The following is a 54,714-nucleotide window of genomic DNA, read 5'->3' as shown; positions in this document are numbered from 1 at the left end:
GGCGGGGCCACGGACCGTGGGGTGAAAGGGGCGTCGCCGGTTCAGACACCGGCCGGCGTACGCGCCTCGGTATCGGCATCGACCACGACCTCGGCCGGCACGACGGCGGCCGGCTTCCCTGCGGCCTTCCGCCCCGGCAGCAGGGCGGCCGCCACCGCGCCCACGCCGACCACGGCGGCGCCGACCCACAGCGCGGGCGCGAGGCCGTCCACGAAGTACTGGGCGGGCCCGTAGCCGCCCTGCGCGGAGAACACCGAGGCGAGGATCGCGATGCCGAGGGCGCCGCCGACCTCGCGCAGGGCGTTGTTGGCGCCGGACGCGATGCCCTGCTCGGACGGGCGGACGCTGGACATCACCAGGTTCGCGGCGGGGGCGAAGTACAGCGCCATGCCGATCCCGCTGATGATCAGGGCGGGCAGCTGGGCCGCGTACGACACGTCGGGCTCCACGACGGCGGCGAACCAGGCGAGGCCGATGGCCTGCAGCGCGAGGCCCGCGGTGACCACCGGGCGGCCACCGATCCGGTCCGAGAGATAGCCCGCGATGGGCGCGACGATCATCGGCATACCGGTCCAGGGGAGCATCCGCAGGCCCGCCTCGGTGGGCGAGTAGCCGACGACGATCTGCAGGAACTGGCTGAGCAGGAAGATCGAGCCGAACATTCCTACGAACATCAGCAGGCTCGCGGCGTTGATAGCGGCGAACGCACGGTTGCGGAAGAGCCGCATCGGCAGCATCGGGTTCTTGGCGCGGAGTCCGTGGCGCACGAAGAGGGCCAGGAGTACACCGCCGCCGATCAGGCCGGTGAGCACGGTCGCACTGGTCCAGCCGTCGATGTTGCCGCGGATAAGCCCGTACACGATGCCGAAGAGCCCGCCGCTGGCCAGCAGCGTTCCGGTGATGTCGAGCGGTGCGCCCGTGCCGTACGACTCGGAGAGGCGTAGCCGGGCCAGCGGCAGCAGCGCGATGCCGAGCGGGACGTTCAGCCAGAAGATCCACTGCCAGGACACGTGCTCGGTGAGACTGCCGCCGATGAGCGGACCGCTGGCGACCGCGAGGCCGTTGACCGCGCCCCAGATCCCGTACATCATCCCGCGCTTGGCCGCCGGAACGGCCGCCGTGAGCAGAGTCAGCGTCAACGGCATCATGATCGCGGCGCCGACGCCCTGGACCGCGCGGGCGGCGACCAGCGCCTCGATGCCGGGTGCGAGGGCCGCGGCGGCGGAGGCCCCGGTGAAGATCGCGAGGCCGGTGATGAAGAGCTTGCGACGCCCGAAGCGGTCGCCGAGGGCCGCGCCGAACATCAGCAGCACGGCGAAGGTGAGGGTGTAGGCGCTCACCGTCCATTCGAGGTCGTGCATCTCTCCCCCGAAGTCCTCGCGGATGGCGGGCAGAGCCGTGGTGACGACCAGATTGTCGAGTGCCGCCATGAATCCGGCGACGCTGGTGATGGCGAGGGCCCAGCCTGCTCCCCCGCGCCGTGCTGCCTGCTGTGACATTGCTTCCCCTATGGTTAGTTATTGATGACTAACTTGCGTGGCGTAAAAGAACGCGCCCCCCCTGACACGCACGACTCACTTCTTGGGCTGCGCCGAATCGTAGAAGCCGGTCCACACCCGGTGGTCGGGCTGAAATCCCATCGACACCAGGACGTTGATCAACATCCCGTACGCGAGAAATTGCGTCGTCTCGTTGACGTCCGCCCCCAGCGCGAGGTGGGCCGTGTCGAACATCTCCATCCAGCCGGCCCGCAACTCCTCGCCGAACTCCCTGTCACCGGACGCCTCCGCGGAGGCGATGGCCACGTACGTCTGCATCTGCATGAGCAGCATGTCCGGGTCGTCGGCGATGAGCGCCTGATAGGCCCGGCCCATGGAGTGCAGGGCCTCCTGCCCCTCAAGCCCCTCGGCCGCCTTCCGGAAGACCTCATTGACCTCCTCGAGGCACCGCCTGGAGGCGGCGAGGAAGATCGCTTCCTTCCCCGGGAAGAGACGGAAGAGATACGGCTGCGAGACGCCCACCCGCTTGGCGATCACCTCGGTGGACGTGCCGTTGTAGCCGCCGCGGGCGAACTCGATCATCGCCGCGCGAATGACGCTCTCGCGCCGCTCCTCTGCACTCATCCTGACCATGCGACAAAGTTAGTGGCCAATCACTACCTAAGTCAAGAGGGCGGCCGGGAAGCGGACAAATGCGTACGGGCAAGGGGCACCCGCCCGCCCATGGCCGATGCGCACAGGTAAGGGGCACCCGCCATGACGGATGCCCCTTACCTCTTCATGCCGTACGCAAGATCAGGATGCCGTACGCAAGATCAGGCGAGCTGGACCACGGCGCGGGACATGCCAAGCACCTTCTGGTCGCCGCTCTTCGCCACCAGGTCCACCCGGACCCGGTTGTCGTCGAGCTTCACGGCGACCTTGGCGCTGACCTCGATCAGCGCGCCCTTGTCGTCGTTCGGGACCACGACGGGCTTGGTGAAGCGCACGCCGTACTCGACGACGGCGGCCGGGTCGCCCGTCCAGTCCGTCACCACACGGATCGCCTCGGCCATGGTGAACATGCCGTGCGCGATGACGTCGGGAAGGCCGACCTCCACCGCGAACTTCTCGTTCCAGTGGATCGGATTGAAGTCACCGGAGGCGCCCGCGTACCGCACGAGTGTGGCCCGTGTCACGGGGAAGCTCTGGGGCGTCAGCTCGGTACCGACCTCGACGCTTTCGTACGAAATCTTGGCGGTCATCGACTCACGCTCCCTCTGCCGCAGGTGCGGCCGCGGGCTCTGCCGCGGGGTCCGCCGCACGCGCGACGAGCTTGGTCCAGGCGGTCACGACGTGCTCGCCGGCCTCGTCGTGGACCTCGCCGCGGATGTCCAGGATGTCGTTGCCCGCCAGCGATTTGATGGCCTCGATGGTCGAGGTGACCGTGAGCCGGTCCCCCGCACGCACCGGGCGGGTGTACGCGAACTTCTGGTCCCCGTGCACCACGCGGCTGTAGTCGAGCCCCAACTGCGGGTCCTCGATGACCTGGCCCGCGGCCTTGAAAGAGATGGCGAACACAAAGGTCGGCGGGGCGATCACATCGGGGTGCCCGAACGCCTTGGCGGCCTCCGCGTCGGTGTACGCGGGATTGGTGTCGCCCACTGCCTCGGCGAATTCACGGATCTTCTCCCGGCCGACCTCATAGGGATCGGTGGGCGGGTAGGACCGCCCCACGAAGGACTGGTCGAGCGCCATGGACTCGGTACCTCCTGCAGGTATGGGTGAACAACGACGCGAGGCCGCCCCCGAAAAACGGGGACGGCCTCGTGTACGAGCCTGTGTCTAGCGCGTTTCGCGGTGCGCAGTGTGCGCGTTGCAGCGCGGGCAGTGCTTCTTCATCTCAAGACGGTCCGGGTCGTTACGCCGGTTCTTCTTGGTGATGTAGTTCCGCTCCTTGCACTCCACGCAGGCCAGCGTGATCTTCGGGCGGACGTCTGTGGCAGCCACGTGAGTGCTCCTTGACGGACGGATGGACGGATGAACGCAAAAAAATAGTAGCCGATCGAAGGTCCGACCCCACAATCGGCTACCAAATCAGTAGCGGTGACCGGACTTGAACCGGTGACACAGCGATTATGAGCCGCTTGCTCTACCGACTGAGCTACACCGCTGCAGATGCCGGATCCCCCCGCCCGAAGGCGAGGATCAACCAACATCAGAGCCCCAATGCGGAATCGAACCGCAGACCTTCTCCTTACCATGGAGACGCTCTACCGACTGAGCTATTGGGGCGAGCGATGAAGACATTACACGGTCGGTCGCCGATCGCCCAAATCCGTTTCGCCAGGGCTGTCCGGGGGCAGTTCGGCAGCCGTCCCGACCGCCTCACCACGTCACTTCGGCGCCTCGCACCACACCGGTTCGGCCCCTCGCGCCGTGCTGGGTCCGGCCTGTCGCGGCGTATCGATTCGGCCTCTCGCACCACTCCGGTCGGAACCCCGGAGCCCTGACCGTTCCGGAGCCCGCACGTCGCCTGACGTGGTCCCGCGTCTCGCCTGTTCAGGCCCCGCACCACGCCGGTACGACTATTTCGCTCCTCCTCGAAGAGGGCCGGTCGTCGCCCTAGGCTCGACCCACTCTGCGTGATCTTGGACGTCGTGGTCCCGGACGCCTCCGCCCGGGACGCCTCCGCCTCGGACGACGCCACGCCCCGCAGCCGCCCCCGAACCTCAGGAGCGCGATGCCCGACAGCCAGCCGCAGCAGCCCCACTCCTCCGGTTCTTCCGGCTCCTCCGGCTCCTCCGGCTCCTCGGGTGACGACGCCGACGCCACCTCGCTGCTCCTGTGCGGCGCCCGGCTGACCGACGGCCGGACCGTGGACGTGCGGCTCGGCTCCGGGCGCATCGAAGCGGTCGGCACTGCGGGCAGCCTGACCGCGCACTCCGCGCGCGTGGACCTCGACGGCTACCTCCTGCTGCCGGCCGCGGCGGAACCGCACGCGCACAGTGACACGGCCCTGTCCGCGGACGCGGGGGGCCCGGTCTCGTACGAACTCGCCGACGTCCAGCGCAGGGCCACCGAGGCCGCCCTGCTGCAGCTCGGGCACGGCGCCACGGCGCTGCGCTCGCACGTACGGATCGGCGACGTACCGGGGCTCACGTCGATGGAGGCGGTGCTGCAGGCGCGGCGCTCGCTGCGCGGCCTGGTCGACCTGACGGCCGTGGCCGTACCGCGGCTGCTGACCGGCGCGGCCGGCGCAGACGGGCTCGCGATGCTGCGGGACGCGGTGAAGATGGGCGCCTCCGTAGTGGGCGGCTGCCCCGACCTCGACCCCGACCCCACCGGTTACGTGGAGGCGGTGCTCGAGGTCGCCGCCGAGCACGGCTGCCCCGTCGACCTGCACACGGACGGCAGTGATCCGGCGCGGCTCGGGCGGCTCGCGGCGATGGCGGGCGGGCTGCGGCCGGGGGTGACGATCGGGCCGTGCGGCGGGCTCGGACGGCTGCCGTCGGACGTGGCAGCCCGGACGGCGGAACAGCTTGCCGCGGCCGGCGTGACGGTGGCGTGCCTGCCGCAGGGCGGGTGCGGAAGCGTGGACCGGCGGGGCGCCGTGGCTCCGGTGCGGCTGCTGCGGGCGGCCGGTGTGCGGGTCGCCGCGGGCAGCGGGGCCATGCGGGACGTGTCGAACCCCGTGGGGCGCGGGGATCCGCTGGAGGCCGCCTATCTGCTGGCCTCGCGGTGCGGACTGCGCCCCCAGGAGGCGTACGGCACCGTGAGCGCGGCGGCGCGGGCCGCCATGGGGCTGCCGCAGGTGCGGGTGGAGGCAGGCTTCCCCGCCGAGTTGCTCGCGGTGCGGGGCGACCAGCTCGCGGGGGCGCTCTCGCTCGCGTACAGCCGCATCGTGGTGCACCGGGGGCGCGTGGTGGCACGGACGAGCGCGGTGCGGGAGTACTGCGACTCGGCAGCCGCCGTGGCCCTCGATCTGCCGCGGCAGGGCCGCTCGAAGGGGGCGGGGCCGGGCCGGGCGAAGGGGGCCGAACCGTCCTGAGGCCAGGCCGGTACGTACCGACGTGACTTCCCGGCGTGCACCCGTGTGCGCGGGGCGATCTTGCGGTGGCTGCCGTACGGTCGGAGACATGCGCATTGTCATCGCTGGTGGTCATGGTCAGATCGCGCTGCGGCTCGAGCGGTTGCTCGCCGCGCGGGGTGACGAAGTCGTCGGGCTCATCCGCAGGGACGGGCAGCAGGGCGACCTGCGGGCGGCGGGCGCCGAGGCGGCGCTGTGCGACCTGGAGTCGGCATCCGTCGACGAGGTCGCCGGGCTTCTGGAAGGCGCCGACGCGGCCGTCTTCGCGGCGGGCGCGGGTCCTGGCAGCGGGGCCGACCGCAAGAACACCGTGGACCGTGACGCCGCCGTGCTCTTCGCCGACGCGGCGGAGCGGGCCGGCGTGCGGCGCTATGTCGTCGTGTCCTCGATGGGCGCCGACCCCGCGCACGAGGGCGACGAGATCTTCGACGCCTACCTGCGGGCCAAGGGCGAGGCCGACGCCTCCGTACGCGGCCGCAAGTCCCTGGACTGGACGATCCTGCGCCCCGGCATGCTGACGGACGACGCGGGCACCGGCCTCGTGCGCCTGGAGGCGTCCACCGGACGCGGGCCGATCCCGCGTGACGACGTGGCGGCGGTACTCGCGGAACTCGTCGACTCGGCTGCGACGGCGGGCCTGACGCTGGAGCTGGTCAGCGGGTCGACGCCGGTGTCGGTGGCGGTCAAGTCGGTTGCGGGGAACTGAAGTCCGGTTCTGTCGGGTGAACGAGATCCGGTCCTGTCCGGTGAACTGACGTCCTCGCTGCGGCGAAGTCGGTCTCCTGAGGGATGTCCCGCGCGCGGGGCGGTGCTTGGCTTGAAGTGCTCGAGGTGCCGCCTACGTGAGGAACGCCATGCCTGCTTCCCATGTGCCCGCCGCTGTACCCGCCGCGCACGAAGCCCTCTTGCGGCAGATGTACGCCGTCTTCAGTACCGAAGTGCGCGACGCGTTCATCCCCCGCTCCCTGGCACCCGACGTGGACTGGCCGAACCTCCTGGACAACACCCGCGCCCGCGGCATCGCGGCGGTCCGCGCCTACTGGGCACGGCAGTTCGCGGTGATGCACCCGCTGGTGCACCTGGAGCGGCTGCGGCTCGACGACGACGGGCGTCGGGTCGTGGCGACCGTACGGCCGGGGCTGCGGGACGGGACGGGCGACCACTGGGCGCCCACGACGGTCGAGCACGTCTACACGTTCCGCGCCGACGGCCTGGTGAGCCGGATGGACGTACGCCAGCCGTAGCCCGCCTCACACACACCGGGTTGCTCCGGACGCCCTGGAGGGCCACGAGAGCGCCTCAGAACAGCGGGAGCTGGCCCGGGAAGTCCGGGACCGCGTAACCGTCCAGAGCGGGCTGTGCGGCGCCCAGCATGGCCTGCCTGCGCGAGCCCGGACAGGACACGAGGTCACCGCTGCCGCGCTGCCCCGGCGGATCGTGGCGTGCAAAGCGCCCCGCGACGACCGCAATTTCACGACGGCACTCGGGGCAGTTCCTGCGGCGCGATGACGTGGAGGGCGCTGACGACATGGACGACATGATCTCAGCGTACGAAAAGACCCCCTCCGCCTTGCGTTTCCGCAAGACCGGAGAGGGTCTCCTTCGTGTGGCGGCGCCAGGATTCGAACCTGGGAAGGCTGAGCCGGCAGATTTACAGTCTGCTCCCTTTGGCCGCTCGGGCACACCGCCTGGGTTGCTGCCTGGAGACGGCCCGCTCTCGCGGCGCTCCGTGGCAACGACGTAAACGATACCCGATACGCAGGGGTGCTTCGCCACCCGATTGATCAGCGCCCGGCGCGGGGGCGGTGGCTAGGCTTTGCGGATGCGGCCAGGGACCGAAGGCCGTGCACCAGCTGAGTACGCAGACCCCGATACAAGGAGCCACAGGACATGGCCGACTCCAGTTTCGACATCGTCTCGAAGGTCGAGCGGCAGGAGGTCGACAACGCCCTCAACCAGGCCGCCAAGGAGATCTCGCAGCGCTACGACTTCAAGGGCACGGGTGCCTCGATCGCCTGGTCCGGCGAGAAGATCCTGATGGAGGCGAACGGCGAGGAGCGGGTCAAGGCGATCCTCGACATCTTCCAGTCCAAGTTGATCAAGCGCGGCATCTCTCTGAAGTCGCTGGACGCGGGTGAGCCGCAGCTGTCCGGCAAGGAGTACAAGATCTTCGCCTCGATCGAGGAGGGCATCTCCCAGGAGAACGCCAAGAAGGTTGCCAAGATCATCCGCGATGAGGGCCCGAAGGGCGTCAAGGCGCAGGTCCAGGGCGACGAGCTGCGGGTCAGCTCGAAGAGCCGCGACGACCTGCAGGCCGTACAGGCGCTGCTCAAGGGGCAGGACTTCGACTTCGCGGTGCAGTTCGTGAACTACCGGTGATTGGCAGCAAGTACCAGTAGAACGCCGGAGGGCGGGCACCCGGGTCGGGTGCCCGCCCTTGCTGCTGGCTGCAGATCGGGGGATCGGCGCCTCAAGCGGCGCGTGTGGCCTCAGGTGGCGCCTGTGGCCTCAGCGGCGCGAGTGGCCGAAGAGGATGCGGTAGGCGACGAGCAGGACGAGCGAGCCGCCGATCGCCGCCGCCCAGGTCGCTCCGTCGTAGATGTCGTTGGCTATCGGGCGGTCGAAGTAGCGGGCGGAGAGCCAGCCGCCGATGAAGGCGCCTGCGATGCCGATGACGGTCGTGCCGATGAATCCGCCCGGGTCGCGGCCGGGCAGCAGGACCTTGGCCACGACACCGGCGAGCAGCCCAAGAACGATCCAGCTGATGATGCCCATGCGGTGAACCTGCCCCTCTGTCGTGCTGTTGTCCTGAAGGACGTTACGAGAGCGGGGCGCGGTTGCGGTGATCGGCAAGGTGCGGTGTATGCCACAGCCGGGGCCACGGGGCGCGGTGACCGTGTCAGCGCGCCGCGCAGGGACGGGTGGTCGGGTCGGCGCGCCGCACCAGGACGGGCGGTCGGGTCAGCGCGCCGCGCCAGAACGGGCAGTCGGGTCAGCGCGCCGCGAACGGCTGGTCCGTGCGCACGATTTCGCGGCCGAGCGGCAGCAACGACACCGGGATCAGCTTGAAGTTGGCGATCCCCAGCGGGATGCCGATGATCGTGACGCACAGGAGGAAGCCGGTGACGATGTGGCCGATCGCGAGCCACCAGCCGCCGAGGATCAGCCACAGGACGTTGCCGATGCAGGACGGCGCGCCCGCGTCGCGGCGCTCAACCGTCGTGTAGCCGAAGGGCCACAGGGCATAGCGGCCGATCCGGAAGCTGGCGAGTCCGAACGGGATGCCGATGATCGTGATGCACAGGAGCACCCCGGCCAGGAGATAGCCGAGGAACATCCAGAAGCCGCAGAGGACTAGCCATATGACGTTGAGAATTGTCTTCACTGGTTACGACCTGCCATCTGCTCGAGCCGGGCAATGCGCTCCGCCATCGGCGGGTGCGTGGAAAACATTTTGGACATGCCCTGCCCCGGACGGAAAGGGTTCGCAATCATCATGTGACTTGCCGTCTCGAGGCGTGGCTCGGGCGGCAGCGGGAGCTGTTTCGTACCGGCGTCGAGCTTGCGCAGGGCGCTCGCGAGGGCCAGTGGGTCCCCCGTGAGCTGCGCGCCGGACGCGTCTGCCTCGTACTCCCTGGAGCGGCTGATCGCGAGTTGGATGACGGAGGCGGCCAGCGGGCCCAGGAGCATGATCAGGAGCATGCCGAAGATGCCGGGGCCGTCGTTGTCGTTCGACCTGCCGACGGGGATCAGCCAGGCGAAGTTGACCAGGAACATGATCACCGAGGCGAGTGCGCCCGCGACCGACGAGATCAGGATGTCGCGGTTGTAGACATGGCTGAGCTCGTGGCCGATGACGCCCCGCAGCTCGCGCTCGTCCAGGAGACGCAGGATGCCGTCGGTGCAGCACACCGCCGCGTTGCGCGGGTTGCGGCCCGTCGCGAACGCGTTCGGTGCCTCGGTGGGCGAGATATAGAGGCGGGGCATGGGCTGGCGGGCCTGGGTCGAGAGCTCGCGGACCATGCGGTACAGCTGTGGTGCCTCGAATTCGCTCACCGGGCGCGCGCGCATGGCGCGCAGGGCGAGCTTGTCGCTGTTCCAGTACGCGTACGCATTGGTGCCGAGCGCCACGAAAAGCGCGACGATCAAGCCCGTACGTCCGAAGAAACTGCCGATGACGAGGATGAGAGCGGACAGTCCCCCGAGGAGTACGGCGGTCTTCAGCCCGTTGTGCCGGCGGTGCACGGTACGCCCTCCTGTGGTGCGTGGGGGAACCCTCTGTCTACTGGTGCTTCCACTCTTCAGTGGACCCTCCCGTACTGGTCAACGCCAGGCGGGGAGCACTAGTTCCCTTGTGCGCGCAGGAGCGGTACCGAAGCCGTGTGGGCCGCTCGGGTGATGCCGGGGGCGGACCCCGGGCGGTCCCGCGTAGAAGGAGTCCCGTCAGAACAGGCCGGTGTCGGAGAACCTCAGGACCAGTTGCGGCGCTCCGGAGAGCGCGATGCCGAGGACCGCGGTCAGGGCGATGGCCGCCGTCAGGGGTGCCGGGACGCGGTGCTTGACCGGCTCGCCCTCGGGGGCGCGGAACAGCAGCGCGGTCCACTGGAGGTAGTAGAAGAGCGCGATCACCACGTTCACGGCCATCACCACGGCGAGCCAGCCCAGGCCGGCGTCGACCGCCGCCGAGAAGACGGTGACCTTCGCGAAGAGGCCGATGATGCCCGGCGGCAGACCCGCCAGGCAGAGCAGGAAGAAGCCGAGCACCAGGGCGGCGAGGGGGCTCCTGGCGTACAGGCCGCGGTAGTCGCTGACGCGGTTCAGGCGCTGCGTCCGGCCCACGAGCGCGGCGACGGCGAAGGCTCCGAGGTTCACGGCCGCGTACATCAGGGCGTACGCGATGGTGGACCCGACGGCCTTCTCCGCCTCCGCGGGGTTGTCGGCGTATCCGGCGGCCGCGATCGGCACCAGGAGGTATCCCGCCTGGCCGACCGAGGACCAGGCGAGCAGGCGTACCGCGCTGTACGCGCGCGTGGCCTGCTGGCGCAGTGCGGCCACGTTGCCCGCCGTCATGGTGAGGGCGGCGAGCACGGCGAGTGCCGGGCCCCACACGTCCGCGTACGAGGGGAAGGCGACGACGGTGACGAGGATCAGGCCGGTGAAGCCGACCGCCTTGCCGACCACGGAGAGGTACGCGGCGACCGGCAGCGGCGCGCCCACGTAGGTGTCCGGCACCCAGAAGTGGAACGGCACCGCGGCCACCTTGAAGGCGAAGCCGACGAGGGTGAGGGCGACGCCGGCCTGAGCGAGCGTGTCCAGCTGCGGGTCGACGTGCCGCAGCCCCTCGGCGATCTCCGTGAGGTGCAGGGTGCCGGTCGCCGCGTACACGAAGCTGACGCCCATCAGCGTCACGGCGGTCGCGGTGACGGAGGAGAGGAAGAACTTCAGGGCCGCTTCGGAGGAGCGCTTGTCGCCGTGCCTGAGGCCGACGAGCGCGAAGGCGGGCAGCGAGGCGACTTCGAGGGCGACGACGAGGGTGGCCAGGTCGCGCGAGGCGGGCAGCAGCGCGGCTCCCGCGGCGGAGGAGAGCAGCAGAAACCAGAACTCCCCTTCGGGGAGTTCCTTCTCCGTGCCGTTCGCGTCCTTGAGGGCGGTCATCGAGAGCAGCGCGGCCAGCAGGGCGCCGCCGAGGACGAGCAGCTGGATGACGAGCGTGAAGCGGTCGGCGGTGTAGCTGCAGGCGTTCGCGCCGCCGGTCAGGCAGAACGTCGAGCGGTCGTCGTCCAGGATCGGCAGCAGGAAGAGCGCGGCAACGGCGAGGCCCGCCACGGAGATCCAGCCGAGCAGCGCCTTCTTCTTGTCGCCCACGAAGAGGTCGGCGACGAGTACGAGGAGACCGACGACCGCCACGATGGTGGGCGGAGCGATCGCGAGCCAGTCGACGGTCTGTACGACGCCGGCGGCGCTTTCGGCGGCCACGGTCACGACTTGCCTCCTGAGAGGAGCTGCTGCACGGCCGGGTCGGTGAGGCCGAGCAGAGCGGCGGGCCAGAGTCCGGCGAGGACGGTGAGGGCGACGAGCGGGGTCCAGGCGGCGAACTCGTAGCCCTGGACGTCGGCGAGCGCCGGGGTTTCGGTCTTGGCGGCGCCCTGGTCCAGCGGGCCCATGCAGACGCGGCGTACGACGATGAGCATGTACGCGGCGGTGAGCAGGGTGCCGACGGCGGCGATCGCCATGAAGGTGAGGAAGGCCGGGCGGCTGAGGCCGTCGGCGGGCTTGAACGCGCCGAACAGGGCGAGCATCTCGCCCCAGAACCCGGCGAGGCCCGGCAGGCCGAGCGAGGCGACGGCGCCGAAGGCGAGGAGGCCGCCGAGGCGGGGGGCCTTGCCGTAGAGCGCGGCGCCCGATTCCTGCGCGAGGGTGTCGAGGTCGCTGGTGCCGGTGCGGTCCTTCAGCGCGCCGACGAGGAAGAACAGCAGGCCGGTGATGAGGCCGTGCGCGATGTTGGCGAACAGCGCGCCGTTCACGCCGGTGGGGCTCATCGTCGAGATGCCGAGGAGCACGAAGCCCATGTGGCCCACGGACGAGTACGCGATGAGGCGCTTGAGGTCGCCCTTCGCGCCCTGCTTGGCGAGGGCGAGGCAGGCGAGCGAACCGTAGATGATCCCGACGACCGCGAAGGCCGCGAGGTACGGCGCGAAGGTGTGCATCCCGTCGGGCGTGACCGGCAGCAGGATCCGGACGAAGCCGTACGTGCCCATCTTCAGCAGCACGCCGGCCAGCAGGACCGAGCCGACGGTGGGCGCGGCGGTGTGCGCGTCCGGCAGCCAGCTGTGCAGCGGCCACATCGGCGTCTTGACCGCGAGGCCGATTCCGACCGCCAGAACGGCGATGACCTGCACGGACGTGCTCAGTCTTGAGCCGTTGTCAGTGGCGAGTGCCACCATGTCGAATGTGCCGGAATTCAGGCCGATGAGGAGGAGACCGAGCAGCATCACGACGGAGCCGAGCAGGGTGAAAAGGATGAACTTCCAGGCCGCCTGCGTGCGTTCGGCGCCGCCCCAGCGTGCGATGAGGAAGTACATCGGGATGAGGACCATCTCGAACGCCAGGAAGAACAGCAGCAGATCGAGGACGGCGAAGGTCGCGAGGGTGCCGGACTCGAGCACGAGGATCAGTGCCACAAATGCCTTGGGGGACGGCCCGGTCGGCATTTTGAAGTAGGAGTACAGCGCGCAGAGGAAGGTCAGGAGCGCGGTCAGGACCAGGAGGGGGAGCGAGATGCCGTCGATGCCGAGGTGGATGCGCACGTCGAGTGCGGGGATCCAGCTGATATCGGTCGTGGCCTGCATCTTTGACGGGTGGTCATGGTCGAAGCCGAGCGCGAGGACGATCGCGGCGATGAGGATCGCGCCGGTCACGACCACGCCGTGGCGCAGCACCGCCTGGTCGGGTGACTTTCCCTTCAGTCCGGGCGGGGCGGGCAGGAGGGCTGCCACGGCGCCGATGAGCGGGCCGACCACGATCAACGCCAGAAGAAGCTGCATCACGGATTCACTGATATCGATCACGGCTGCTCACGCTCCGGCGGTGGCGACGAGGACGGCGGCGACAGCCAGGACGACGGTGCCTGCGAGCAGCGCGCTCAGGTAGGTCTGCACGTTGCCGGTCTGCGCGCGGCGGACGGCCGCGCCGACCCAGCGGGGTGCGGTGCCCGCGCCGCGTACGTAGGTGTCGACGACCTCGCGGTCGAGGAACCGGACGAGACGCGCGGCGGCCTGTACGGGGCGTACGAACAGGGCGGCGTAGACGGCGTCGAGGTGGAAGCCGACGGCGGCGTGCCGGTGCAGCGGGCCGAGCAGGAGGCGGCCGGGGTCGGCCGGGTCGTGGGCGGCGGCCACGTCTCCGTAGGCGGGGGTGTGCGTGGCGATGGCCTCGGCCTCGACCTGGCCTCCGTCGGCTCCGGCGTCGACGGCGACCGCGCCCATCGGGTGGCGGACGGCGAGGGCCGTGGTGTGGCGCCACGCGCCGTACGTGACGAGCCCGCCGACGAGGGCGAATCCCGTGCCGAGTACGGAGGTGGTGAGGGTCGGGGTGAGCGAGTGGCCGTCGAACCAGTCCGGCAGGACGCCGACGGTGAGGCCGAAGGCGAGTGAGGGGACGGCGAGCACCCAGAGCACGGCGGTCATCGTGACGGGCTGGCGACCGTGGTCCGGGGCTTCGGGGCCCTGGCCGTTGAAGGCGAGGAGCCACAGGCGCGTCGCGTAGGCGGCGGTGAGGAGGGCGGTCAGCAGACCGGCGATCAGGACGATCCAGCCCGCCGCGGTGGGGGCGGTCTCGGAGTGACCGGTGGCCGCGTGCTCGGCGGCGCCCAGGACGGCTTCCTTGGAGAAGAAGCCGCTGAAGGGCGGGATCGCGGCGAGCGCGAGGAGCGCCACGGTCATCGTCCAGAAGGCGTCGGGGACCCGGTCGCGCAGACCCTTCATACGGGACATCGCGGCGAGGGAGTTGGTGCCGGCGGCGTGGATGATCACGCCCGCGCCGAGGAAGAGGAGCGCCTTGAAGGCGCCGTGCGACAGGAGGTGGAAGACGGCGGCACCGCGGTCGCCGACGGCGAGGGCGCCGGTCAGATAGCCGAGCTGGCCGATCGTCGAGTAGGCGAGGACGCGCTTGATGTCGTCCTGGGCGAGCGCGGCGAGTGCCGAGCCCGCCATCGTGACGGCGGCCATGACGGCGAGGACGACCAGGGCTGCCGACGAAGCGGCGAAGACCGGGAGGAGCCGGGCCACGAAGTAGACACCGGCGGCGACCATCGTCGCGGCGTGGATGAGCGCGGAGACGGGGGTCGGGCCCGCCATCGCGTCCGGCAGCCAGGTGTGCAGCGGGAACTGCGCGGACTTGCCCGCCACGCCGGCCAGGAGCAGCAGGGCGATCAGCGTCGGGTGGTCGAGGCCGCCGCCCGCGACCGTCCCCAGGACGGTCGTGATGCGGAACGACCCGGCGTCGACGGCGAGCGCGAACAGACCGATCAGGAAGGGGACGTCGCCGAGCTTGGTGACCAGGAAGGCCTTGAGGGAGGCCGCGCGGGCTTCGGGCGTCTCCCAGTAGTGGCCGACGAGGAAGTACGAGCAGATGCCCATGATCTCCCAGCCGACCAGGAGCACCATCAGGTCGCCGGAGTAGACGACGAGCAGCATCGCGGAGGTGAAGAGGGAGACGAGAGCGGCGTACGAGGGGTAGCGCGGGTCGTCGCGCAGGTAGCCCGTCGAGTAGATCTGCACGCAGGAGGCGACGACGCCGACCAGGACGGCGACCAGGGCGGCGAAGCCGTCGATGTGCAGGGCGAGTTCGACGGGGACCGAGCCGGTCGGGGTGAGCTCGGTGGCGGAGTCGATGTCGGCGCCGCCGCCGTGCCGGGCGGCGACCAGGACGGCGAGGACCAGCGCCGCCAGGGTGGGCAGTACCGCGAGGGGGCGTACGAGACCGGGGACGGTGCGGCCGAGCAGCAGACCGGCGACCGCGCCGAGGAACGGCAGGAGGGGGACGAGTACGGCGAGGGTGGTCGTGGTCACGCGGTGGCCTCAGCCTTCTGCGACTTCTGTGACTTCTGTGCCGAGGCGTCCGGGGTGGGCTCTTCGGTGGCCGCGCCCTCGGCGTCGTCATCGGGGTCGTCGGGGCCCTCGGCGGTGTCGCGGAGTTCGTCGACTGCGGAGGAGCCGCGGTTGCGGTAGACCGCCAGGACGATCGCGAGGCCGATGCCGATCTCCGCGGCGGCGATGGCGATGGTGAACAGGGTCAGGGCCTGGCCGGAGTGGAGGGCGTCGCGGAGCCAGACGTCGAAGGCGACCAGGTTGAGGTTGACGGCGTTGAGCATGAGCTCGACGGACATCAGGACCAGGATCGCGTTGCGCCGGGCGAGCACTCCGTACAGGCCCACGCAGAAGAGGAGGGCGGCCAGGACGGCGGGATAGGCGAGGTGCATCAGCGCTGCTCCTTGTCACTGGGGGCAGCGGCGGTGGGGCTGTCGCCGGGGGTGTCGTTCAGGCGGGTCATGCGGGCGTTCCTGCGGGAGAGGACGATCGCGCCGACCAGGGCGGCCAGGAGCAGCACCGAGAGGGCCTCGAAGGGCAGCACCCAGTGCCGGAAGAGGAACTGACCGGTCACGCCGGTGGAGCCCTGGGCCTCGTCGGCGGCGCGGTCGAGGTCGATCCAGGTGGTCCGGAAGGCGTCGACGACCACCCAGACCAGGGAGCCCGCCGCGAGGACGGCCACCGCGAGCGCGACCGGGCGGTTGCCCGAATCGGCGTCCGGGGAGCGGCCGATGGGGGCCCGCGTCAGCATCAGACCGAAGAGAAGGAGGACGACGACGGAGCCGACGTAGATGAGGACCTGTACCCAGGCGATGAACTCGGCGGTGAGCAGGAGGTACTCGACCGCCAGGCCGCCGAGCGTCGCCACGAGCCACAGGGCGGCGTGCACCAGCTGCTTGGTGGTGACGGTGACGATCGCCGAGCCGAGGGTGACGAGGCCGACCAGAAGGAAGGCGATCTCGACTCCCGTCGGGGAGAGGAAGCCTTGGGGGGCGTCGGCCGCCAGTGAGGTGGCGTCGGCTGCGAGGTTCACGCGGATCCCTCCGGTCCGGCTGCTTCGGCTTCCTGGGCCGCGGCCAGCTTCTCCGCCGCCTTGCGGGCGGTGACGATCTCCTTGGGGTCCTCGGCCGCGGGGTCCAGGGCGGGCGGGGCCGGGACCGTCCACATCCAGTCGCGGAGTTTGTCGCGCTCGTGGGTGAGTTCGTGGATGTCGGTCTCGGCGTACTCGAACTCCGGGGACCAGAACAGTGCGTCGAAGGGGCAGACCTCGATGCAGATACCGCAGTACATGCAGAGGGAGAAGTCGATGGCGAAGCGGTCGAGGACGTTGCGGCTGCGCTCGCGGCCGCCCTCGACGGCCGGCGGGACAGTCTCCTTGTGGGAGTCGATGTAGATGCACCAGTCCGGGCACTCGCGGGCGCAGAGCATGCAGACCGTGCAGTTCTCCTCGAAGAGCCCGATGACGCCGCGGGTGCGGGGCGGGAGTTCGGGCTCGTGCTCCGGGTACTGCTCGGTGACGGTCTTCTTCGTCATCGTGCGGAGGGTGACGGCGAGGCCCTTGGCCAGGCCGCTGCCAGGGATCGGAGGCATTAGTTGATCGCCACCTTCACGATTCCGGTGAGCGCGATCTGCGCGAGGGCGAGCGGGACGAGGAGGGTCCAGGAGAGCTTCTGGAGCTGGTCCTCGCGGAGACGGGGGTAACTGACGCGGAGCCAGATCACGACGAAGGCGAGGAGGCCGGTCTTCAGGAGGGTCCAGACCCAGCCGAGGCCGTCCGCGCCCCAGGGGCCGTGCCAGCCGCCGAGGAAGAGGACGGTGGTGAGGCCGCAGAGGACGACGATTCCGGCGTACTCGGCGAGGAGGAAGAGGGCGAAGCGCAGGCCCGTGTACTCGGTGTACGCGCCGAAGATGATCTCCGAGTCGGCGACCGGCATGTCGAAGGGCGGGCGCTGGAGTTCGGCGAGGCCCGCGACGAAGAAGACGAGGGCGCCGACGATCTGCCAGGGCAGCCACCACCACTCGAAGGCGTTGAGGATGCCGGGCAGCGATACCGTCCCGGCCGCCATCGCCACCGAGGCCGCGGCGAGCAGCATCGGGAGTTCGTACGCCAGGAGCTGGGCGGCGGTGCGCAGGCCGCCGAGGAGGGAGAACTTGTTGGCGCTGGCCCAGCCCGCCATGAGCGAGCCGAGTACGCCCACGCCCATCACCGCGAGCACGAAGAAGATGCCGGCGTCGACGAGTTGGCCGACGGCGCCTTCGCTCGGGCCGATGGGGATGGCGACCAGGACGAGGAGGTAGGGCAGCAGGGCGACGGCGGGGGCGAGCTGGAAGATGCGGCGGTCGGCCTCGGCCGGTACGACGTCCTCCTTCTGCGCGAACTTGACTCCGTCGGCGACGAGCTGGGCCCAGCCGTGGAAGCCGCCCGCGTACATGGGGCCGAGGCGGCCCTGCATGTGGGCCATCACCTTGTGCTCGGTCTGGCCGATGACCAGGGGCAGTACGAGGAAGACGGCGAAGACGATGAGGAGACGCAGGGCGACGTCGAGCACGTCGGTCACTCCGAGCCTCCTGAGCGGTCGTCGCCGGTGGGGTCGGGCTTGGCGGGGTTGGGCTTGGATGGGTCCGGCGTGGCGGGGTCGGGCTTGTCCGCTGCTGGCCTGTCCGCTTCGGGCGCCTCGGTGGTACCGGCGTCCGTGTCCTTGACGTCCTTGGCGTTCTTGGCGTTCTTGGCGTCCTCGGCGTCGAACGCCGGGCGTGCCTGGTGCCATGGGGCGTCGGAACTGGCAGCGGGGGTCACAGGCTTCGGCTCGGGTGCCGGAGCGGCCTCGGGCTCGGGTGCCGAAGCAGCCTCGGGTTCGGGCTTCGGCTCAGGCGGTGTCTCCGTTGCCGGAACAGGCTCCGGCGCCGTTCGCTGCGATGCCGAGCCCTGGCTCACACTGCGCGAGCGGCGCGGGGTCCGGGCCGGAGCCTCCGGCTGCGCACCCGCCGCCTGACCGGCACCCGCCGCCTGACCGGCAGCCTCCACCGAAGCGGCACCCGCCACCTGACCGGCAGCCTCCACCGGAGCGGCGCCCTCCGCCGGAGCAGCAGCCGCCTGGCTGGTCGAGCCCTCGCCCGCCGTGCGTGCCCGGCGTACGGGGCGGTCGCCTGCTGCGCGGGCGGCGCCGCGGGCCGGGCGGGCCGGGGCCGCGGGGAGTTGGCCCTTCAGGGGGCCCCATTCGTTCGGGTCGGGTACGCCCGGCGGCAGCATCTGGCGGCGCTTGGGGCCGCCGTGCTCCGACTCCCCCGGCTCCTTCGCGCCGGGCCACGCCTTCGCGACCCGCGCTGCCAGCACGAAGTCCTTGCGCAGCGGGTGGCCCTCGAAGGTGTCCGGCAGGAGCAGGGGTACCAGGTTCGGGTGGTCGGCGAAATCGACGCCGAACATCTCGTGTGTCTCGCGCTCGTGCCATGCCGCGCCCGCGTAGACGCCGATCGCGGTCGGCAGGACAGGGGCGTCGTGCGGAACCGTCGTACGGATGAGGAGGCGGCGTACCGGAGAGAGGGCGACGACGTGGGCCGAGACGTAAAAGCCCGTGCCCGGTTCGTCGACGGCGCTCAGCCAGTCGAAGTAGGTGCAGGTCAGCGTCGTGCGCGCGGTTTCGAGCGCCGCGATCCACGAGCTCGGCGGGACGTCGACCGTCAGGAGGTCGTACGACTCGTCCGCCGTAGCCTCCGTACCGAAGAGCTCCTCGACGGGGCTCGGCAGCCAGCCGGTCATGCCTTCCCCTCCCCCGTCACGACCTCGCCCGTCACGACCTCGCCCGGCACGACCTCGCCCCGCACCGGCGGCTTCACGAGCCCGCTCTGCAGAGCCGCCGCCGAAGGCCGGTTGCCGTTGCCCTTGCCGTTGCCGTTGCCGTTGCCGCCCGCACTGCCGTTCCCGCTGCCCCGGCCGTACCGCTCGCCCAGCGACTCCGCCGCGATCTTCTCCTGCAGCTTGAGAATGCCCTGGAGCAGCGCTTCGGGGCGGGGCGGGCAGCCGGGCACGTACACGTCGACCGGAATGATCTGGTCGACGCCCTTGGTCACCGCGTAGGAATCCCAGTACGGGCCGCCGCAGTTGGAGCAGGCGCCGAAGGAGATGACGTACTTCGGCTCGGGCATCTGCTCGTACAGGCGCTTCACGGCCGGGGCCATCTTGTCCGTGACCGTGCCGGAGACGACCATCAGGTCCGCCTGGCGCGGACCCGGCGCGAACGGGATCACGCCGAGCCGGATGAAGTCGTGCCGGGCCATGGAAGCGGCGATGAATTCGATGGCGCAACAGGCGAGGCCGAAGTTGAAGACCCACAAGGAATACCGGCGGCCCCAGTTGAGGACCACCTTCATCGGCTCGGGGGCCAGCCGCGACAGCACGCCGAGCTTCTGGGGCTCGGGCGTGGAGAGCACGGTCGGCTCGGGCAAGAGCACAGGCTCCGGGGTCACGTCCATGTGAGGACGCCCTTCTTGTATGCGTACAGCAGGCCCACGGTCAGGAAGCCGAGGAAGATGAACATCTCCACCAGCGTCGTCGCACCGTAGCCGGGCGCGGCGAAGACCGTCGCCCATGGAAAGAGGAAGATCGAGTCGACGGCGAAGATGACGTAGAGGAACGCGTAGACGTAGTAGCGGACCTGGGTGTGGGCCCAGCCGTCGCCGACCGGGTCGACGCCGCACTCGTACGTCAGGAGCTTTTCGGGTGTCGGCACCACGGGCCGCAGCAGCCGCCCCGCGCCGAAGGCGACGGCGACGAACAGCACGCCGACGACGGCGAGCAGTCCGACGACGGAGTACGACTGGTAGTAGCTCGCCGCGACGTTCGTCACGTGCACGTCAGCCCCTCACTCCCTGACACACTCCCTGACCGCCTCTGACACTCATCACTGTTCGACGATCTGTACGCACGGGAGTCTAGGGCCTGCTAAAGGCGAGGTAAGCAGAGCGTCACGCATCGGCAAGGACTGATCGCCCGTGACGCGGCACCGTTGCGGCGCCGACATCGTTGCGGCACCGACATCGTTGCGGCGCTGACGTCGTACCGGCTGGTGGGGTTATCCCCCGGATGTCCGGGCGGTCCTCCTCATGGCATCGCGGCGGCGGGCCGTGCACGCTAGCGCGTATGACCGCACGCACCTTGTCCTCAGCCACGTCCCCGCCGCCGCCTCCCGCGCGCTTCGCGGCGTACGACCGGCAGACCTGGAAGGAGATCGCGCATCTCCTCGCCAACCTCCCACTGGGCGTGGCGGGTTTCGTCTACGTGGTGGTGGCGCTCGCGACCGGCTGCGGTCTCGCCGTGACAGTCATCGGCCTGCCGCTCCTCGCGGGCGCGCTGCTCGGCGCGCGGCAGCTCGGCAAGGCGGAGCGTGCGCGGGCCCGGGGACTGCTCGGACTGCGGATCGACGAGCCGAGCCCGATGCCGAAACAGCACGGGCACGGCTTCTTCAGCTGGCTGTGGTCGAGCCTGAGGGACCCGGTCGGCTGGCGCACGATGCTGTACTCGTTCATGCGGCTGCCCTGGGGCGTGGTGACGTTCACGATCTCCCTGGTCGGGCTCTTCGTCCTGTGGCCGGTTCTCCCCTACATCGTGCGCGGTCTGACCAACTGCGACCGCGCGATGGTGCGCGGGCTGCTCTCGCCCTCCGACGAACTGGAGCGGCGCATCGTCGAGTTGGAGTCGGACCGCGGGATCGTCGTCGACACGGCGGCGGCCGACCTGCGCCGCATCGAGCGCGACCTGCACGACGGGGCCCAAGCCCGCCTGGTCGCGCTCGCCATGGGGCTCGGTCTGGCCAAGGAGAAGCTCCTCGAGGACCCCGACACCGCCGCGGCGATGGTCGACGAGGCACACGGCGAGGTGAAGCTGGCCCTCCAGGAGCTGCGTGACCTGGCCCGCGGCATCCACCCGGCCGTCCTGACCGACCGCGGCCTGGACGCGGCGCTGTCCTCGGTGGCCTCGCGGTGCACGGTCCCGGTGAAGGTGACGGCAGATCTGCCGACGCGTCCGGCTGCCGCGATCGAGGGCATCGCGTACTTCACGGTCTCCGAGCTCCTGCAGAACATCAGCAAGCACAGCGGGGCGCGTTCGGCGTCCGTGGAAGTGTGGCGGGCCGACCAGCGGCTGCTCATCCAGGTGTGGGACGACGGCCGGGGCGGCGCGAACCTCGACGGGGGCACGGGAATGGCGGGGCTCGCTGACCGGCTCGGCGCGGTCGACGGGCTCTTCGTGATCGAGTCGCCGGTGGGCGGCCCCACGACGATCACGGCGGAGTTGCCGTGGCGGGACCGCGGCCTCGACGCCCGGGGATGACGCCCGCGGATGATGCCCGGGGATAAGGGCCGGGGACAAGGGCCGGGACCCCGGACCGCTGCCGGGGGGGTAGGGAAAACCCCCGGTTCAAGACACCTACGCACCACATGGTCCCGATCACGCCGGACCAGCAGTCTTGAGGTACGACGCCGGACCCGCACCGCAGGTACGACGCCGGCACAACCCACGACCGGGTGAACCGGTCGGACCGGGTGGACCGGGTGGGCCGGGTGGACCGGGTGGACCGGGTGGGCCGGGTGGGCCGGATAGACCGAGCAGAAACGGACGACACCGATGGCCACGGAGTACGGACAGGAGTACGGGCGCATGAACCGTTCGGAGTTCCGGGGATCCGACCTCGACGAGCGGCGGCGCCGTCTCCCCGCCGGGCTGCGCGCGCCGATCGAGGCGCGCGCCTGGAAAGAGTTCGGCCATGTGCTGCTCAGCCTGCCGATCAGCATCGTCACCTTCACCTTCGCGGTCACGATGCTCTCGCTCGGCGTCGGGCTGTTGATCACGTTCATCGGCATCCCGGTGCTTGCCGCCGGGCTCGCCGCCTGCCGCGGCTTCGGCACCCTGGAGCGGGTCCGGGCCCGGGTACTGCTCGACGTGGAGGTGGCGGACCCGGAGCCGCTGCGGCCCAAGAACGGCGGCGGGCCCATGGCGTGGATGGGCGCCGTGCTCAAGAGCGGTGTCTCGTGGCGGCACGTCCTCTACGCCGTCCTCCACATGCCGTGGGCGATCTTCTCCTTCACGGTGTCGGTGGTCTTCTGGACGTACGGCTGGGCGATGCTCACGTACCCGCTGTGGCAGTGGCTCTTCCCGGTCTACGGCGGGCAGAACGGCATCCAGCTCTACAACGACGACAACCGCCAGATCCTCATCGACAACCCCTTCGAGATCGGCGTCACCGCCCTCACCGGCCTCCTGGTCACGCTCGCCACCCCGTGGATCATCCGGGCCCTGACCACCGTCGACCGCGTCATGGTCGTCGGGCTGCTCGGCCCTTCCAGCCTGGCGACGCGCGTCGTCGAGTTGGAGTCGGACCGCGGAGTCGTCGTCGACACTGCGGCGGCCGACCTGCGCCGCATCGAGCGCGACCTGCACGACGGCGCGCAGGCCCGCCTGGTCGCGCTCGCCATGGACCTGGGTCTTGCCAAGGAGAAGCTGACGGAGGACCCGGAGGCCGCGGCGCGCATGGTGGACGAGGCGCACGGTGAGGTGAAGGTCGCCCTCCAGGAGCTGCGCGACCTGGCCCGCGGCATCCACCCCGCCGTCCTGACCGACCGCGGCCTGGACGCGGCGCTGTCCGCGCTCGCCGCCCGGTGCACGGTTCCGGTCCAGGTCGAGGTGGACCTGCCCGCCCGTCCCGCCGCAGCGATCGAGGGCATCGCGTACTTCACTGTCTCCGAGCTGCTCCAGAACATCAGCAAGCACGCGCGGGCGTCCCGTGGCTCGGTCGACGTCTGGCAGGTCGAGGACCGGCTGATGCTCCAGGTCACCGACGACGGGGCGGGTGGCGCGGATGTGACGGGCGGCTCGGGTCTCGCCGGTCTTGCCGAGCGGCTCGACGCGGTCGACGGGATTCTGGTCGTGGATTCGCCGGTGGGCGGGCCCACGACGGTGACGGCGGAGTTGCCCTGGCGGGCGTAGCGGAATCTCGGCGTCCACCCACCCGGCCGGCCCGCGGCAGTCGCGGGGCGACCGGGTGGGTTCTGCCTGTGTCCGCTCATGGCAGGCACGCGCCCGCCCGCACGTGCCCGCCCGCGCGTTCCCGCCCGCGCCTGCCATGGGCGAACACAGGCAAGCGGTCTGTCCACGAAAGCCGTAACGCCCCCTCGTACGCGCGATACTGAGGGGCCGGGGACAACCAGAATCGAATATGCCGGGGGGCCGTGAACGTGGAGGACAAAGTGCGGGTCGTCATCGCCGAGGATTCAGTGCTGCTGAGGGAGGGCCTGACCCGGTTGCTGACCGACCGCGGGCACGACGTCGTCGCGGGAGTCGGCGACGCGGTCGCGCTGATCAAGACGATCGGCGAACTCTCCTCGGCGGGCGAGCTGCCCGATGTGGTCGTCGCCGACGTGCGGATGCCGCCGACGCACACCGACGAGGGGGTGCGGGCCGCGGTGCATCTGCGCCATCAGTTCCCGGGCCTCGGGGTGCTCGTCCTTTCGCAGTACGTGGAGGAGCAGTACGCCACCGAACTGCTCGCCGGGTCCAGCCGCGGCGTCGGCTATCTGCTCAAGGACCGCGTCGCCGAGGTGCGCGAGTTCGTGGACGCGGTGGTGCGCGTCGCACAGGGCGGCACCGCGCTCGACCCGGAGGTCGTGGCGCAGCTGCTCGGCCGCAGCCGCAAGCAGGACGTCCTCGCGGGGCTTACTCCGCGCGAGCGCGAGGTACTCGGTCTGATGGCCGAAGGACGCACGAACTCGGCGGTGGCACGGCAGTTGGTGGTGAGCGACGGCGCGGTCGAGAAGCACGTCAGCAACATCTTCCTGAAGCTGGGGCTCTCCCAGAGCGACGGGGATCACCGGCGTGTACTGGCGGTTCTCACCTATCTCAACTCCTAGCAATCTGACGCTCCGTCAGCTATCCAATGCTCACGGGAGCAACAGCACGAGCGCGAGCAAGAGCGCTAGCCGAAGGCAGCTGAAGACATCTGAAGGCAGTCGAAGACAGCCGAAGACATGAGCACGGAGAACGGAACAGTCCTAGAACCAAAGGATGAGTGGGGGGCGTCTTCCATGACGGGCCGGGGGACGAGGCGCAGCATGACAAATCGGGGCATCAATGCGTCTCAAAAGCGTGTCCGTCATGCGATCTACCCCAGGTAGGCGACCCTTACCGACGTAGGGTGGGCCTTGGGAAGGCCGGTCGCCCAGCCCTTCCCGCTCAGCCGCCCGAGGGAGGTCCAGTTCAGTGACCAGCCAGGTCAGTAGCCCAGCCGAGCAGGCCGATGGGGCAGTCGTCGGAGAGCAGCGCAAGCCCGCAGGTGAGAAGGATGTACGCCGTCTGGATCGGGTGATCATTCGCTTTGCGGGTGATTCGGGTGACGGTATGCAGTTGACGGGGGACCGGTTCACGTCGGAGACGGCGTCGTTCGGGAATGATCTGTCGACGCTGCCGAACTTCCCGGCGGAGATCCGGGCGCCTGCCGGGACGCTGCCGGGGGTGTCGTCCTTTCAGCTGCATTTCGCCGATCACGACATCCTCACGCCGGGTGACGCGCCGAACGTGCTGGTGGCGATGAACCCGGCCGCATTGAAGGCGAACATCGCCGATGTGCCGCGCGGCGCGGAGATCATCGTGAACACGGACGAGTTCTCCAAGCGGGCGATGGCCAAGGTGGGCTACGAGGTGTCGCCGCTGGAGGACGGCTCGCTGGACGGCTACAGCGTGCACCCCGTCCCGCTGACCACGCTGACGGTGGAGGCGCTGAAGGAGTTCGACCTGTCGCGCAAGGACGCGGGCCGGTCGAAGAACATGTTCGCGCTTGGGTTGTTGTCGTGGATGTATCACCGGCCCACCGAGGGCACGGAGAAGTTCCTGCGGTCCAAGTTCGCCAAGAAGCCGGACATCGCGGCGGCGAACATCGCGGCGTTCCGGGCGGGCTGGAACTTCGGGGAGACGACGGAGGATTTCGCGGTCTCCTACGAGGTGGCCCCGGCGGCCTCCGCGTTCCCGGCGGGCACCTACCGCAATATCTCGGGGAATCTGGCGCTGTCGTACGGGTTGATCGCGGCGGGCCGGCAGGCGGATCTGCCGCTGTATCTGGGCTCGTATCCGATCACTCCGGCCTCCGACATCCTGCACGAGCTGTCCCGGCACAAGAATTTCGGGGTGCGGACCTTCCAGGCGGAGGACGAGATCGCGGGGATCGGGGCGGCGCTGGGCGCCGCGTTCGGCGGGTCGCTGGCGGTCACGACGACGTCGGGGCCGGGGGTGGCGCTGAAGTCGGAGACCATCGGCCTGGCGGTGTCGCTGGAGCTGCCGCTGCTGGTGGTGGACATCCAGCGGGGCGGGCCGTCGACGGGGTTGCCGACCAAGACGGAGCAGGCCGACCTTTTGCAGGCGATGTTCGGGCGCAACGGGGAAGCGCCGGTGCCGATCGTGGCGCCGAGGACCCCGGCGGACTGTTTCGATGCGGCGCTGGAGGCGGCGCGGATCGCGGTCACCTACCGCACCCCCGTCTTCCTGCTGAGCGACGGCTATCTGGCCAACGGCTCGGAGCCGTGGCGGATCCCGGACATCGACGAACTGCCCGACCTGCGGGTGCAGTTCGCCTCCGGCACCAACCACACGGAGGCGGACGGCACGGAGGTGTTCTGGCCCTACAAGCGGGATCCGCAGACCCTCGCCCGCCCGTGGGCGATTCCGGGCACGCCGGGCCTGGAGCACCGGATCGGCGGGATCGAGAAGCAGGACGGCACCGGCAACATCTCCTACGATCCGGCCAACCACGACTTCATGGTCCGCACCCGCCAGGCCAAGATCGACGGAATCGCCGTGCCGGACCTGGAGGTCGACGACGCGACCGGGGACGCCAGACTGCTGGTCCTGGGCTGGGGATCGACCTACGGGCCGATCACCGCGGCGGTCCGCCGCCTGCGCGCGGTCGGCGAGAGCGTCGCGCAGGCCCACCTGCGCCACCTCAACCCCTTCCCGCGGAATCTGGGCGAGGTCCTGAAGCGTTACGACAAGGTGGTGATCCCCGAGATGAACCTGGGGCAGCTCGCCACACTGCTCCGCGCCAAGTACCTCGTGGACGCGGTCCCGTACAACCAGGTCAACGGAATGCCGTTCAAGGCCGAGCAGCTCGCCACGGCTCTCAAGGAGGCCATCAATGGCTGACACGAAGACCGAAGGCACCGGGAGCACGATCGAAGCGCTCTCCCTGGTGCCCAAGGCCGAGGCCAAGCAGTCCATGAAGGACTTCAAGTCCGACCAGGAGGTGCGGTGGTGCCCGGGCTGCGGGGACTACGCCGTCCTGGCCGCCGTGCAGGGCTTCATGCCCGAACTCGGCCTGGCCAAAGAGAACATCGTCTTCGTCTCCGGCATCGGCTGCTCCTCGCGCTTCCCGTACTACATGAACACCTACGGGATGCACTCCATCCACGGCCGCGCCCCCGCCATCGCCACCGGACTCGCCTCCTCCCGACGGGACCTGAGCGTGTGGGTGGTCACCGGCGACGGCGACGCCCTGTCCATCGGCGGCAACCACCTCATCCACGCCCTGCGCCGCAACGTCAACCTCAAGATCCTGCTGTTCAACAACCGCATCTACGGCCTGACCAAGGGCCAGTACTCCCCGACCTCCGAGGTCGGGAAGATCACCAAGTCGACGCCGATGGGTTCCCTGGACGCGCCCTTCAACCCGGTTTCGCTGGCGATCGGCGCGGAGGCGTCGTTCGTGGCACGCACGGTGGATTCGGACCGCAAGCACCTCACCAGCGTGCTGCGCGAGGCCGCTGACCACCCCGGTACCGCCCTGGTGGAGATCTACCAGAACTGCAACATCTTCAACGACGGCGCCTTCGAGGTGTTGAAGGACAAGCAGCAGGCGGAGGAGGCGGTGATCCGGCTGGAACACGGCCAGCCCATCCGCTTCGGCCCCGACGGCTCGAAAGGCGTCGTACGCGACCCGGCCACCGGCGACCTCAAAGTCGTCCCGGTCACCCCGGACACCGAGTCCCAGATCCTGGTCCACGACGCGCACTCCACGTCCCCGACGACCGCCTTCGCGCTGTCCCGGCTGGCGGACCCGGACACGCTGCACCACACGCCCATCGGCGTCTTCCGCAGCGTCGACCGCCCGGTCTACGACACGCTGATGTCCGATCAGCTCGACACCGCCATCGAGCAGAACGGCAAGGGCGACCTCGCCGCGCTTCTTGCGGGCGGCGACACGTGGACCGTCGTCGGCTAGCGCGCGGCAGCCCCTCTGTAGCCCGGTTCTGACCCTTCATTCAGGCCGAAGCCCGGTTCTGATCCTTCAGGACCGGGCTTCGTCGTACGCCTTGCGCGCTTCCTGCACGTCCCCCAGGCGCTGCTCGGTCCATTCGGCGAGCCCACGGACCTGCCGGCCGACCTCGCGTCCGAGATCGGTCAGCGAATAGTCGACGCGCGGCGGAATCACCGGCTTGGCGTCTCGGTGCACGAGGCTGTCGCGCTCCAGGGTCTGCAGGGTCTGCGTCAGCATCTTCTCGCTGACCCGGCCAAGGGCCCGGCGCAGCTCACTGAAGCGGTACGAGCGCTCGTCCAGGGCGATCAGGACCAGCACGCCCCAACGGCTCGTGACGTGCTCCAGGACGAGGCGCTGGGGGCACATGCCCTCTTCTCCGAGGTTCCATTCACTTACTGCCATGCCAGTACCTTACTTCAAAGTGGGTACTTTCGAGAAGTTAGCGCATGACGTAGGCTCAGTATCAGAACCGCACCAAAGGGAGATTCCAGACATGAGCATCGTCGTCACCGGAGCCACCGGAAACCTCGGCCGTCTCGTCATCGACGGGCTGCTCGACGCGCAGGTGCCCGCCGGGCAGATCGCCGCCGTCGTCCGCAACAAGGAGAAGGCCGCCGATCTCGCCGCGCGCGGCGTCGAGCTGCGGATCGCGGACTACAGCGCGCCCGAGACCCTCGCCGGTGCCTTCGCCGCCGGCGACCGCGTCCTGCTGATCTCCGGCAGCGAGGTCGGGCAGCGCGTGCCGCAGCACGCGGCCGTGATCGACGCGGCCCGCACGGCGGGCGTCGCGCTCCTCGCGTACACCGGCGTCCTTGGCGGCCCCGACGCCGACTTCGACCTCGCGGCCGAGCACAAGGAGACCGAGCGGCTCGTACTCGACTCCGGTCTGCCGCACACGTTCCTGCGCAACGGCTGGTACCACGAGAACTACACGGCCAACCTCGCCCCCGTCCTGGAGCACGGCACCGTCGTCGCCTCCGCGGGCGAGGGCCGGGTCGCCTCCGCCTCGCGCGCGGACTACGCGGCGGCCGCCGTCGCCGTACTGACCGGCGAGGGCCACGAGGGCAAGGCGTACGAGCTCAGCGGCGACGTCGCGTGGAGCCTCGCCGAGTACGCCGCCGAGATCTCCCGGCAGACCGGCAAGGACATCTCGTACACGAACGTCCCCGCCGAGCAGAACCTCGCGATCCTGACCGGTGCCGGTCTGCCCGAGCAGTTCGCGGCGATCCTCGTCGACGTGGACGCGGCGATCGAGCGAGGCCGCCTCGCCGGTACGAGCGGTGACCTGGCCCGGCTCATCGGGCGGCCGACGACGCCTCTCGCCGATGCGATCGCGGTGGCGCTCAAGGGCTGAGGCGGGGTTTCGGCGAGGGCTGGAGCGGGGTTCCGGCGAGGGCTGGAGCGGGCGGTACGGCGGTCATGACCGTTTTCGTGAGACGGGCATGACACGGGGGTGGCCGGACCGCTACCTTCTTGGAGGCAGCGTGGGGCTGCCGTGCACCGAGGAGGGGCCGTGGACGCTGCCGCAGCTGAGCAGTCGAAGAGCGAGCAGCGCGTAGGTCTGCTGAACGGCGTCGCCGCCTACGGGATGTGGGGCCTCGTTCCCCTCTTCTGGCCGCTGCTGAAGCCGGCCGGGGCGGGCGAGATCCTCGCGCACCGCATGGCGTGGTCCCTCGTCGTGGTCGGCATCGCGCTGCTCGTCGTACGGCGCTGGGCCTGGGCGGGCGAGCTGATCCGCCAGCCGCGCAAGCTGGGCCTCGTGACGGTTGCCGCGGCGGTCATCACGATCAACTGGGGCGTCTACATCTGGGCCGTGAACTCCGGCCACGTCGTGGAGGCCTCTCTCGGCTACTTCATCAATCCCCTGGTCACCATCGCGATGGGCGTCCTGCTCCTCGGCGAACGGCTGCGTCCCGTGCAGTGGGCGGCCGTCGCCGTCGGCCTCGCGGCGGTGCTCGTCCTCGCCTTCGGGTACGGGCAGCCGCCGTGGATCTCGCTCTGCCTCGCCTTCTCCTTCGCCACGTACGGCCTGGCGAAGAAGAAGGTCGGACTCAGCGGCCTGGAGTCGCTCGCCGCCGAGACCGCGATCCAGTTCCTGCCCGCGGTCGGGTTCCTGGTGTGGCTGAGCGTGCAGGGCGATGCCACGTTCGGCGCGGAGGGTTTCGGGCATGCGTCGCTCCTCGCGGCGACGGGGCTTGTCACCGCCATCCCGCTCGTCTGCTTCGGCGCCGCGGCGATTCGGGTGCCGCTGGCGACGCTGGGCATGCTGCAGTATCTTGCGCCGGTCTTCCAGTTCCTGCTCGGCATCCTGTACTTCCATGAGGCGATGCCGCCGGAGCGGTGGGCCGGGTTCGGGCTTGTCTGGCTGGCGTTGAGCCTTCTGACCTGGGATGCGGTGCGCTCCGCTCGGGCTAATGCGGGGCGGCTTGCCGCTGCGCGCGGGGCGTCGGTGGGGGCTTCTTCGGCTGGGGCTTCTTCGGCTGAGGCTTCTTCGGCGGGGGCTTCGGCTGTTCCCGTTGCCGGGCGGGAGACGGAGCCGATGACTCCCGCTGCCGGGCGGGAGGAGTCCGCGGTCTGAGGCGGGGGTGCGTTTTGTGGGTGCGGGTGCGTTGGGGCTTGTCGCGCAGTTCCCCGCGCCCCTGGACGGGCCTTGTCTGCGGGCGCGTTGGGGTTGCTCGCGCCGTTCCCCGCGCCCCTGAAGGGGCCCTGCCTGTGGGTGCGTTGGGGTTGCTCGCGCCGTTCCTCGCGCCCCTGAAGGGGCCCTGCCTGCGGGTGCGTTGGGGTTGCTCGCGCCGTTCCCCGCGCCCCTGACGGGGCCCCGTCTGCCGGTCGCGTGAGCCGTAAAGCCCTATTGCCGACCGCCTTTCGGAACCCGGCGACCGATATGCGCTCTTGACGCGCGGTCAATCTCACCCGCACCATCAGGCACGCCAATTCCGTAATTCCGTTCGATGCGCGAGACGTTCGACGTTCGTGGAATTGACGTGCATCTACGTGTGCGGAATCGGCGTACCCCCACAGCACGATCCAACAGAACACGGAGCCCCCACATGAAGCTCTCCGTTCCCGGACGCACCACGGCAGCCGCCGTCATAGCCGTCGCCGGACTGCTCACCACCAGCGCGATATCCTCCGCGGCCCCCTCCCCCACGGCGGCCGCTCCCGACATTTCCGTGGCCAACGTCCAGGGCCACCTCTCGCAGTTGCAGTCGATCGCCGCGTCCAACGGCGGCAACCGTGCCCACGGCAGCGCGGGTTACAAGGCCTCGATCGACTACGTGAAGGGCAAGCTTGACGAGGCGGGATTCACCACCTCTCTCCAGGAGTTCACCTCCAACGGCAAGACCGGCTACAACCTCATCGCCGACTGGCCCGGCGGCAACGCCGACGAGGTCGTCATGGCGGGCTCGCACCTCGACAGCGTCGGTTCGGGCCCCGGCATCAACGACAACGGCTCCGGTTCCGCCGCGATCCTGGAGACCGCCCTCACCGTGGCCAAGGAGCAGTACAAGCCGAGCAAGCACCTGCGGTTCGCCTGGTGGGGCGCCGAGGAGCTGGGGCTCGTCGGTTCCTCGCACTACGTCGAGAAGCTGCCCGCCGACGAGCGCTCGAAGATCAAGGACTACCTGAACTTCGACATGATCGGCTCCCCGAACCCGGGCTACTTCGTCTACGACGACGACCCCACGATCGAGAAGACCTTCAAGGACTTCTACGGCGGCCTCGACCTCGCCACGGAGCCCGACGAGGAGGGCGACGGCCGTTCGGACCACGCCCCGTTCAAGAACGCGGGCATCCCGGTCGGCGGCCTCTTCAGCGGCGCCGACTACGAGAAGACCGCCGAGCAGGCCCAGAACTGGGGCGGCACGGCCGGTGAGCCGTTCGACAAGTGCTACCACTCCGCCTGCGACACGGAGTCGAACATCGACGGCACCGCCCTCGACCACAACAGCGACGCCGTGGCGTACGCGGTGTGGGGGCTCTCCGCCTAGGCCGCTGCCGCCGTCCGCACGGAACCCCCTGGACGCAATTACCTGCGCGTGCATATAGTGCATGCGCAGGTAATTGCACGGCCTCCACCGGGCCGCGCACGACCACGCCGCGACCCAGGGGGCCAACCATGACCCGCAAGTTCCTCTTCCTGCTCGGCAGCGCCCGCCGCGACGGCAACTCGGAGGCCCTGGCCCGCAAGGCCGCCGAGCAGCTCCCGCCGGACGCCGAGCAGCGCTGGCTGCACCTCTCCGATCACCCGCTGCCCGACTTCGAGGACCTGCGCCACGACAGCAGCCGCCCCCGCGCGCGCCCCCGTCCGGCCGGCGACAACGAGGCCCTGCTCCTGGACGCCACCCTCGACGCCACGGACATCGTCATCGTGTCGCCGCTGTACTGGTACTCGCTGTCGGCCACCACCAAGCGCTACCTCGACTACTGGGACGCGTGGCTGGAGATCCCGGAGATCGACTTCAAGAACACCATGAAGGACCGCGGCCTGTGGGGCGTGACCGTGCTCGCCCATCGCGAGGAGGAGGTCGCCGACCCGCTGATCGGCACGCTGAACCACGTCGCCGCCTTCTTCCCCCTGCGCTTCGGCGGCGTCCTGCTCGGCAACGGATCGAGGCCGGGCAACGTACTCGACGACACCGAGGCCATCGCCCGCGCCAAGACGTTCTTCGCGCAGGAGCCGCCGCTCGCCCGCTACCCGTACGACAGCTGACCTCCGGCAGCGCCCGTGGCGCCCTACGCCCTCGCGCCCTACGCCGTGATGTCCTTCGCCCCGAACCTCGCCCACGCCGCCGAGCCGAACACCGCCGCGTACAGGCCCTGCAGGCCCAGGTTCTTGACCAGCTCGTCCCAGTAGACGGGCTCGCGCATCAGGTCGGCGAAGGACAGCCAGTAGTGCGAGAAGAAGTACGGCTGGATGGCGTGCAGTTGGGGAATCTGGTCGAGGATCTGGATGGTGATGAGCAGGCCCACGGTCGTCGCCATCGCCGCGATGCCGCTGCTGGTCAGCGTCGACACGAAGAGTCCGAGCGCCGCAAGGCCGATCAGTGACGCGGCGACCACGAGGGCGATGAGCAGGGCGCGCAGCAGCCCCTCGCCGAAGCCGATCCGGGTGCCGGAGATCGTGGTGACCTCGCCGACCGGGAAGAGCAACGCTCCGACGGCGAGCGCGGAGAGCGCCACGACGAGGGTCGCGACCAGGCAGAACGTCATCGTCGTCGCGTACTTGGCCAGCAGCAGGCGCGTCCGTCCCGCCGGGGCGACCAGGAGATAGCGCAGCGTCCCTGCGCTGGACTCGCCCGCGATGGAGTCGCCCGCGACGACGCCGACCGCCATGGGCAGGAAGAAGGGGAGTGTCGCGGCGAGCGCGGTGAAGACCAGGAACAGGCCGTTGTTGGTGACCTGCGCGATGAACGCCGGGCCCCCTCCATCGCCGCCCCCGCCGAGCGTCGAGCCGTCGCTGGTCTCGATCTTGACGGCGACGCCCACCAGGATCGGCACGGCGGCGAGCACGCCGAGCAGGGCGAGGGTGCGCCAGCGACGGAAGGTGATGCCGAGCTCGCTGCGGAAGAGCCCGAACGTCCAGATCCGCCGGACCTCGCGCTCGTCGCCGCTCCCACCCGCACCGCGCTCGTCCCGTACGCCGACGACCTCAGCCCGCGACATCGAACCCCTCCCCCGTCAGTGCCACGAACACGTCCTCAAGGGAGGCCCGTTCGACGCCGAAGCCCCGCACCCGTACGCCCGCCCCGACCAGGGCGGCGTTCAGCTCCGCAAGGTCGGTGCCGGGGTCCGCGGCAGTGCCCGCGCCCGGTGGTTCGCCCGTCACGCGGTCCTCCGTGACGACGAGATCCGTCACGCCGAGTTCCTTCAGGACGCGGGCCGCGTCGGCCGTGTCCGGGGTCGTCACGGTCAGCCGACCCCGCGCACCGGCGGCCAGTTCGGCGACCGGGCCCTGGGTGATGAGGCGGCCCTGCGCCATCACCGCGGCATGCGTGCAGACCTGCTCGATCTCGTCCAGGAGGTGCGAGGAGAGGAACACGGTCGTACCCTCCGACGCCAACTCCCTTACCAGCGCCCGGATCTCGCGCATGCCCTGTGGATCGAGGCCGTTGGTCGGCTCGTCGAGCACCAAGAGCCTGCGGGGCTGGAGCAGCGCGGCGGCGAGACCGAGGCGCTGCTTCATGCCGAGCGAGTACGCCTTGGCCTTCTTGCCCGCTGCGGCCGTCAGTCCGACCCGGTCCAGAGCTGAATCGGCGCGGGCGCGGCGGGTGCGGGGATCGGCGGTCGGGTCGGCGGCGTCGTACCGCAGGAGGTTGTCGCGGCCGGAGAGGAAGCCGTAGAGCGCCGGGCCCTCGATGAGCGCGCCCACGTGCGGGAGCACGGTGCGGGTCTCGCGCGGCATGGGGCGGCCAAGGACCCGGGCCCGGCCCGAAGTCGGCTCGATCAGGCCCATCAGCATCCGGATGGTGGTCGTCTTGCCCGAGCCGTTCGGCCCCAGGAAGCCGAAGACGCTGCCGGTGGGGACGGTGAGGCTCAGCTGGTCCACCGCCAGCTGCTTGCCGTAGCGCTTGGTGAGGGCGGAGGTCTCGATGACGCTCTCCGTCGCTCTGCTGCCGGTGCTGCCAGTGCCGCCGGTGCTGCCAGTGCTGTCGCCGGTGCTGATGCTGGTGCTGGGCACCCTTGTCCCTCCCATCGCCCGAGCGCCCGGTGGCTGCGCTGCCGGTCACCGTTGCGGCGGACTCAGGGGACTTTCCCCTGAGTCCGCCGCCGGTATGCCCACGTGCGGGTGCGTCGTGGCTGATCGCGCCGTCCCCCGCGCCCCTTACGGGGCGCTACTTCGCCGCGTTCGCCGCCTTCACCAAGGCGTCCTTCGTCACCGCGCCCGCGTAGACCTTGCCGTCCTCGGTGATGAGGGCGTTGATCAGGCGCGTCTTGAAGACCGTGCCCGAGCCGAACTTGCCCGACACCTGGTCGCCGAGCGAGTCGAGCAGCCGCTGCGCGTCCGGCGGGACATCACCGGATCCGCCCGTCGGGAGGCCCTGGCCGCCCGGCAGTTCGAGCTCGGCGATGGAGTTCCAGCCCTTGCCGATGACGTTCAGGCCGTTCAGGTCCTGGCCGCCCTTGAACTCCTTGCCCTTGAACTCCTTGCCGCCGAACTCCTTGCCGCCGTCCTTGAAGCCGTGCTTCTCCGCATCGGCCTTGGCGTCGTCGGCCTCCGTGACCTTCGCGCCCTTGGGCGGCGTGAAGTCGAAGGTCGATGCGGCCGGCTTGCCGAAGTCGACCTTGGTGAAGCCCGCGTCGACGACCGCGCTGCCGCCGCCCGCCGGGCTGAGCGTGAACTTCAGCGGCGTGCCCGTATCGGAGTCCACCGCAACCGTGATCTGGCCGACCGTCGAGCCGGCCTGCTTGGGCTTGATGACCAGGCGGTACGCGTCACGGCCCGCGACCTGCGCGGTCCCGTCCACCTTCACCGACGTCGTGTCGTCGACCGCCTTCAGGGCTTCCTCAGCAAGCTCCTTGGGCGTGGAGGGAACTCCCTCGGGCAGGTCCTTCTTGCCGGAGTCCTTGCCGGAGTCCTTGCCGTGCGCCTTGCCCTCGGCCTTCGAGTGGTACGCCTCGTTCGACTTGCTGTCGTAGGCCCATACGTCGTCGCCGTTGTGGATCAGGCTGTACTCGGCGGCGTCGTCGAGGACGGACAGCTTCTGCCTGTCGGGGCCGTCGGCGGCGACGCGCAGCGTGTGCGTGCCGGACGCCAGCTCCATCAGCTTGGACTGCGGGTCCGCGGCCGAGCCCTTGCCGTCCCCGCCCTCGTCGCCCCCGCCGCCACCCGGAGCGAAGCCGCCGGCCATGTCGCCGCCGAAGGACGGGAGGCCGAGGTCGGTGCTGATCTTCACGTTGCCGGAGAGCTGCTGCGTGTCCGACGCGGCGATCTTCTCGATGAGTTCCTGCGCGGTGACATCAGGCAGATCGGGGTCGCCCGACGTGGCGAGCGCCGGGACCAGACCGATGGTCGCCGCCGCCACCCCCGCCACCGCGACGGGGACCACGTAACGCGCGGCCTTTCTGCGGCCTGCGCGCAGTTCCCCGGTCCCGCTGGTGTTCTGCTCCGGTTCGTACGGTGCCATTGTGTGCCCTACCTCCGTGGTCGGCGGCGGCCTTCCCAGTACGTGCGTGCGTCCACCCTGTGCCGCCATTCTCACCCGAATAGGTCAGGAGTGGTTGTTCTTGCCGGACCTTGCTGATGTCCATACGACCAAATCGGCCAGCCAGAAGCGTCAGACCCCGGGTGCAACTCCACGTACTGCTGTGGGATGACACAGACAGGCGGCGCCTCCCCCGTCCCGTAGGGGAGACGCCGCTTCAGCCCTGAGGGCTCACCGCCGCACGAACACGTGCCTCACCGCTGCACGAACACGTAGTCCGCCTTGTACGGCACCTTCGCGATGGCGCCCGGCTTGCAGTCACCCGTCGGCGCGATGCCGCCCACGGTGTTCAGGCGCAGGATCTCCGCGGTGCCCGCGAGCAGACCGTGCCGCTTGCCGGTCTGGGTTGCCGCCAGGTCGAGTTCGGGGATGTTCTTGTCGCCGTTCGGGGTCCTGGAGATCAGCTTGCCGGTGACCTGGCTGCGGTCGGGGGCCGTCCAGCGCGGAGTGCCCGAGTTGGGGGCCACGAAGTCGTGCGCGATGTTGCCGCCGAGCCGCGCGCTCACGTCACGCTGCGCGAAGGCGAACTTGCCCGAGCCGTCGTCGGCCTTCTTGCACTCGTAGATCTGCTTGCCCTGGATGACGGACGCCTGGAAGTTGGCCGCCGCACGGCGGAAGTCGAAGTTCGTGGTCACCTTGTGGAGCTGGCCGCGGACCGCGCCGCCGGGGAACTCCGCGGTGTGCAGGTTCGCGTAGAAGCTGCCCGGGTTCGCCTTCAGCTGTGCGAGCAGCGCCGCGTCGGCGACCCTGACCGTGCCGGTGACGCTGTTGCCCTTGCTCTTGTCGAGCAGCTTGGTGAACTCGATCTTGATGCCGCCGTTGGTGCCCTTGATGCCCTGGTGGATGTGGAGGCCGGTCGGCTTGCCGGTGCCGCGCCACTTGACGCTGACGGACACCTTGTCGCCCTTGACCTTCACGAACTCCAGCGCCCGGCCGTCCTTGTCGCCGACCGCGGGGCCGCCAGCTACCGGCACCTCGTTCGCGCCGTTCATGCTCGCCGCGAAGATGGAACCGCTGCCGGAGCTGCTGCCGGAGCTACTGCCGGAGCCATGGCTCCCGCCGTGCGCGGCGGCGGACGGCGCCCCGACCGCCACGCCTCCCGCCGCGGCGACGGCCACACCGGCGGCCAGCAGCGCCCGGCGGCGGCTTGCGAAAGTACGCGATGTACCCAGAATGCCCATGATCAGAAATCTCCCCGTACCTGAGCCGACGCCCCCTGCGTCAGCTTCCGGGCATAGGTACGGAATAGATCTGATCCTGGACTCAATCCAATACGAAGCAGGGGTGTGACCTAGGTCACACCCCTCTCCGGCCTCTCTCAAGCAGGCCTCAGCCCGCCCGGTGCACCACCAGATCGCAGAGCTCGACGAGCGACGTCTTCGCGTCGCAGTCCCGCAGCGGCGCGAGCGTGTCCCGCGCCTCCTCCGCGAACCGCACGGTGTCCTTGCGGGCCTGCTCCAGGGCGGGGTGGGTCCGCAGCCGCGCCAGCGCCTCGGCGTGCCGCGCGTCGTCCGTCAGGTCCGAGTCGAGGAGCTCGCTCAGGGCGATGTCCTCGGCGAGCCCGAGCTTCTCCACCCGCTCGCGAAGGCGCAGGACCGGAAGGGTGGGGATGCCCTCACGGAGGTCCGTGCCCGGCGTCTTGCCGGACTCGTGCGAGTCGGAAGCGATGTCCAGGACGTCGTCGGCGAGCTGGAAGGCCACGCCGAGCCGCTCCCCGTACTGCGTCAGGACGTCCACGACGGTCTCGTCGGCGCCCGACATCATGGCGCCGAAACGGCACGCCACGGCGACGAGCGAGCCGGTCTTGCCGCCGAGCACGTCGAGGTAGTGGTCGACCGGGTCGCGGCCCTCGGTGGGCCCCGCCGTCTCCAGGATCTGGCCCGTGACCAGGCGTTCGAACGCCTCCGCCTGGATACGGACGGCGTCCGGACCGAGGTCGGCCAGGATGTACGAGGCGCGGGCGAACAGGAAGTCACCGGTGAGCACGGCGACGGAGTTGCCCCAGCGCTGATTGGCGCTCTCGACCCCGCGGCGCACGTCCGCCTCGTCCATCACGTCGTCGTGGTAGAGCGTCGCGAGATGCGTCAGCTCGACGACGACGGCGGAGGGCACGACGCCCGGCGCGTAGGGATCGCCGAACTGCGAGGCGAGCATCACGAGGAGCGGCCTGAATCGCTTGCCGCCCGCACGCACCAGATGCTGCGCGGCCTCCGTGATGAAGGGGACCCCGCTCTTGGTGGCGTCGAGCAGACCTTCCTCGACGGCCGCCAATCCGGCCTGGACATCGGCTTCGAGAGCCTGGTCCCGCACGCTGAGGCCGAAGGGCCCGACGACGGTCACGAGGGGTTCTCCTGTCTGCTGACGATCACAAGTCGGTCACTCGCTGGATCACTCGGTCGATCATCACTCGGTCGATCTTTGCGTGATGACGGGGTCGATGACACGGTTTGTCGATGTGTCGCTGCCATCACACAAGTCAGCGTATCCGGTCGCCTTTCGATCACAGTGGGCACCCGCCTGTGCAATGCCGCCCAGGCGACGTTCGATCACCACCGGTATGTTCTTGATCAGCCGATACGGGCCGGAAGACCGCATCATCCCGCGATCAACCGAAGCCCCGTGAACCACGCAGTCAAACGGAACTGACGGAACTACCGGGAGCACAACCTTTGTCCCGCACCGAGGCCGACACCGAACCGCCCGCGAAGCCGCCGACGGAGCCGCCGCCCGGCGACGACCACGCGTTCTTCGGGCAGCCACGCGGTCTGCTCACCCTGTCCGGCCTCGAGGTCTGGGAGCGCTTCTCGTTCCTGGGCATGCAGGCCATCCTCGTCCTGTACTTCGCGGACTCCGTCGCGAACGACGGAATGGGCATGGATTCCGGAACCGCCGCTTCGGTGTCGGCGGCGTACGGAACGCTCGTCTATCTGGTCTCGGTGGCGGGCGGCTGGCTCGCCGACCGCATCCTCGGCTCGTACCGCGCGGTCCTGTGGGGCGGCATCCTCATCGCCTGCGGCCACTACTCCATGGCGGTCCCGACGGCGACGATGACCTGGGTGGGCCTCGGCCTGATCAGCGCGGGCACCGGGCTGCTCAAACCGAACGTCGCCTCGATGGTCGGCAAGCTCTACCGCACCGACGACCAGCGGCGCGACGCCGGCTTCGCGCTGTACTACATGGGCATCAACATCGGCGCCTTCGCCGGCCCGCTGATCACCGGCTGGCTCGGCGACCACAAGGGCTGGCACTGGGGCTTCTCGGCAGCCGCGATCGGCATGACGTTCGGCCTGATCCAGTACGTCCTGGGCCGCCGTCACCTCGCCGGACGCAAGGCGTCGGCCGAATTCGCGCTGCCCAAGGACGCGATGCGCCGCGCGGTCGTCCTGATCGTCGTGGGCGTCCTCGTGTTCGCCGCCCTCGCGGGTGTGCTCGCCGCCGTCGGCTGGCTGACGATGGACCGCTTCGTCGACCTGCTCACCGTCATCTCGGTGATCGCGCCGATCGTCTACTTCGCGGTCATGTTCCGCAGCCCGCGCGTGAGCGCCGAGGAACGCGGCCGCCTCAGGCCGTACGTGGTGCTTTTCCTCGCCTCGGTCGTCTTCAACTTCATCCTCTTCCAGGCCTACTCGACGATGATCCTGCTGGCCTCGACGAACGCCGAGACGTCGATCTTCGGCTTCACCTTCCCCGCCAGCTGGTACGCCTCCGCGCTCGGCGCCTTCGAGGTCGCGCTCGCCCCCGTCGTCGCCGCGGTCTGGGCCCGGATGGGCCGCCGCCAGCCGCACGCCTCCAACAAGATCGCGTTCGGCGTGATCCTGGGCGGCCTGTCGTTCATCCTGATGGTCCTGCCGACCTCGGGACACGGCGACGGCACGTACAAGATGGCGGTCTGGTGGATCGTCGGCTCCTACCTGCTGCTCGGCCTCGGCGACATCCTCGTGGAGACCTCCGGCATGTCGGCCACGACGAAGCTCGCCCCGCAGGCCTTCGCCAGCCAGACCATGGCCCTCTGGTTCCTCTCGCTCGCCCTCGCCAACGGCATCCAGGCACAGGTCGTGAAGCTCTACGGAGAAGTCTCCAACCCGGCGTACTTCGGCGTGAACGGCGCGATCGCGGTGGCCGCCGGTGTCGCCGTCATCCTGCTCGCACCGTGGCTGCGCCGCACCATGCACCCCGTCCACTGAGGACACTGAGGTTCCCCCCATGCAGAACATGCAGATCCGCTCATCCTTCCCGTACGAGACCACCCGTGAGGACGTCCAAGTACCCCTCCCGGACGGAACCAGGCTCTACGCACGCATCTGGCGCCCGGTGACGGACGAACCCGTCCCCGTGCTCCTGGAGTACCTCCCCTACCGCCTGAGCGACTGGACGGCGCCCCGGGACTTCCAGCGCCACCCCTGGTACGCGGGCCACGGCTACGCCTCCGTGCGCGTGGACGTGCGGGGCCACGGCAACTCGGAGGGCATGCCGGGCGACGAGTACTCCCCGGTCGAGCTGGCCGACGGCGTCGAGGTCGTCAACTGGCTCGCCGCGCAGCCCTGGTCCACGGGCAAGGTCGGCATGTTCGGCATCTCCTGGGGCGGCTTCAACTCCCTCCAGATCGCGGCCCTCGCGCCCGAGCCGCTCAAGGCGATCGTCACGGTCTGCTCCGCGGACGACCGTTATGACAACGACGTGCACTACATGGGTGGTTCCGTCCTCGCGGTGGACATGCACGCGTGGGCATCGACGATGCTCGCCTTCGTCTCCCGCCCCCCGGACCCGTTCTTCGTCGGCGACCGCTGGCGCGACATGTGGCTGAGCCGCCTCGAAGCGGTCGACCCCTTCATCCACACCTGGCTCGACCACCAGACCCGGGACGCCTACTGGCAGCACGGCAGCGTCTGCGAGGACTACTCGGCGATCGGCGCGGCGGTCCTCGCGGTGGGCGGCTTCCACGACCCCTACCGGGACACGGTCCTGCGCCTGGTCGAGCATCTGCCGGGAGACGTGCGGGGGTTGATCGGCCCGTGGTCGCACCAGTACCCGGACCGCGGCCTTCCGCCGGGCCCGGCGATCGGCTTCCTCCAGGAGACCCTGCGCTGGTGGGACCACCACCTCAAAGGCATCGACACCGGCGTCATGTCCGAGCCGAAGCTCCGCTCCTGGATCAGCGACTCGCACCCGCCGGCGACGGTCTACGCCGAGCTGCCGGGCGGCTGGGTCGGCGACCCCTCCTGGCCATCCCCGAACGTCACGCCGACCCCGTACGCCCTCCAGGGCACGCCCATGGTGGTGAACTCCCCGCAGCACACGGGCCTGGACGCGGGCCGCTACTTCCCCTTCGGCAACGACGCGGACCTGCCGCCGGACCAGCGGGACGAGGACGCGAAGTCGGCGTGCTTCGAGTTCGAGGTCCCCTCGTCCGTCCGCATTCTGGGGCGCCCCAAGGTGACGCTGTGCCTGAAGATGGACACCCCGTCCGGCCAGGCGATCGCGCGGGTGTGTGACGTGGCGCCGGACGGTTCGTCGACGCTGGTCACCCGGGGCGTCCTGAACCTCTCGTCGCGCAACGGCAGGGATCGGGTGGACCCGTGGCCGGTGGGCGGCACGGAGGACGTGACGTTCGAACTGAACGCGATCGGCCACACTTTCCCGCCGGGTCACAAGATCAGGCTCGCGGTGTCGTCGGCGTACTGGCCGTGGATCTGGCCGCAGGCGGACTCGGCGGGCTTCGTCCTCGATCCGGCGGGCAGCGCGCTGGAACTCCCGGTGCGGGAGGGCGACCTGGACCCCACGATCACTTTCGAAGCTCCCGAGCAGTCGGAGCCGCTCGGGGTGGTCTACCCGGCGACGCTCGACGAGCTGCGTCCCGAGCGCCTGGTCGTACGCGATGTGGCGAAGGGCGAATGGCGCCTGGAGGTGGACCCGCGCTACGGCGGTACGCGGGTCTACCCGGACGGCCTCGAATTCACCGAGGACGCGGTGGAGACGTACACGATCAACGAGTCCGACCCGCTCAGCGCCCGCACCCGCTCCGACTGGACGATCCGCCTGCACCGCCCTGAACTGGCCTGGGACGTGTCGATCGTCTCGCGCTCGGAGATCACGTGCGACGCGGCGGACTTCATCACGTCGAACGAGGTGGTGTGCAGGGAGGGTGACGAGGTCGTCTTCCACCGCACATGGGAGAAGCGCATCCCGCGAACGGCGGGCTAACTCCGCGCCGCGAGAAGCCGCTCGATCACGACGGCCACCCCGTCCTCCTCATTGGACGAAGTCACCTCATCGGCGGCGGACTTGAGGTCGGGGTGGGCGTTGGCCATGGCGACGCCGCGGGCCGCCCACACGAACATCGGCACGTCATTGGGCATGTCCCCGAAGGCGATGGTGTCCTCGGCGGCCATCCCGAGCCGCTCGGCGGCAAGGGCAAGGCCGGTCGCCTTGGTCACGCCGCGCGGCTGGAGCTCGACGGTGCCGGGCCCGGACATGGTGACGGTGGCGAGCGGCCCGACGGCGTCGCGGGCAACGGCGGCCAACTCGTCGTCGTTCAGCTCGGGATGGCGCAACAGCACCTTGCTGATGGGCTCGACCCACAGCGCGTCCCGCTTCTGCACCCGTACGGCGGGCAGGGTGGGGTGCGGCATCAGATACCCCGGCTCGATGAGGGTGAGCCCGTCCACCCCGTCCTGGTCGACGGCGGCGTAGACCTGCCCGATCTCCGCCTCGATCTTGCCGAGCGCGGCCTCGGCGAGCTCACGGTCGAGCGTCACGGACCAGAGCATGCGATCAGCCCCGGCGTCGTACAACTGCGCCCCCTGCCCGCAAACCGCGAGGCCGCCGCCCCCCAGATCATCGAGGAGCGGCTTCACGCGCGGCGCGGGCCGCCCGGTCACCACCAGATGATGCGCCCCCGCCGCGACGGCCGCCGCCAACGCGGCCAACGACCGGTCGGAGACGGTGTCGTCACCGCGCAGCAGCGTTCCGTCCAGGTCAGTGGCGATAAGTGAATATGCGAGGGCTGCAGCCATGATCCAGAGAATACGGATCCCGAGCGATGCTGAAAGCAGTGTGACGGGAGCTGTGACGCGCCGGGGTGCGCTGGTCGCACTACCGGCGCTCGCAGAGTTCACCGAGACGTGTCTGCGGGAGCCGCCCCTACGGTAGTACTTGCCCCAGAATCCCCGCCCGGAGAAAACATGACGCACGAGCCCCTCGCCCCCCTCCACAGAGCAACATTTCTGATGCGGCTGGATGACGGCATGCTCGAGTATTTCCAAGAGATCGTTGACGAAGCAGTGGCCCGCTGCGGGATCTCCCGCGCGGAAGCGGTGGCCCGGGTCAACGAGAGGTACGGGGACCTGGAGATCTCCCCCTATCCGGACCTCATGTGCCACGAGTTCCCCGAGTTCTGGGCGTACGGCCTCTACTACAAGTCCGACGCCAAGGGCCGCCTCCCCACAGGCGACGCGGAAGCCGACGCGGACATCGACTTCGCCACACTGGGACGCTGGCCCGCACCGCCGAGGGATTCGCCGGCCTGGACGTACGCATCTGGTAATGAAGCGCCCTCCGGCCCCCCTCCCCACCTGCGCGCCTAGTAACTTTGCTCTTTGCACGGAGTGGCTAGCGGGGAACGCGTGACGGGGGTTGCGGCATGGCGGGGAATCGTCCGGCGGATTGGCATGTCCTGGACCTGGACAAGGACCCGACCCCCGGCGATCCGGACCGCGTCCGCAACCTGGCGAAGAACCTGCACGACTTCGCCGACGACGTCTCCAAGGTCCTGCGGGACATCAAGGGGATGGCGGGCGAGGACGCGATCCTCACCTGGGCGGGCAAGACGGCCGAGTCGTTCACGGCGGAGTTCGAGGACGCGCCGGGCAAGCTGAAGAAGCTCAAGAAGAGCTACGAGATGGCCGGCGACGCGCTCTCGACGTACTGGCCGGAGCTGGAGCGCGCCCAGGCCCTGGCGGACAAGGCGCTGGTCAAGGGCCGCGAGGCGCAGGGCGACTTGTCCTCCGCGCAGACCCGCCTGACCTCCGCGGACTCGTGGGTGGACAAGGCGGGCAAGGAAGCCGACAAGTACAAGGACGACGGCGGGTCCAAGGACAAGGACGTCCCCAAGCCCGACCCGGACAAGGTCAAGGCCGCCACCCGCAACGCCACTTCGGCGGAGAAGGCCCAGACGGCGGCCAAGTCCGACGTGTCCGCCGCGCAGAGCAACCTGGACGCGGCGAAGAAGATGGCCGAGGACGCCCGCAAGATGCGCGAGGAGGCGGCCGGCACGGCGAAGAAGAAACTGGAAGAGGCCTCCGACGCGGGTATCCAGAACCGCAAGTGGTGGGAGGAGGTCGGCGACTGGGTCACCGACAACTGGGACACCATCGTCGCCGTCTGCAAGGTCGTCGTCGCGGTCCTCGGCATCATCGCAATGATCATCGGCGGCCCCATCCTGGGCGCGATCGTCCTGATCGCCGCCCTCGTCGTACTCGCCGACACCCTCAACAAATACGCCAACGGGGAGGCATCTCTATGGGATGTCGCCTTCGCCGCCCTGGACTGCATCCCCGGAATGAAGGGCCTCACCTCCCTCCGCGGCCTCGCCAAGGGACTGAAAGGCCTCAAAGGCGGGCTCAAGGGTCTGGCCCTCGGAGTCAAGGGCCTCGGTAAGGGCACACGTGCCATGGGGCGGCAGATTCGCAAGCTGCTCTGCCGCACCGACCCGGTGGACATGGCTACCGGGGAGATGGTGATGTCCGCTACGGATGTCTCTCTGGCGGGTACGCTCCCCCTCGTTCTGGAGCGACACCACCGCAGCGGCACACGCACCGGCCATCTCTTCGGCCGGAGCTGGAGCTCCACGCTCGATCAACGCCTCAGGCTCGACGCGTCCGGCGTGCTGTTCGTCACCGATGACGGCATGGTGCTGAACTACCCCGTTCCTGATCCCGATGCCACGGTCCTACCGGTTGAAGGACCACGCTGGCCGATGAGCTGGGACGGCGCCGCCGACGGGGAGATAACCATCCACCGGTTGGACTCCGGCCAGACCCTTCACTTCAGGCAGCTGCCGCACCTGCCGCCGAGTGAGCTGCCCTTGGCCGCCGTCAGCGACCGTAACGGCAACAGGTTCACCGTTGGATATAGCGCCGACGGGACCCCCACCGAGATCGTCCACGACGGTGGCTACCACATCGGTGTGACGGTGGAAGACGGTCACATCACGGCGTTCTGCCTGCTCAACGACCCCGAGCAGCCCACCCTCGTGCAGTACGGATATGACGACCGGGGAAACCTGTCGGAGATCCGGAACTCCTCGGGCCTGCCGCTGAAGCTGACGTACGACGACTCCAGCCGCATCACGGGTTGGGCGGACCGCAACGACGTCTGGTACCGCTACACCTACGACCACCAGGGCAGGTGCATCGCGACCGACGGCACCGGGGGAGCACTCAGCAGTCGCATCGTCTACGACACCGATCACCGGCGGACGCTCTTCACCGACTCCTTGGGTCACACCACGGTCTACGAGTTCAACGACGCCTACCAACTCCGGACCGAGACTGACCCGCTCGGAAATCGCTCCCATCGGACATGGGACCGTTACGACAACCTCCTGTCGGTCACCGACGCTCTCGGCCGTACGACCTCGTACGCCTACGACGCAGCAGGGAACGTGACGGAGGTAGTCCGCCCGGATCTGCACCGTACGCGGGTCTCCTACAACGAACAGGGTTTCGTCGAGCGCGTTGTTGCCGCCGACGGCGCGGAGTGGAGCCAGGTATTCGACGCCTATGGGAACCGCACTGCCGGGATCGATCCCGCAGGGGCCGTCACCCGCTACGCCTACGACGAGCATGGCGGCCTGGCCAGCGTCACGGACCCGCTGGGCAGTACGACCACGGTCACCTGTGACACCACCGGGCTCCCGGTCTGCCTCATCACACAGGCCGGTGAAACCACCCGGTACCGCCGGGACAGCTTCGGCCGCCCGGTCGAGATCACCGACCCGCTCGGCGCGGTAACCCGCCTGGAGTGGACAGTCGAGGGCAAGCCCTCGCGGCACACCGACCCCGTGGGATCGCAGTGGACTTGGAGCTGGGACGGAGAGGGCAATTGCCTGAGCCGGTCGGATGCGGCCGGGGGGACGTACCGATACGAATACGGCCCGTTCGATCTCCCGCGAGCTCAGACGAACCCCGACGGATCGCGCTTCGAGTACACGCGTGACTCCGAACTCCGCCTGACCGTCGCGACAGACCCCTCAGGCCGCCGCTGGCAGTACACCTACGACAACGCGGGGCGGCTGGTCGGAGAGTCCGACTTCGACGACCGCACGGTCGCTTATGTCCGCGACGCGGCCGGCCAGCTGACCGCCAAGATAAATGCCCTGGGCCAAGAGGTCAGTTACCGCCGTGATGCCGTGGGCAATGTCGTGGAGAAGATCGCAGCCGGGATCAGCACGACCTTCGCCTATGACCCCGCCGACCGGTTGACGCACGCCGCGGGTCAGGGTGTCGACCTGACCTTCGACCGGGACCCCCTCGGTCGTGTCCTTCGGGAGACCTGTGACGGGCTGGCGACCTCCTACGCTTACGACATCATGGGCCGCCCGCTTCACCGGACGACTCCGGGCGGGGCCGAAAGCTCTTGGCAGTACGACGAGGCCGGGCGCCCTGTCAGCCTCGTAGCCGACACGCATCAGGTGAGCTTCGCCTATGACGGAGCCGGGCGCGAGGCTACTCGCGCCGCCGGAGCCAACGTCCTGCTCCACCACCGCTGGGACGCGGCGGGCAACCTGGCCGAGCAGAGAGTGGGAGCGGGCGACCACCTCCTGTGGCAGCGCAATTACTCCTATCGCGGCGACCACCATCTGAGTGCGATCGCCGACAGTCGTTGGGGTGATACGGCCTTCGAGCTGGACGTCATGGGCCGCGTCACGGCCGCTTCCGGCCCGGCCGAACGCGAGGACTACACATACGACGCCGTAGGAAACCAGCTTTCGGCAGCCTGGGCCCGAGGCGAGATGACGGCAGCGGGAGAACGACGCTATGCGGGCACGCGCATCACTCGCGCCGGCCGAGTGCGCTATGAGTATGACGCTGCCGGTCGAACCGTTGCCAGGCGCACGAAAACACTCTCGGGCAAGCTTTCCCTCTGGGAGTACGAATGGGATGCCGAGGACAGGCTGACGGCAGTTGTGACTCCTGACGGCAGCAGGTGGCGGTACTCCTACGACCCGCTGGGCCGACGCACGGCGAAACTGAAGATCGACGCCGATGGACGGTTCACCGAAGAAACCCACTTCACCTGGGCCAACGCCACCGTCATCGAGCAGGTCAGTCGCCGGAACGACAGCGCAGCGGAAGCTGTCAGGCTCACCTGGGATCACGACGGACTGCGACCGATCGCTCAGCGGAAGCAGACACCGCGGGACGAGATCGACGCTCGCTTCTACGCTATCGTCACCGACCTGGTGGGAACACCCACTGAATTGATCGACGAGTCGGGCGAGATCGCCTGGCAATCGGATGCCACCGTCTGGGGCGTCGAGGGCGGCAGCGGAAATTCCGACGTCGACATGCCGCTGCGTTTCCCCGGCCAATATCACGACGACGAGACAGGCTGGAATTACAACTACCAGCGCTATTACGACCCCGAGATCAATCGGTACGTTACCCCCGACCCACTCGGGCTCGATCCGGACCCCAACCACTACGGGTACGTGGACAATCCACACGAGTGGATCGATCCCCTGGGGCTGCTTTCCTGCACCGGGCGTCTCGACAAGCTGAACCCCGGCGAGATGTACCTTTACCGAGCCGTGCAGAATGCCGAACTCAGTCAGATCCTGAACACGAGGACCTTCCAGAACATCCGCGGTATCGAGACGAAGTACTTCTCGACCACCGCTGAGTCGGCTGCCGCCTACGGTCGCGAGATGTTCGGGAAGTTCCCGCAGGAAGGCCCCTACACACTGGTCCGGTCCACCATCAGGAATGACGCCATCCCCGAGATAAGTAGAGTGGACCTCGTGGAGGCAGGGGGCATCGAGGCACTCGCCCTGCCGACCGAGGTACTGAAGGAGTTCGGACGGATCCGCATTCTTCCGAGTATGCCGATCCCCTGATAGAGAGAATCACCATGCGTCTCGTCGTCACCTCAGAGAGAGCAGAAACACTCGACATCTGGCGACCTGTGTTCGAGGAGCACCCGGAGGTGACCTTCGAACTCGCCTCCCGATCCCAGACTCCGGTCGACGCCGTCATGATGGCGGGTATCTTCGCCATCGAACGATATGGCAGCCGCCCCAATTTTCGACACGCTCAGATTCTGGAGAATCATCGCGGTGACGGATGGCACGACCTCGTTATCGTGCCTCCCACCCGTCCGATGACGAGGAACGCTGACGGCGTCTGGCAGGTGGTTGCCGAGTACGCGGACATTCACCCCGCCTACTACGCCGCATCGCACGCGTTCCAGGCCATCGCGGAGTGGAACGCCAGTCACGATGGCAGACCCATCAACGGTGTGGAAATCAATCTGCCGCTCATGGACATGAATAAGCCGGTCGACGAGTCGAGCCCATCCGCCTTCAAAGCAGCGCTCGACGATCTCCTGCGGGACAGGACGTAGCGTCGGCGCGCACGCCAGCGCGCACCGCACCCCTCAGCCCCGTCACCTCACCCGTGCGCCCGCGCCAAATGCCCCGCCAGCCGCGGCGAGGCGAACTCCGTGCCGCAGACGAAGCGCATCACGGGGCCGTACGACGCCGCCGCCGGGAGGCCCGTGAAGTACAGGCCGGGGACCGATGAGACGTAGCCCGCGCCCAGCTTCGGGGTGCCCCGGCTTGTGGTGAGGCGGGTTTGGAGGGCGGGGGCCAGGAAGTCCATCGCGGCGATGTCCACGCGGTAGCCCGTCGCCGCTATGACGTGGTCCGCGGAGAGTTCGCGGAGGCGGCCGGCCCGCGTCTCCACCCTCAGGACCGGGCTGCCGTCCCGGACGTCCGCCGACACCACCCTGCGGACCTCGCGCGTCTCGACCTTGCCCTCGTAGCGCTCGCGCAGCCACCACGCGCCCAGCGGCCCGAGGATGCGGCGGACCAGGAAGTGGCGTGCCTGCGGGGGCAGATAGCGGTACGGGTGGGGGTAGTAGCTGATGGCGTAGAGCGACCAGGCGCGGCCGAACGGCGACTCGGGGCGCAGCTTCGGCTGCTTCCACGGGGGCTCCCCGAAGGCCACCGATCCCTTGCCGCGCGCCACCACCTTCACGGTCGCGCCCGCTTCCGCGGCGAGCGCGGCCGTCTCCAGGGCCGACTGCCCGGCGCCGACCACGACCAGCTCGCGACCCGCGAACCGCGACAGGTCGCTGTGCTGCGAGCTGTGCGACACGGGACCCGCCGGTGACGGCCCGTCCGGCACGGCCGCGGCCAGCGCCGGCGGCAGCTGCGCGAGGCCCGAGAGTCCGGTGGCGACGACGACCGCGCGGGCCGTGAACTGCTCGCCGGAGTCCAGCTTCAGGTCGAAGCCCGCCGTGCCCTTGCGGTCGACCGACACGACCCGCACCTGCTCCAGGTCGGGCACCAGCTTCCCCTTGAACCACTCCCCGTAGGCGATGAAGGTCTCGATCGGGATGATGTCCTCGTCGGTGACCAGGCGCGGTATCCCCGCCGCGTCGCAGTAGTCGACGAGGTCGTGGCCGCGCTGCGGCGCGTCGATGTTCGATGCCACCGGCGTCGATTTCAGGAGCATCCCCGCGGGCATGTGCGCGCGCCAGCTCACCATGGGGTCGCCGAAGACCCGCACCGGAATGCCGCGGGCCCGCAGATGGGCCGCGGTGGACAGGCCGAAAGGCCCCGCCCCGATGATTGCTACTGGATGGATCACGAAGTCCCTCCCCAGGACGTCACTTACGTGTGCCTACTTCGTGTGGTGCTGTGCTTTTGTGGCCTTCAACTTCTTTGTGGCTATCAACTTCTTTGTAGCTGTCAACGCTTCGTGCTGCCGCGTCTCTGCGTCCGCCAGAGTTGGAACAGGTGCTTCGCACCCGGCCGTACGAAACGCGCGAGCATCGTGAAGAACGGCTTCATGTCGTCCGCCGCGAGCCACGCCAGTTCCGTGCCACTGGCGTGTGGGGGTGCGTGCGGTGTGGTGTAGCCGCTGCGGCGGTAGGCGAGGAGGGCGGGCAGGTCTATGTTTTCGACGACATAGCGGTGACCGGCGCGCTGCTCCCCCTTGGGAACCGGGCGCCCCGTCAGGTGCAGGTGCATCGCACGGACCACATCGATTCCGGCCTCGCTCTCGAAGAGCCGGAACTGCGCGCCCATGCGGGGGTTGAAGTCGAGCAGTTTGTACTGACCGTCGCGCCGGTCATAACGCAGGTCGAGATCGACGACGCCGGTAAAACCGATCTGCTTGATGAAACGTGCGGCGAGGTCCGCGAGTTCCGGATTGTCGACGACATACGCATTCGCCGTCATCCCCGCGTGCGGCGGCCAGGAGCGCACCTTGACGCCGGTGAACATCGCCCGCGGCGTCGAGTCCGCGTCGAAGTACGCGTGCACGATCCAGTCCTCGGCCTGCTCCCGCGGCAGATACTCCTGGAGGATCACTCCGGGCCGCTCCCCCCAGTCCCGGGCGAGGCCCAGCAGGCCCGACGGGGTCTCGATGCGCGTCGTCCCGTTCACCGCGGGCCGGGAGCGGCGCGTGAACGCCTCGCGGTTCTTGGCGACCACCGGGAAGAGGGCCGTGGCGGCGAACTCCTCGATGTCCCCGTAGCACTCGGGGAAGGACGCGGCCGGCGAGGCGATGCCGTGCTCCACGCACAGCTCGTGCAGGCCCTGCTTGCTGGCGAGGCGGCGGGGTAACTTCGGCTCCACGCGCGGGAAGAGGAACCCCGCGGCACTCAACGGCTCCTGGTGCTCGGCGATGAGCACGGCCGCTTCCTCGTCGGTCGGGATCAGGACCGTGGGCCTGCCGATCCGGCGCGCGAGGCGCAGCATCCCCTCGACGAGCCGCTCCGGCTCCTCCGCCCCGGTGGTCGGCCAGGGGAAGGCACGGGTGAGATGGCGCGAGGCCGCGGCCGGTGTGTAGCGGTCCTCCGTGATCGCATACATGGGCACGCCGAGCCGCCCGAGGCTGCGGATCGCGCCCACGCCGCCGTGATGCAGCGGATAGTTGCCGAACTTCACGATCAAACCGGGCACCTCACGGTCCACCGCGAAGGGCATGCTGTCGTTCGTCATGGCCACGGGTCCCCCCACGTGTCCCTCCGTATGACCCGGACCCACCCCGTCCGCGCCCCCCAAAGGACGCTAAGCCGGAATTAACCATTCCAGCAAGGCTTATTCGGACATTGCGAACTCTTTAGACACTGCCCCCAGCGAAGGTTCCCACGTAACGTGTGGCACACCCTTATGGAAAGCGAGGCAGGTACGCATGTCCGAGCACACCCCGCTCGACCCGGCCGGAAGCGACCCTTCCGCCCGCTCCGTAGGCGACCCCTTCGCTCTCGCGGAGGGCGATCCCTTCGGTCCGCACAACCTCCCGTACGGCGTTTTCTCCCTCACCGGAGGTGCGGCCGCGGGCTCTGCCGGGGCCGGGGAGCGCCGGGTCGGTGTACGGCTCGGTGATCACGTCCTCGACGCGGGCGCCGCTGCCGCCGCACTCGGCTCGCCCTATGTCTCGCTGCTCGCCGGGCCCACCCTCAACCCCCTGCTCGCCGCGGGCCGCACGGCGTGGTCCGACGTGCGTCGCGCACTCACCGCGTGGGTGACGATCCCGGCCCACCGCGAGGTCGTACGCCCCCTGCTCCACCCCCTGTCCGACGTCACCCTGCACCTCCCCTTCGAGGTCGCGGACTACGTGGACTTCTACGCCTCCGAGCACCACGCGACCCATCTGGGGCAGATGTTCCGCCCGGACGCGCCGGCTCCGCTGACGCCCAACTGGAAGCACCTGCCCATCGGTTACCACGGCCGGTCCGGCACCGTTGTGGTCTCCGGGACCGAAGTGGTACGTCCTTCGGGCCAGCGCAAGGCGCCCGACGAGACGGCGCCGGTCTTCGGGCCCTCCGTCCGCCTGGACATCGAGGCCGAGGTCGGCTTCGTCGTGGGCACGCCCTCCGAGCTGGGCACGCCGGTGCCGCTCGCGGACTTCCGGGACCACGTCTTCGGCCTCACCCTCCTCAACGACTGGTCGGCGCGCGACATCCAGGCCTGGGAGTACGTCCCGCTCGGACCGTTCCTCGGCAAGTCCTTCGCCACCTCGGTCTCGGCATGGATCACCCCCCTGGAGGCCCTGGACGCGGCGCGGGTCGCCCCTCCGGAGCGCACGCACGAACTGCTCCCCTACCTGGACGACTCGGCGGAGTCCGTCGCAGACGAGCCCGGCGGCTACGACCTGCGCATCACCGTGACCCTGAACGGCCAGGTCATCTCCGAGCCGCCCTTCTCCACCGTGTACTGGACGGCCGCCCAGCAGCTGGCCCACATGACGGCGAACGGCGCGTCCCTGCGCACGGGGGACCTGTACGGCTCCGGCACGGTGAGCGGCCCCGACAAGGGGCAGTACGGCTCCCTGATCGAGATGACCTGGAACGGCCGCGATCCCCTCGAACTCCCCGACGGCAAGCGGACGTTCCTGGAGGACGGCGACGAGGTCACGCTCACGGCGTGGGCGCCGGGGCCTGACGGTACCCGGGTGGGCCTCGGCGAAGTTTCTGGCAGGGTCGCCTCGGGCCACTGAGGCTAGCGGCCGGGGGTGGTACACCCCCGGCCCCTCTGGGCCTCGGATTCGTCTGCCGCGCCATCGTGGCTGGTCGCGCCGTTCCCCGCGCCCCTACGGGGCCCGGGGACAGCCCGCGCCCAATCCTCCTGCCGCGCCATCGTGGCTGAGCGCGCCGTTCCCCGCGCCCCTGCGGGGCGCTCCTCGTTCGGGCGGCGCTCAGAAGTCCTCCGGAGGCTCCGGCCACTCCTCGTCCGGGGCGTCCGGGTACTCCGGGGCCGGGGCGGACCGCGGGGCCTGCGGGGGCTCCGCGTCAACCGGCCCGGAGGGCTCCCCGCCCCCCAGCTCCGCGAGGACCTCCAGGACGCCCTCCCCGTACGTCGCCAGCTTCTTCTCGCCGAGGCCGCTGATGCCGCCGAGCTCCGCCAGGGACGACGGCCGCAGCGTGGCGATCTCGCGGAGCGTGGCGTCGTGGAAGATCACGTACGCGGGGAGGCCGAGCTCCTTGGCCTGTGCGCCGCGCCACGCCCGCAGCGCCTCGAACACCGGCACCGCCTCCTGAGGCAGCTCGGCGACGGCAGCCGCGGCCTTCGCCTTCCGCTCCCCCTTCGGCGCCTTCGCCGCCGCGGGCCGCTTCGGCTCCTTGCGCAACCGCACCTCCCGCTCCCGGCCGAGCACTGAACCGCTCTGCTCGGTCAGGACCAGCGTGCCGTACTCCCCCTCGACCGCGAGCAGCCCCTGCGCCAGCAACTGCCGGACGACGCCGCGCCATTCGGCCTCCGCGAGCTCCTCGCCGATGCCGAAGACCGAGAGCTGGTCATGGTCGAACTGGATGATCTTGGCGGTCTTCTTGCCGAGCAGGATGTCGATGATCTGGCCCGCGCCGAACTTCTGACCCCGCTCCCGCTGCAACCGCACCACCGTCGAGAGGACCTTCTGGGACGGGACCGTGCCGTCCCAGGTCTCCGGCGGGGTGAGGCAGGTGTCGCAGTTCCCGCAGGACTGCCCGTCCGCGTCCTGGCCGAAGTACGTCAGGAGCTGGGCCCTGCGGCACTGGGCCGTCTCGCACAGCGCAAGCATCGAGTCCAGGTGCGAGGCTGCCCGGCGCCGGAACGCCTCGTCCCCCTCGCTGCCCTGGATCAGCTTCCGCTGCTGGACGACGTCCTGGAGGCCGTACGCCATCCAGGCCGTGGAGGGCAGACCGTCACGTCCCGCGCGGCCCGTCTCCTGGTAGTACCCCTCGACCGACTTCGGCAGGTCGAGGTGGGCGACGAACCGGACGTCCGGCTTGTCGATGCCCATGCCGAAGGCGATCGTGGCGCAGACGACCAGGCCCTCCTCCCGCAGGAAGCGCGACTGGTGGGCGGCGCGCGTCCCGCCGTCCAGACCCGCGTGGTACGGAACGGCCTCGATGCCGTTCTTGCACAGGAACTCGGCGGTCTTCTCGACCGAATTGCGCGAGAGGCAGTACACGATGCCCGCGTCGCCCGCGTGCTCCTCCTTGAGGAAGGCCAGGAGCTGCTTCTTCGGCTCGGCCTTCGGCACGACGCGGTACTGGATGTTGGGCCGGTCGAAGCTCGCCACGAAGTGCTTGGCGTCCGGCATGCCGAGCCGCTCGGTGATCTCCCGGTGCGTGGCGTGCGTCGCCGTGGCCGTCAGGGCGATGCGCGGCACGTCCGGCCAGCGCTCGCCGAGCAGGGAGAGCGCCAGATAGTCCGGCCGGAAGTCGTGACCCCACTGCGCCACGCAGTGCGCCTCGTCGATCGCGAAGACGGAGATCTTGGCGCGGGAGAGCAGATCGAGCGTGCCCTCCAGGCGCAGCCGCTCCGGCGCCAGATACAGCACGTCGAGCTCCCCCGCGAGGAACTCGGCCTCCATCACCCTGCGCTCGTCGAAGTCCTGCGTGGAGTTGATGAACCCGGCCCGCACGCCAAGGGCCCGCAGCGCGTCCACCTGGTCCTGCATGAGCGCGATGAGGGGGGATACGACCACGCCGGTGCCGGGCCTGACCAGGGCGGGGATCTGATAGCAGAGCGATTTGCCGCCGCCGGTGGGCATCAGGACGACGGAGTCACCGCCCGCGACCACATGCTCGATGATCGCTTCCTGCTCGCCCCGGAACGCGTCGTACCCGAAGACGCGGTGCAGCGTCCGCAGTGCGTCACTCTCCGCCACCGCGCTCGGTACGGTCACCTCGCTCATGCCACTGATCCCATCCATCGCCCTGCCCCCGTACCTCGCGTGCGTCTCGTACGTCGCGCTTCGACCACTGACTCAACGATAGGGGTCCGCACCGACACCTCTGGAAGTTATCCACAGGCCGCCGCCCGGCACCCCCTGTCGGACGGGGTGC

The 54,714-nt window shown here is 69.5% G+C and carries 48 protein-coding genes and 3 tRNA genes; 19 read left to right on the top strand and 32 right to left on the bottom strand.

Going from position 1 to position 54,714, the window contains the following annotated elements:
- Positions 1 to 41: 41 nt before the first annotated feature.
- The 7 genes from ACWFR3_RS34600 to ACWFR3_RS34570 all read right to left on the bottom strand — a co-directional run bounded on the left by ACWFR3_RS34600 (position 42) and on the right by ACWFR3_RS34570 (position 3,773).
- Complete coding sequence (locus ACWFR3_RS34600; protein WP_453738642.1) at positions 42 to 1,499, bottom strand: DHA2 family efflux MFS transporter permease subunit; 1,458 nt, start codon at positions 1,497 to 1,499, stop codon at positions 42 to 44.
- Between the two features lie 75 nt (positions 1,500 to 1,574).
- The gene (locus ACWFR3_RS34595; RefSeq protein WP_453738641.1) at positions 1,575 to 2,132 is read right to left on the bottom strand and encodes a TetR/AcrR family transcriptional regulator; all 558 of its coding nucleotides are present in this window, start codon (positions 2,130 to 2,132) and stop codon (positions 1,575 to 1,577) included.
- A gap of 182 nt (positions 2,133 to 2,314) precedes the next feature.
- Positions 2,315 to 2,743, bottom strand: a complete 429-nt coding sequence (locus tag ACWFR3_RS34590; RefSeq protein WP_453738640.1) for a MaoC family dehydratase — start codon at positions 2,741 to 2,743, stop codon at positions 2,315 to 2,317.
- Positions 2,744 to 2,747: 4 nt separating this feature from the next.
- Positions 2,748 to 3,236, bottom strand: a complete 489-nt coding sequence (locus ACWFR3_RS34585) for an FAS1-like dehydratase domain-containing protein (RefSeq protein ID WP_453738639.1) — start codon at positions 3,234 to 3,236, stop codon at positions 2,748 to 2,750.
- A gap of 87 nt (positions 3,237 to 3,323) precedes the next feature.
- Complete coding sequence (gene rpmG / locus ACWFR3_RS34580; protein WP_004571794.1) at positions 3,324 to 3,488, bottom strand: 50S ribosomal protein L33; 165 nt, start codon at positions 3,486 to 3,488, stop codon at positions 3,324 to 3,326.
- 91 nt (positions 3,489 to 3,579) lie between these two features.
- Positions 3,580 to 3,652: transfer RNA gene (locus tag ACWFR3_RS34575), tRNA-Met, on the bottom strand.
- A gap of 48 nt (positions 3,653 to 3,700) precedes the next feature.
- Positions 3,701 to 3,773 (bottom strand) — tRNA-Thr (locus ACWFR3_RS34570).
- Between the two features lie 448 nt (positions 3,774 to 4,221).
- Here ACWFR3_RS34570 and ACWFR3_RS34565 point away from each other — a divergent pair.
- From ACWFR3_RS34565 to ACWFR3_RS34555, 3 genes are all read left to right on the top strand, one after another.
- Positions 4,222 to 5,529, top strand: coding sequence for an amidohydrolase family protein (locus ACWFR3_RS34565; protein ID WP_453738638.1), 1,308 nt, complete (start codon positions 4,222 to 4,224; stop codon positions 5,527 to 5,529).
- 88 nt (positions 5,530 to 5,617) lie between these two features.
- Positions 5,618 to 6,274, top strand: a complete 657-nt coding sequence (locus ACWFR3_RS34560; protein ID WP_453738637.1) for an NAD(P)H-binding protein — start codon at positions 5,618 to 5,620, stop codon at positions 6,272 to 6,274.
- A 148-nt stretch (positions 6,275 to 6,422) separates the two neighbouring features.
- On the top strand, positions 6,423 to 6,812 hold the full coding sequence (locus ACWFR3_RS34555) for a nuclear transport factor 2 family protein (RefSeq protein WP_453738636.1): 390 nt from the start codon (positions 6,423 to 6,425) through the stop codon (positions 6,810 to 6,812).
- 55 nt (positions 6,813 to 6,867) lie between these two features.
- Here the strand turns inward: ACWFR3_RS34555 and ACWFR3_RS34550 are convergent, their stop codons facing one another.
- Positions 6,868 to 7,107, bottom strand: coding sequence for a hypothetical protein (locus ACWFR3_RS34550; protein ID WP_453738635.1), 240 nt, complete (start codon positions 7,105 to 7,107; stop codon positions 6,868 to 6,870).
- A 68-nt stretch (positions 7,108 to 7,175) separates the two neighbouring features.
- Positions 7,176 to 7,257, bottom strand: a tRNA-Tyr gene (locus ACWFR3_RS34545).
- A gap of 201 nt (positions 7,258 to 7,458) precedes the next feature.
- On the opposite strand from ACWFR3_RS34545, the gene ACWFR3_RS34540 reads away from it, so the two are divergent.
- Positions 7,459 to 7,947 (top strand): YajQ family cyclic di-GMP-binding protein, encoded by a 489-nt coding sequence (locus ACWFR3_RS34540; protein ID WP_055564526.1) that lies wholly within the window; start codon positions 7,459 to 7,461, stop codon positions 7,945 to 7,947.
- Positions 7,948 to 8,076: 129 nt separating this feature from the next.
- On the opposite strand, the gene ACWFR3_RS34535 is transcribed toward ACWFR3_RS34540, so the two are convergent.
- The 13 genes from ACWFR3_RS34535 to ACWFR3_RS34475 all read right to left on the bottom strand — a co-directional run bounded on the left by ACWFR3_RS34535 (position 8,077) and on the right by ACWFR3_RS34475 (position 20,005).
- Positions 8,077 to 8,343, bottom strand: a complete 267-nt coding sequence (locus ACWFR3_RS34535) for a GlsB/YeaQ/YmgE family stress response membrane protein (protein WP_453738634.1) — start codon at positions 8,341 to 8,343, stop codon at positions 8,077 to 8,079.
- Between the two features lie 217 nt (positions 8,344 to 8,560).
- Positions 8,561 to 8,953 (bottom strand): YccF domain-containing protein, encoded by a 393-nt coding sequence (locus ACWFR3_RS34530; RefSeq protein WP_361182413.1) that lies wholly within the window; start codon positions 8,951 to 8,953, stop codon positions 8,561 to 8,563.
- Positions 8,950 to 9,813 (bottom strand): zinc metalloprotease HtpX, encoded by an 864-nt coding sequence (gene htpX / locus ACWFR3_RS34525; RefSeq protein ID WP_453738633.1) that lies wholly within the window; start codon positions 9,811 to 9,813, stop codon positions 8,950 to 8,952. The genes ACWFR3_RS34530 and htpX overlap by 4 nt, the downstream gene beginning before the upstream one ends.
- A 198-nt stretch (positions 9,814 to 10,011) precedes the next feature.
- Entirely contained in the window at positions 10,012 to 11,550 is a 1,539-nt protein-coding gene (locus ACWFR3_RS34520; protein WP_453738632.1) for an NADH-quinone oxidoreductase subunit N, read from the bottom strand.
- Entirely contained in the window at positions 11,547 to 13,136 is a 1,590-nt protein-coding gene (locus ACWFR3_RS34515) for a complex I subunit 4 family protein (RefSeq protein ID WP_453738631.1), read from the bottom strand. Before ACWFR3_RS34515 ends, ACWFR3_RS34520 begins: the two co-directional genes overlap by 4 nt.
- Positions 13,137 to 13,142: 6 nt before the next feature.
- Positions 13,143 to 15,137 (bottom strand): NADH-quinone oxidoreductase subunit 5 family protein, encoded by a 1,995-nt coding sequence (locus tag ACWFR3_RS34510; protein WP_453738630.1) that lies wholly within the window; start codon positions 15,135 to 15,137, stop codon positions 13,143 to 13,145.
- A complete protein-coding gene (nuoK, locus tag ACWFR3_RS34505) occupies positions 15,134 to 15,547 on the bottom strand; it encodes an NADH-quinone oxidoreductase subunit NuoK (RefSeq protein WP_453738629.1) in 414 nt (137 codons plus the stop codon). The genes ACWFR3_RS34510 and nuoK overlap by 4 nt, the downstream gene beginning before the upstream one ends.
- Positions 15,547 to 16,188: an NADH-quinone oxidoreductase subunit J family protein gene (locus tag ACWFR3_RS34500; protein ID WP_453738628.1), complete on the bottom strand. Its 642-nt coding sequence runs from the start codon at positions 16,186 to 16,188 to the stop codon at positions 15,547 to 15,549. Before ACWFR3_RS34500 ends, nuoK begins: the two co-directional genes overlap by 1 nt.
- Positions 16,185 to 16,745 carry a NuoI/complex I 23 kDa subunit family protein gene (locus tag ACWFR3_RS34495; protein WP_453738627.1) on the bottom strand — a complete coding sequence of 187 codons (561 nt, stop codon included), beginning with the start codon at positions 16,743 to 16,745 and terminating at the stop codon, positions 16,185 to 16,187. Before ACWFR3_RS34495 ends, ACWFR3_RS34500 begins: the two co-directional genes overlap by 4 nt.
- On the bottom strand, positions 16,745 to 17,713 hold the full coding sequence (locus ACWFR3_RS34490; RefSeq protein ID WP_453738626.1) for a complex I subunit 1/NuoH family protein: 969 nt from the start codon (positions 17,711 to 17,713) through the stop codon (positions 16,745 to 16,747). Before ACWFR3_RS34490 ends, ACWFR3_RS34495 begins: the two co-directional genes overlap by 1 nt.
- The gene (locus tag ACWFR3_RS34485) at positions 17,710 to 18,912 is read right to left on the bottom strand and encodes an NADH-quinone oxidoreductase subunit C (protein WP_453738625.1); all 1,203 of its coding nucleotides are present in this window, start codon (positions 18,910 to 18,912) and stop codon (positions 17,710 to 17,712) included. Before ACWFR3_RS34485 ends, ACWFR3_RS34490 begins: the two co-directional genes overlap by 4 nt.
- Positions 18,909 to 19,625 (bottom strand): NADH-quinone oxidoreductase subunit B, encoded by a 717-nt coding sequence (locus ACWFR3_RS34480; protein WP_453738624.1) that lies wholly within the window; start codon positions 19,623 to 19,625, stop codon positions 18,909 to 18,911. Before ACWFR3_RS34480 ends, ACWFR3_RS34485 begins: the two co-directional genes overlap by 4 nt.
- Positions 19,616 to 20,005, bottom strand: a complete 390-nt coding sequence (locus tag ACWFR3_RS34475; RefSeq protein ID WP_361182433.1) for an NADH-quinone oxidoreductase subunit A — start codon at positions 20,003 to 20,005, stop codon at positions 19,616 to 19,618. The genes ACWFR3_RS34480 and ACWFR3_RS34475 overlap by 10 nt, the downstream gene beginning before the upstream one ends.
- A gap of 287 nt (positions 20,006 to 20,292) precedes the next feature.
- Between ACWFR3_RS34475 and ACWFR3_RS34470 the strand changes: the two genes are divergently transcribed.
- The 5 genes from ACWFR3_RS34470 to ACWFR3_RS34450 all read left to right on the top strand — a co-directional run bounded on the left by ACWFR3_RS34470 (position 20,293) and on the right by ACWFR3_RS34450 (position 27,409).
- Entirely contained in the window at positions 20,293 to 21,480 is a 1,188-nt protein-coding gene (locus tag ACWFR3_RS34470) for a sensor histidine kinase (RefSeq protein ID WP_453738623.1), read from the top strand.
- A gap of 294 nt (positions 21,481 to 21,774) precedes the next feature.
- The gene (locus tag ACWFR3_RS34465; RefSeq protein ID WP_453738622.1) at positions 21,775 to 23,133 is read left to right on the top strand and encodes a sensor histidine kinase; all 1,359 of its coding nucleotides are present in this window, start codon (positions 21,775 to 21,777) and stop codon (positions 23,131 to 23,133) included.
- Between the two features lie 260 nt (positions 23,134 to 23,393).
- The gene (locus tag ACWFR3_RS34460) at positions 23,394 to 24,053 is read left to right on the top strand and encodes a LuxR C-terminal-related transcriptional regulator (protein ID WP_453738645.1); all 660 of its coding nucleotides are present in this window, start codon (positions 23,394 to 23,396) and stop codon (positions 24,051 to 24,053) included.
- Between the two features lie 349 nt (positions 24,054 to 24,402).
- Positions 24,403 to 26,334: a 2-oxoacid:acceptor oxidoreductase subunit alpha gene (locus tag ACWFR3_RS34455; protein ID WP_453738621.1), complete on the top strand. Its 1,932-nt coding sequence runs from the start codon at positions 24,403 to 24,405 to the stop codon at positions 26,332 to 26,334.
- Entirely contained in the window at positions 26,327 to 27,409 is a 1,083-nt protein-coding gene (locus ACWFR3_RS34450) for a 2-oxoacid:ferredoxin oxidoreductase subunit beta (protein WP_453738620.1), read from the top strand. The genes ACWFR3_RS34455 and ACWFR3_RS34450 overlap by 8 nt, the downstream gene beginning before the upstream one ends.
- A 66-nt stretch (positions 27,410 to 27,475) precedes the next feature.
- On the opposite strand, the gene ACWFR3_RS34445 is transcribed toward ACWFR3_RS34450, so the two are convergent.
- Positions 27,476 to 27,847, bottom strand: coding sequence for a winged helix-turn-helix transcriptional regulator (locus ACWFR3_RS34445; RefSeq protein WP_453738619.1), 372 nt, complete (start codon positions 27,845 to 27,847; stop codon positions 27,476 to 27,478).
- Between the two features lie 91 nt (positions 27,848 to 27,938).
- Between ACWFR3_RS34445 and ACWFR3_RS34440 the strand changes: the two genes are divergently transcribed.
- The 4 genes from ACWFR3_RS34440 (at position 27,939) to ACWFR3_RS34425 (ending at position 32,159) form a co-directional block, all read left to right on the top strand.
- Positions 27,939 to 28,799, top strand: coding sequence for an SDR family oxidoreductase (locus ACWFR3_RS34440; RefSeq protein ID WP_453738618.1), 861 nt, complete (start codon positions 27,939 to 27,941; stop codon positions 28,797 to 28,799).
- A gap of 159 nt (positions 28,800 to 28,958) precedes the next feature.
- On the top strand, positions 28,959 to 30,023 hold the full coding sequence (rarD, locus tag ACWFR3_RS34435; RefSeq protein ID WP_453738617.1) for an EamA family transporter RarD: 1,065 nt from the start codon (positions 28,959 to 28,961) through the stop codon (positions 30,021 to 30,023).
- A 472-nt stretch (positions 30,024 to 30,495) separates the two neighbouring features.
- Positions 30,496 to 31,437, top strand: coding sequence for a M28 family metallopeptidase (locus ACWFR3_RS34430; protein ID WP_453738616.1), 942 nt, complete (start codon positions 30,496 to 30,498; stop codon positions 31,435 to 31,437).
- Positions 31,438 to 31,565: 128 nt separating this feature from the next.
- Positions 31,566 to 32,159: a flavodoxin family protein gene (locus ACWFR3_RS34425; RefSeq protein WP_453738615.1), complete on the top strand. Its 594-nt coding sequence runs from the start codon at positions 31,566 to 31,568 to the stop codon at positions 32,157 to 32,159.
- A gap of 38 nt (positions 32,160 to 32,197) precedes the next feature.
- Here the strand turns inward: ACWFR3_RS34425 and ACWFR3_RS34420 are convergent, their stop codons facing one another.
- The 5 genes from ACWFR3_RS34420 to ACWFR3_RS34400 all read right to left on the bottom strand — a co-directional run bounded on the left by ACWFR3_RS34420 (position 32,198) and on the right by ACWFR3_RS34400 (position 37,992).
- Entirely contained in the window at positions 32,198 to 33,112 is a 915-nt protein-coding gene (locus ACWFR3_RS34420; RefSeq protein WP_453738614.1) for an ABC transporter permease, read from the bottom strand.
- Positions 33,099 to 34,127: an ATP-binding cassette domain-containing protein gene (locus tag ACWFR3_RS34415; protein ID WP_453738613.1), complete on the bottom strand. Its 1,029-nt coding sequence runs from the start codon at positions 34,125 to 34,127 to the stop codon at positions 33,099 to 33,101. The genes ACWFR3_RS34420 and ACWFR3_RS34415 overlap by 14 nt, the downstream gene beginning before the upstream one ends.
- Positions 34,128 to 34,281: 154 nt before the next feature.
- On the bottom strand, positions 34,282 to 35,574 hold the full coding sequence (locus tag ACWFR3_RS34410) for a LolA family protein (RefSeq protein WP_453738612.1): 1,293 nt from the start codon (positions 35,572 to 35,574) through the stop codon (positions 34,282 to 34,284).
- A 272-nt stretch (positions 35,575 to 35,846) separates the two neighbouring features.
- Positions 35,847 to 36,833 carry a CHRD domain-containing protein gene (locus ACWFR3_RS34405; RefSeq protein ID WP_453738611.1) on the bottom strand — a complete coding sequence of 329 codons (987 nt, stop codon included), beginning with the start codon at positions 36,831 to 36,833 and terminating at the stop codon, positions 35,847 to 35,849.
- Positions 36,834 to 36,981: 148 nt separating this feature from the next.
- Complete coding sequence (locus ACWFR3_RS34400; protein WP_453738610.1) at positions 36,982 to 37,992, bottom strand: polyprenyl synthetase family protein; 1,011 nt, start codon at positions 37,990 to 37,992, stop codon at positions 36,982 to 36,984.
- Between the two features lie 329 nt (positions 37,993 to 38,321).
- Here ACWFR3_RS34400 and ACWFR3_RS34395 point away from each other — a divergent pair, with 329 nt between their 5' ends.
- On the top strand, positions 38,322 to 39,836 hold the full coding sequence (locus tag ACWFR3_RS34395; protein WP_453738609.1) for a peptide MFS transporter: 1,515 nt from the start codon (positions 38,322 to 38,324) through the stop codon (positions 39,834 to 39,836).
- A 28-nt stretch (positions 39,837 to 39,864) separates the two neighbouring features.
- On the top strand, positions 39,865 to 41,853 hold the full coding sequence (locus tag ACWFR3_RS34390; protein ID WP_453738644.1) for a CocE/NonD family hydrolase: 1,989 nt from the start codon (positions 39,865 to 39,867) through the stop codon (positions 41,851 to 41,853).
- Here the strand turns inward: ACWFR3_RS34390 and ACWFR3_RS34385 are convergent.
- Positions 41,850 to 42,665, bottom strand: coding sequence for an HAD family hydrolase (locus ACWFR3_RS34385; protein WP_453738608.1), 816 nt, complete (start codon positions 42,663 to 42,665; stop codon positions 41,850 to 41,852). The genes ACWFR3_RS34390 and ACWFR3_RS34385 overlap by 4 nt on opposite strands.
- Before the next feature lie 231 nt (positions 42,666 to 42,896).
- On the opposite strand from ACWFR3_RS34385, the gene ACWFR3_RS34380 reads away from it, so the two are divergent.
- The 3 genes from ACWFR3_RS34380 to ACWFR3_RS34370 are packed head-to-tail and all read left to right on the top strand — an operon-like array spanning position 42,897 to position 48,273.
- Positions 42,897 to 43,235, top strand: a complete 339-nt coding sequence (locus ACWFR3_RS34380; RefSeq protein ID WP_453738607.1) for a hypothetical protein — start codon at positions 42,897 to 42,899, stop codon at positions 43,233 to 43,235.
- Between the two features lie 56 nt (positions 43,236 to 43,291).
- On the top strand, positions 43,292 to 47,767 hold the full coding sequence (locus ACWFR3_RS34375; RefSeq protein ID WP_453738606.1) for a DUF6531 domain-containing protein: 4,476 nt from the start codon (positions 43,292 to 43,294) through the stop codon (positions 47,765 to 47,767).
- A gap of 14 nt (positions 47,768 to 47,781) precedes the next feature.
- Entirely contained in the window at positions 47,782 to 48,273 is a 492-nt protein-coding gene (locus ACWFR3_RS34370; protein ID WP_453738605.1) for a hypothetical protein, read from the top strand.
- Positions 48,274 to 48,320: 47 nt separating this feature from the next.
- Here ACWFR3_RS34370 and ACWFR3_RS34365 read toward each other — a convergent pair whose 3' ends face one another.
- Both ACWFR3_RS34365 and ACWFR3_RS34360 read right to left on the bottom strand, forming a co-directional pair.
- Positions 48,321 to 49,523, bottom strand: a complete 1,203-nt coding sequence (locus tag ACWFR3_RS34365; protein ID WP_453738604.1) for an NAD(P)-binding domain-containing protein — start codon at positions 49,521 to 49,523, stop codon at positions 48,321 to 48,323.
- Positions 49,524 to 49,624: 101 nt separating this feature from the next.
- Entirely contained in the window at positions 49,625 to 50,866 is a 1,242-nt protein-coding gene (locus ACWFR3_RS34360; RefSeq protein WP_453738643.1) for a carboxylate--amine ligase, read from the bottom strand.
- A 208-nt stretch (positions 50,867 to 51,074) separates the two neighbouring features.
- On the opposite strand from ACWFR3_RS34360, the gene fahA reads away from it, so the two are divergent.
- Positions 51,075 to 52,382, top strand: a complete 1,308-nt coding sequence (fahA, locus tag ACWFR3_RS34355) for a fumarylacetoacetase (RefSeq protein ID WP_453738603.1) — start codon at positions 51,075 to 51,077, stop codon at positions 52,380 to 52,382.
- A gap of 198 nt (positions 52,383 to 52,580) precedes the next feature.
- Here fahA and recQ read toward each other — a convergent pair whose 3' ends face one another.
- A complete protein-coding gene (gene recQ, locus ACWFR3_RS34350) occupies positions 52,581 to 54,563 on the bottom strand; it encodes a DNA helicase RecQ (RefSeq protein ID WP_453738602.1) in 1,983 nt (660 codons plus the stop codon).
- Positions 54,564 to 54,714 lie beyond the last annotated feature (151 nt).

Source organism: Streptomyces sp. NPDC055189, assembly GCF_053606765.1.
Note: the sequence above shows the minus strand (reverse complement) of the source record. Positions and strands in the feature narration are given on the sequence as shown.

What these genes read in the sequence shown, in the direction of transcription:
- ACWFR3_RS34445 (WP_453738619.1), bottom strand. Translation starts at nt 27,847, where the DNA reads ATGGCAGTAAGTGAATGGAACCTCGGAGAAGAGGGCATGTGCCCCCAG.
- ACWFR3_RS34430 (WP_453738616.1), top strand. Translation starts at nt 30,496, where the DNA reads ATGAAGCTCTCCGTTCCCGGACGCACCACGGCAGCCGCCGTCATAGCC.
- ACWFR3_RS34465 (WP_453738622.1), top strand. Translation starts at nt 21,775, where the DNA reads ATGGCCACGGAGTACGGACAGGAGTACGGGCGCATGAACCGTTCGGAG.
- ACWFR3_RS34480 (WP_453738624.1), bottom strand. Translation starts at nt 19,625, where the DNA reads ATGGACGTGACCCCGGAGCCTGTGCTCTTGCCCGAGCCGACCGTGCTC.
- ACWFR3_RS34555 (WP_453738636.1), top strand. Translation starts at nt 6,423, where the DNA reads ATGCCTGCTTCCCATGTGCCCGCCGCTGTACCCGCCGCGCACGAAGCC.
- ACWFR3_RS34550 (WP_453738635.1), bottom strand. Translation starts at nt 7,107, where the DNA reads ATGTCGTCCATGTCGTCAGCGCCCTCCACGTCATCGCGCCGCAGGAAC.
- ACWFR3_RS34600 (WP_453738642.1), bottom strand. Translation starts at nt 1,499, where the DNA reads ATGTCACAGCAGGCAGCACGGCGCGGGGGAGCAGGCTGGGCCCTCGCC.
- ACWFR3_RS34410 (WP_453738612.1), bottom strand. Translation starts at nt 35,574, where the DNA reads ATGGCACCGTACGAACCGGAGCAGAACACCAGCGGGACCGGGGAACTG.
- ACWFR3_RS34440 (WP_453738618.1), top strand. Translation starts at nt 27,939, where the DNA reads ATGAGCATCGTCGTCACCGGAGCCACCGGAAACCTCGGCCGTCTCGTC.
- ACWFR3_RS34470 (WP_453738623.1), top strand. Translation starts at nt 20,293, where the DNA reads ATGACCGCACGCACCTTGTCCTCAGCCACGTCCCCGCCGCCGCCTCCC.
- ACWFR3_RS34375 (WP_453738606.1), top strand. Translation starts at nt 43,292, where the DNA reads ATGGCGGGGAATCGTCCGGCGGATTGGCATGTCCTGGACCTGGACAAG.
- ACWFR3_RS34485 (WP_453738625.1), bottom strand. Translation starts at nt 18,912, where the DNA reads ATGACCGGCTGGCTGCCGAGCCCCGTCGAGGAGCTCTTCGGTACGGAG.
- ACWFR3_RS34495 (WP_453738627.1), bottom strand. Translation starts at nt 16,745, where the DNA reads ATGCCTCCGATCCCTGGCAGCGGCCTGGCCAAGGGCCTCGCCGTCACC.
- ACWFR3_RS34590 (WP_453738640.1), bottom strand. Translation starts at nt 2,743, where the DNA reads ATGACCGCCAAGATTTCGTACGAAAGCGTCGAGGTCGGTACCGAGCTG.
- ACWFR3_RS34450 (WP_453738620.1), top strand. Translation starts at nt 26,327, where the DNA reads ATGGCTGACACGAAGACCGAAGGCACCGGGAGCACGATCGAAGCGCTC.
- ACWFR3_RS34425 (WP_453738615.1), top strand. Translation starts at nt 31,566, where the DNA reads ATGACCCGCAAGTTCCTCTTCCTGCTCGGCAGCGCCCGCCGCGACGGC.
- ACWFR3_RS34390 (WP_453738644.1), top strand. Translation starts at nt 39,865, where the DNA reads ATGCAGATCCGCTCATCCTTCCCGTACGAGACCACCCGTGAGGACGTC.
- ACWFR3_RS34565 (WP_453738638.1), top strand. Translation starts at nt 4,222, where the DNA reads ATGCCCGACAGCCAGCCGCAGCAGCCCCACTCCTCCGGTTCTTCCGGC.
- ACWFR3_RS34585 (WP_453738639.1), bottom strand. Translation starts at nt 3,236, where the DNA reads ATGGCGCTCGACCAGTCCTTCGTGGGGCGGTCCTACCCGCCCACCGAT.
- ACWFR3_RS34540 (WP_055564526.1), top strand. Translation starts at nt 7,459, where the DNA reads ATGGCCGACTCCAGTTTCGACATCGTCTCGAAGGTCGAGCGGCAGGAG.
- ACWFR3_RS34560 (WP_453738637.1), top strand. Translation starts at nt 5,618, where the DNA reads ATGCGCATTGTCATCGCTGGTGGTCATGGTCAGATCGCGCTGCGGCTC.
- recQ (WP_453738602.1), bottom strand. Translation starts at nt 54,563, where the DNA reads ATGAGCGAGGTGACCGTACCGAGCGCGGTGGCGGAGAGTGACGCACTG.
- ACWFR3_RS34360 (WP_453738643.1), bottom strand. Translation starts at nt 50,866, where the DNA reads ATGCCCTTCGCGGTGGACCGTGAGGTGCCCGGTTTGATCGTGAAGTTC.
- ACWFR3_RS34405 (WP_453738611.1), bottom strand. Translation starts at nt 36,833, where the DNA reads ATGGGCATTCTGGGTACATCGCGTACTTTCGCAAGCCGCCGCCGGGCG.
- ACWFR3_RS34380 (WP_453738607.1), top strand. Translation starts at nt 42,897, where the DNA reads ATGCTCGAGTATTTCCAAGAGATCGTTGACGAAGCAGTGGCCCGCTGC.
- fahA (WP_453738603.1), top strand. Translation starts at nt 51,075, where the DNA reads ATGTCCGAGCACACCCCGCTCGACCCGGCCGGAAGCGACCCTTCCGCC.
- ACWFR3_RS34595 (WP_453738641.1), bottom strand. Translation starts at nt 2,132, where the DNA reads ATGGTCAGGATGAGTGCAGAGGAGCGGCGCGAGAGCGTCATTCGCGCG.
- ACWFR3_RS34420 (WP_453738614.1), bottom strand. Translation starts at nt 33,112, where the DNA reads ATGTCGCGGGCTGAGGTCGTCGGCGTACGGGACGAGCGCGGTGCGGGT.
- ACWFR3_RS34385 (WP_453738608.1), bottom strand. Translation starts at nt 42,665, where the DNA reads ATGGCTGCAGCCCTCGCATATTCACTTATCGCCACTGACCTGGACGGA.
- ACWFR3_RS34535 (WP_453738634.1), bottom strand. Translation starts at nt 8,343, where the DNA reads ATGGGCATCATCAGCTGGATCGTTCTTGGGCTGCTCGCCGGTGTCGTG.
- ACWFR3_RS34370 (WP_453738605.1), top strand. Translation starts at nt 47,782, where the DNA reads ATGCGTCTCGTCGTCACCTCAGAGAGAGCAGAAACACTCGACATCTGG.
- nuoK (WP_453738629.1), bottom strand. Translation starts at nt 15,547, where the DNA reads ATGCACCTCGCCTATCCCGCCGTCCTGGCCGCCCTCCTCTTCTGCGTG.